The organism is Pontibacter ummariensis (assembly GCF_900188175.1).
GTDB classification, from domain to species: Bacteria; Bacteroidota; Bacteroidia; order Cytophagales; family Hymenobacteraceae; genus Pontibacter; species Pontibacter ummariensis.
Window position 1 is genome coordinate 1 of the sequence record NZ_FZOQ01000024.1, and the last position, 57,671, is coordinate 57,671.

Annotated in this window: 46 protein-coding genes (1 of these 46 running past the window's edge); 27 read left to right on the plus strand and 19 right to left on the minus strand. The window is 49.9% G+C overall.

Features of this window, described 5'->3' with window-relative positions; translation table 11 throughout:
- On the plus strand, positions 1-300 hold a 300-nt coding region (locus CHB92_RS20260), incomplete at its 5' end, for a transposase (RefSeq protein ID WP_144266354.1).
- A 255-nt stretch (positions 301-555) separates the two neighbouring features.
- Here CHB92_RS20260 and CHB92_RS20265 read toward each other — a convergent pair.
- Together CHB92_RS20265 and CHB92_RS20270 are read right to left on the minus strand one after the other, a co-directional pair.
- Positions 556-1,473: a zinc-dependent peptidase gene (locus tag CHB92_RS20265; RefSeq protein WP_089321067.1), complete on the minus strand. Its 918-nt coding sequence runs from the start codon at positions 1,471-1,473 to the stop codon at positions 556-558.
- 35 nt (positions 1,474-1,508) lie between these two features.
- Positions 1,509-2,504: an acyl-CoA synthetase family protein gene (locus CHB92_RS20270; protein WP_089321068.1), complete on the minus strand. Its 996-nt coding sequence runs from the start codon at positions 2,502-2,504 to the stop codon at positions 1,509-1,511.
- Positions 2,505-2,573: 69 nt separating this feature from the next.
- On the opposite strand from CHB92_RS20270, the gene CHB92_RS20275 reads away from it, so the two are divergent.
- Positions 2,574-3,125 carry a hypothetical protein gene (locus CHB92_RS20275; protein ID WP_144266355.1) on the plus strand — a complete coding sequence of 184 codons (552 nt, stop codon included), beginning with the start codon at positions 2,574-2,576 and terminating at the stop codon, positions 3,123-3,125.
- A gap of 96 nt (positions 3,126-3,221) precedes the next feature.
- Here the strand turns inward: CHB92_RS20275 and CHB92_RS20280 are convergent, their stop codons facing one another.
- Complete coding sequence (locus tag CHB92_RS20280; protein ID WP_089321070.1) at positions 3,222-5,636, minus strand: alpha-ketoacid dehydrogenase subunit alpha/beta; 2,415 nt, start codon at positions 5,634-5,636, stop codon at positions 3,222-3,224.
- 192 nt (positions 5,637-5,828) lie between these two features.
- On the opposite strand from CHB92_RS20280, the gene CHB92_RS20285 reads away from it, so the two are divergent.
- From CHB92_RS20285 to CHB92_RS20295, 3 genes are all read left to right on the plus strand, one after another.
- The gene (locus CHB92_RS20285; protein WP_089321071.1) at positions 5,829-6,611 is read left to right on the plus strand and encodes a DUF1573 domain-containing protein; all 783 of its coding nucleotides are present in this window, start codon (positions 5,829-5,831) and stop codon (positions 6,609-6,611) included.
- 237 nt (positions 6,612-6,848) lie between these two features.
- Positions 6,849-7,961 (plus strand): alanine dehydrogenase, encoded by a 1,113-nt coding sequence (gene ald, locus CHB92_RS20290; RefSeq protein WP_089321072.1) that lies wholly within the window; start codon positions 6,849-6,851, stop codon positions 7,959-7,961.
- A gap of 154 nt (positions 7,962-8,115) precedes the next feature.
- Positions 8,116-9,990, plus strand: a complete 1,875-nt coding sequence (locus CHB92_RS20295; RefSeq protein ID WP_089321073.1) for an LTA synthase family protein — start codon at positions 8,116-8,118, stop codon at positions 9,988-9,990.
- Here CHB92_RS20295 and CHB92_RS20300 read toward each other — a convergent pair.
- A complete protein-coding gene (locus tag CHB92_RS20300; protein ID WP_089321074.1) occupies positions 9,979-10,431 on the minus strand; it encodes a type I restriction enzyme HsdR N-terminal domain-containing protein in 453 nt (150 codons plus the stop codon). The two genes, CHB92_RS20295 and CHB92_RS20300, sit on opposite strands and share 12 nt — an antisense overlap.
- A 167-nt stretch (positions 10,432-10,598) precedes the next feature.
- On the opposite strand from CHB92_RS20300, the gene CHB92_RS20305 reads away from it, so the two are divergent.
- Together CHB92_RS20305 and CHB92_RS20310 are read left to right on the plus strand one after the other, a co-directional pair.
- Positions 10,599-11,372 carry an AMP nucleosidase gene (locus tag CHB92_RS20305; RefSeq protein WP_089321075.1) on the plus strand — a complete coding sequence of 258 codons (774 nt, stop codon included), beginning with the start codon at positions 10,599-10,601 and terminating at the stop codon, positions 11,370-11,372.
- A gap of 9 nt (positions 11,373-11,381) precedes the next feature.
- Positions 11,382-13,031: an amidohydrolase gene (locus CHB92_RS20310; protein ID WP_089321076.1), complete on the plus strand. Its 1,650-nt coding sequence runs from the start codon at positions 11,382-11,384 to the stop codon at positions 13,029-13,031.
- 71 nt (positions 13,032-13,102) lie between these two features.
- On the opposite strand, the gene CHB92_RS20315 is transcribed toward CHB92_RS20310, so the two are convergent.
- Genes CHB92_RS20315 through CHB92_RS20330 form a run of 4 tightly spaced genes read right to left on the minus strand, consistent with a single transcriptional unit; the run spans position 13,103 to position 18,972 of the window.
- Complete coding sequence (locus CHB92_RS20315) at positions 13,103-14,431, minus strand: MFS transporter (RefSeq protein WP_089321124.1); 1,329 nt, start codon at positions 14,429-14,431, stop codon at positions 13,103-13,105.
- Positions 14,432-14,480: 49 nt separating this feature from the next.
- Entirely contained in the window at positions 14,481-16,028 is a 1,548-nt protein-coding gene (locus CHB92_RS20320) for a hypothetical protein (RefSeq protein ID WP_106219195.1), read from the minus strand.
- A complete protein-coding gene (locus CHB92_RS20325) occupies positions 15,989-17,476 on the minus strand; it encodes a hypothetical protein (RefSeq protein ID WP_089321078.1) in 1,488 nt (495 codons plus the stop codon). The genes CHB92_RS20320 and CHB92_RS20325 overlap by 40 nt, the downstream gene beginning before the upstream one ends.
- Positions 17,476-18,972 carry a hypothetical protein gene (locus CHB92_RS20330; RefSeq protein ID WP_089321079.1) on the minus strand — a complete coding sequence of 499 codons (1,497 nt, stop codon included), beginning with the start codon at positions 18,970-18,972 and terminating at the stop codon, positions 17,476-17,478. The genes CHB92_RS20325 and CHB92_RS20330 overlap by 1 nt, the downstream gene beginning before the upstream one ends.
- A gap of 582 nt (positions 18,973-19,554) precedes the next feature.
- Between CHB92_RS20330 and CHB92_RS20335 the strand changes: the two genes are divergently transcribed.
- From CHB92_RS20335 to CHB92_RS20350, 4 genes are all read left to right on the plus strand, one after another.
- Positions 19,555-21,273: an ABC transporter substrate-binding protein gene (locus CHB92_RS20335; protein WP_089321080.1), complete on the plus strand. Its 1,719-nt coding sequence runs from the start codon at positions 19,555-19,557 to the stop codon at positions 21,271-21,273.
- 10 nt (positions 21,274-21,283) lie between these two features.
- Positions 21,284-22,657 carry an ABC transporter permease gene (locus CHB92_RS20340; RefSeq protein WP_089321081.1) on the plus strand — a complete coding sequence of 458 codons (1,374 nt, stop codon included), beginning with the start codon at positions 21,284-21,286 and terminating at the stop codon, positions 22,655-22,657.
- On the plus strand, positions 22,654-23,745 hold the full coding sequence (locus CHB92_RS20345; protein ID WP_089321082.1) for an ABC transporter permease: 1,092 nt from the start codon (positions 22,654-22,656) through the stop codon (positions 23,743-23,745). The genes CHB92_RS20340 and CHB92_RS20345 overlap by 4 nt, the downstream gene beginning before the upstream one ends.
- A 221-nt stretch (positions 23,746-23,966) precedes the next feature.
- Positions 23,967-24,221, plus strand: a complete 255-nt coding sequence (locus CHB92_RS20350; RefSeq protein ID WP_089321083.1) for a hypothetical protein — start codon at positions 23,967-23,969, stop codon at positions 24,219-24,221.
- A gap of 347 nt (positions 24,222-24,568) precedes the next feature.
- Here CHB92_RS20350 and CHB92_RS20355 read toward each other — a convergent pair whose 3' ends face one another.
- Both CHB92_RS20355 and CHB92_RS20360 read right to left on the minus strand, forming a co-directional pair.
- Positions 24,569-25,084 carry a peroxiredoxin family protein gene (locus tag CHB92_RS20355; RefSeq protein ID WP_089321084.1) on the minus strand — a complete coding sequence of 172 codons (516 nt, stop codon included), beginning with the start codon at positions 25,082-25,084 and terminating at the stop codon, positions 24,569-24,571.
- A 253-nt stretch (positions 25,085-25,337) separates the two neighbouring features.
- Positions 25,338-26,297 (minus strand): universal stress protein, encoded by a 960-nt coding sequence (locus tag CHB92_RS20360; protein WP_179223117.1) that lies wholly within the window; start codon positions 26,295-26,297, stop codon positions 25,338-25,340.
- A gap of 406 nt (positions 26,298-26,703) precedes the next feature.
- On the opposite strand from CHB92_RS20360, the gene CHB92_RS20365 reads away from it, so the two are divergent.
- Complete coding sequence (locus CHB92_RS20365; RefSeq protein WP_089321086.1) at positions 26,704-28,341, plus strand: hypothetical protein; 1,638 nt, start codon at positions 26,704-26,706, stop codon at positions 28,339-28,341.
- A gap of 130 nt (positions 28,342-28,471) precedes the next feature.
- On the opposite strand, the gene CHB92_RS20370 is transcribed toward CHB92_RS20365, so the two are convergent.
- The 7 genes from CHB92_RS20370 to CHB92_RS20400 form a co-directional block, all read right to left on the minus strand.
- Positions 28,472-29,137 carry a porin family protein gene (locus CHB92_RS20370; RefSeq protein ID WP_089321087.1) on the minus strand — a complete coding sequence of 222 codons (666 nt, stop codon included), beginning with the start codon at positions 29,135-29,137 and terminating at the stop codon, positions 28,472-28,474.
- Between the two features lie 306 nt (positions 29,138-29,443).
- Complete coding sequence (locus CHB92_RS20375; protein WP_089321088.1) at positions 29,444-30,367, minus strand: hypothetical protein; 924 nt, start codon at positions 30,365-30,367, stop codon at positions 29,444-29,446.
- Between the two features lie 147 nt (positions 30,368-30,514).
- Positions 30,515-31,747 (minus strand): sodium/glutamate symporter, encoded by a 1,233-nt coding sequence (locus CHB92_RS20380; protein WP_089321089.1) that lies wholly within the window; start codon positions 31,745-31,747, stop codon positions 30,515-30,517.
- Between the two features lie 363 nt (positions 31,748-32,110).
- Positions 32,111-34,600, minus strand: a complete 2,490-nt coding sequence (locus CHB92_RS20385; RefSeq protein ID WP_089321090.1) for a TonB-dependent receptor — start codon at positions 34,598-34,600, stop codon at positions 32,111-32,113.
- A 261-nt stretch (positions 34,601-34,861) separates the two neighbouring features.
- Positions 34,862-37,207, minus strand: a complete 2,346-nt coding sequence (locus tag CHB92_RS20390; protein ID WP_089321091.1) for a M56 family metallopeptidase — start codon at positions 37,205-37,207, stop codon at positions 34,862-34,864.
- 12 nt (positions 37,208-37,219) lie between these two features.
- Complete coding sequence (locus CHB92_RS20395) at positions 37,220-37,585, minus strand: BlaI/MecI/CopY family transcriptional regulator (RefSeq protein ID WP_089321092.1); 366 nt, start codon at positions 37,583-37,585, stop codon at positions 37,220-37,222.
- Positions 37,586-37,848: 263 nt separating this feature from the next.
- Positions 37,849-40,275 (minus strand): ABC transporter permease, encoded by a 2,427-nt coding sequence (locus CHB92_RS20400; protein WP_089321093.1) that lies wholly within the window; start codon positions 40,273-40,275, stop codon positions 37,849-37,851.
- 538 nt (positions 40,276-40,813) lie between these two features.
- Here CHB92_RS20400 and CHB92_RS20405 point away from each other — a divergent pair.
- The 14 genes from CHB92_RS20405 (at position 40,814) to CHB92_RS20470 (ending at position 55,677) form a co-directional block, all read left to right on the plus strand.
- Positions 40,814-42,172, plus strand: a complete 1,359-nt coding sequence (locus tag CHB92_RS20405) for a sigma-54-dependent transcriptional regulator (protein ID WP_089321094.1) — start codon at positions 40,814-40,816, stop codon at positions 42,170-42,172.
- On the plus strand, positions 42,162-43,514 hold the full coding sequence (locus tag CHB92_RS20410; protein ID WP_089321095.1) for a sensor histidine kinase: 1,353 nt from the start codon (positions 42,162-42,164) through the stop codon (positions 43,512-43,514). The genes CHB92_RS20405 and CHB92_RS20410 overlap by 11 nt, the downstream gene beginning before the upstream one ends.
- A gap of 233 nt (positions 43,515-43,747) precedes the next feature.
- On the plus strand, positions 43,748-44,314 hold the full coding sequence (locus CHB92_RS20415) for an RNA polymerase sigma factor (protein WP_089321125.1): 567 nt from the start codon (positions 43,748-43,750) through the stop codon (positions 44,312-44,314).
- Positions 44,292-45,584 (plus strand): hypothetical protein, encoded by a 1,293-nt coding sequence (locus CHB92_RS20420; protein ID WP_089321096.1) that lies wholly within the window; start codon positions 44,292-44,294, stop codon positions 45,582-45,584. The genes CHB92_RS20415 and CHB92_RS20420 overlap by 23 nt, the downstream gene beginning before the upstream one ends.
- 90 nt (positions 45,585-45,674) lie before the next feature.
- Positions 45,675-46,139, plus strand: coding sequence for a CHRD domain-containing protein (locus tag CHB92_RS20425; protein ID WP_089321097.1), 465 nt, complete (start codon positions 45,675-45,677; stop codon positions 46,137-46,139).
- Positions 46,140-46,216: 77 nt separating this feature from the next.
- Positions 46,217-46,606 (plus strand): c-type cytochrome domain-containing protein, encoded by a 390-nt coding sequence (locus tag CHB92_RS20430; protein WP_179223118.1) that lies wholly within the window; start codon positions 46,217-46,219, stop codon positions 46,604-46,606.
- Positions 46,607-46,613: 7 nt separating this feature from the next.
- Positions 46,614-47,183, plus strand: a complete 570-nt coding sequence (locus tag CHB92_RS20435) for a YceI family protein (RefSeq protein WP_089321099.1) — start codon at positions 46,614-46,616, stop codon at positions 47,181-47,183.
- A gap of 5 nt (positions 47,184-47,188) precedes the next feature.
- Positions 47,189-48,073, plus strand: a complete 885-nt coding sequence (locus CHB92_RS20440; protein WP_089321100.1) for a DUF5777 family beta-barrel protein — start codon at positions 47,189-47,191, stop codon at positions 48,071-48,073.
- A gap of 369 nt (positions 48,074-48,442) precedes the next feature.
- Complete coding sequence (locus CHB92_RS20445; RefSeq protein ID WP_179223119.1) at positions 48,443-49,303, plus strand: universal stress protein; 861 nt, start codon at positions 48,443-48,445, stop codon at positions 49,301-49,303.
- 41 nt (positions 49,304-49,344) lie between these two features.
- Positions 49,345-49,788, plus strand: a complete 444-nt coding sequence (locus CHB92_RS20450) for an Hsp20/alpha crystallin family protein (protein ID WP_089321102.1) — start codon at positions 49,345-49,347, stop codon at positions 49,786-49,788.
- Positions 49,789-49,897: 109 nt separating this feature from the next.
- A complete protein-coding gene (ppsA, locus tag CHB92_RS20455) occupies positions 49,898-52,345 on the plus strand; it encodes a phosphoenolpyruvate synthase (RefSeq protein WP_089321103.1) in 2,448 nt (815 codons plus the stop codon).
- A gap of 141 nt (positions 52,346-52,486) precedes the next feature.
- Complete coding sequence (locus CHB92_RS20460) at positions 52,487-53,257, plus strand: VIT1/CCC1 transporter family protein (protein WP_218824285.1); 771 nt, start codon at positions 52,487-52,489, stop codon at positions 53,255-53,257.
- Positions 53,258-53,417: 160 nt separating this feature from the next.
- Positions 53,418-54,296, plus strand: a complete 879-nt coding sequence (locus tag CHB92_RS20465; RefSeq protein WP_089321104.1) for a universal stress protein — start codon at positions 53,418-53,420, stop codon at positions 54,294-54,296.
- Between the two features lie 187 nt (positions 54,297-54,483).
- Positions 54,484-55,677: a L,D-transpeptidase family protein gene (locus CHB92_RS20470; RefSeq protein ID WP_089321105.1), complete on the plus strand. Its 1,194-nt coding sequence runs from the start codon at positions 54,484-54,486 to the stop codon at positions 55,675-55,677.
- A 231-nt stretch (positions 55,678-55,908) separates the two neighbouring features.
- On the opposite strand, the gene CHB92_RS20475 is transcribed toward CHB92_RS20470, so the two are convergent.
- The gene (locus tag CHB92_RS20475) at positions 55,909-56,793 is read right to left on the minus strand and encodes a universal stress protein (protein ID WP_089321106.1); all 885 of its coding nucleotides are present in this window, start codon (positions 56,791-56,793) and stop codon (positions 55,909-55,911) included.
- A 140-nt stretch (positions 56,794-56,933) separates the two neighbouring features.
- Here CHB92_RS20475 and CHB92_RS20480 point away from each other — a divergent pair, with 140 nt between their 5' ends.
- Positions 56,934-57,368, plus strand: coding sequence for a hypothetical protein (locus CHB92_RS20480; RefSeq protein WP_089321107.1), 435 nt, complete (start codon positions 56,934-56,936; stop codon positions 57,366-57,368).
- A 59-nt stretch (positions 57,369-57,427) separates the two neighbouring features.
- Here CHB92_RS20480 and CHB92_RS20485 read toward each other — a convergent pair whose 3' ends face one another.
- Positions 57,428-57,671: the final stretch of a BamA/TamA family outer membrane protein gene (locus CHB92_RS20485; RefSeq protein WP_218824286.1), read on the minus strand. It continues 2,336 nt past the right edge of the window; only the last 244 of its 2,580 coding nucleotides appear in the window; its start codon lies beyond the right edge, outside the window; its stop codon occupies positions 57,428-57,430.

Below are 57,671 nucleotides of genomic sequence, written 5' to 3' on the forward strand. Positions count from 1 at the left end.
TTTTTTCACCCAGTGTTGAAACAGGTAAAGATTCCTCTGAAAAGGGGCCGTAAAAGAACCAGGCCAGAGGAAGTAGTTGCAGATAAGGCATACGATGCAGGCTACTTAAGAAAGGAGCTGGCCCGCAGAGGCATCAAGGGAATGATTCCTGAAAGGCAGTTGCGGGCTGGAACCAAAAGAAGAAGAAGGGGGCCTCATCATCGCTTCGATAGAGAGACCCATAAGAAAAGAGCAGGCGTTGAGCAGGCTATCGGCTGGCTAAAGAGAATCGCAGAATTGCTACTCGATATGAAAAGCTAGCTGTCAGCTTCATGGCTATGGTGAAGCTGGCTTTCATTAGATTTTACCTGAAAAAGTATTCATCAGACAAAGCCTAGTTAATCTTCTAAGCTGTCTTAGCTACTGCTCTTATAAGGACTTTTATGGGTTGCACTCCACCTCTAGAAGATAGTCCCTTTGCTTATCCTGGCTTATGGGAAAAATGTCCCACAAGGAGGAGACTGCTGCATGTAGCCCGGCACTGGAAAATGTAGTCAGCCTTCTTATAACACCTGCCTATTGGGTTTTCTTCAGCCTGCAACATTTCTTATACTTCTTGCCACTACCACAAGGGCAGGGCTCATTGCGGCCAACGCGTTTGCCAAAGGGGTTTAATAGTTCCCGAAAGTTAAGGCGAAAGCGGCGCTTGGGGTTTTGGGAAAACACCTCTGTCAGCAACTCATACAACTTCGGGTGCTTCTCAGCCAACTGCCCGGGTCTTTCAAAGAAGTACTCCGTCACTACAGCAAAGAACTCCGCCTCGCTGGTGGCTCCATAATTGTCTATGTCGGAGTTCCCCTTGTTAATCTTCCGGATCTCACGGTACATGAGCTCCTGCCAGGGTTGCACCAGTTCCTCCGGCAGATAAGTGGCAGGCGTACCATCTATCTCGCCATCTGCTTGGTCCAGCATATGGGCAAATTCATGAATGCCTACGTTCTTGCGGTCCTGCATGTCGTTGAAACCGCGCTCCAGGGCTGGTTTGGAGAGCGTTACGTAGTGGTCGTTCTGGAAAGGGTTTACCCGCCCGAGCACGTCCGACACTGCCCCGTTCTTATCATTCTTGTAGCGCTTGATGCTGCCGGGGAACACCAACACCTCTCCCAGGTTGCGGTACTCCCAGTCCCGAAAACCGAAGATGGGGATAATGGCACTGGAAGCCACCAGCACCTTGGTCAGATCGTCTATCGTTACATCGATGCCTGTGATGCGTTTTTCTGACAGGAACAGCTGCAGCATCTTTTCGAAGCGATGCTTGTCCTCATCTGTTTTTAAGGTATGATAGAAGCCCACCCTATCCCGGAGGATTTTGCGCCATTCAGCAGGAAACTCCTGCGCGAACACTTTCTTGCGCCGGCGCTTCTTGCGGGTAGCCCAGCGGTAGAACAGCAGGCAGACAGCCGCTACAACAATAAAGAATACGAGATAGCCCATGGAGCCTTTAAACGCACGCCAAGTATGAAAGATGCTTAGGCAATAAGTAAATTACAGCCTCTGATATCAGAATTGTCGAAGCGGCCTAAGACTTCAAAGCTGCCATCCGAATGCAAGCGGCCAATGTCTTTGGTTTCGATAAAGGCACACGAATCCACATTGGCCAGGTCAATCACGTTGATCCCGCCGGACCGACGCCGCAGGCCCATGTCGAAGGGATCGTTGAGGTCACGAAGCAGAACGCGCATGGTATAGCCCGGCCAAAAGATCCCCTCTCCCTTGGAGTAACCCTGGGAGAGCAACTCGGTCATGCCATACTCGGAATGTATTGCCTCTACCCCAAGTCCCTTCTTAAGCAAGGCATGCAGTTCCTCTCGTATCATCTCGCGCCGGCGCCCTTTCATGCCCCCCGTTTCCATTACTGTGACTCCCGTTAGATCCTCCTGCCCCTGCAGTTCTTCAGCCAGGTCCAGCAAGGCATAGGATACCCCTATCAGCAATACTTTTTTCCCGCGCCCTTTTGCCTGTCGTAGCGTTGCGATCAATTTCGCATGGTCCCGCAGGTAGAAGCCTTCCTCCCGCTGCCCTGTCTGCTGTATAAAATGCTCCACCATGGCTACCAGCGAGGACCCTCCCTGTTCTAAGTAGGAGGGCAGCAGGGCCACTACGACGAACTCCTGCAAAGGGCCGTAGAACTCTTCGAAGATGCGCGTAGTTACCTGATGGTAGAAAGAAAGGCTGTTTACAAGGTGCCTGCTGCGGGTTTGCATCGTAGTGCCACTGCTGTAAAAGACAACCTCTGGTTCGAACTCCCCTGTCTTTACCTCCTGCTCTTTAAAGAACTCGATCGGGAGAAAAGGAATTTGCTCAAGTGCCTGCACCTGCTGGGGGGCCTTGCCCAAACGCGCCAGGTATTCCCGGTAAACGGGGTTGTGCTGTGCCTGGTACTGAAACAGGGCTAATGCAACCGAATCAAAGTCAAAAGGGTCTTTTTGGTGCAGTTGGTTAATATGAAAGGCTTTAAAGCTCATGGCGTACAACAAATCCTATTTTTTCTGCGTTTGTTTAGTAAATTTAGCTTCAATTTCCTGATATCCCATATGAACTACTTGTTTAAGTACGGCAGCGTACTGCTGCTCTTAGCCCTTACCATCGTTGCCTGCCGCAAGGAACCCAGTTATAGCGACGTACCACACATAGAGTTTGACAGGGTAGAGCAGTACACATATACCAAGAACAGAATCACCTTCGACTCGCTCGTTCTGGTGGTGGATTTTCAGGATGGCGACGGGAACCTGGGCCTAGCCAGAGTGGCTAGCGGAGAATCAGACCCTGACTTTCTGCCGCCCTTCGACCAGAGCTCACCGTATTTCAATAACTTTTTCGTGAACCTACAGGTGAAGCGCGACGGGCAGTATGTTCCCTATCCTTTAGGACAATACCTTAACCTGAACGGCCGCTTTCCGAGGTTGTCTTCTGACGAAAAGAACGAGGCGCTGGAAGGCGAGATAAAGTATACGTTAACCAATTTCTCAGACGACATCTTCGACAGTAACGATACCGTCCGCTTTGAAATTTTTATCTATGACCGGGCACAGAACAAAAGTAACGTGGTGTACACGGATGATGTGGTCTTGTTTCAGGGCCAATAAACTCATGCAAGTACAGTGTAAGAGAATACACTCATCATAAAAAAAACCGGTTGTCCTAAAGCAGCCGGTTTTTTTGAAATCAATCTTTGCTTTCTCTTAGTAGATCTCCGGGTAAGCCTGCGGATCCGCCTCATGCATGATCTCATAAGCTGCCTCGAACACATCCTCTACATTTGGCTTGGAGAAGTAGTCCCCATCAGAAGAGTATGGCGGACGGTGTGCATGGGCAGAAAGGCACTGTGGCTTGGAATCCAGGTAGCGCCATGCGCCCTGCTCGTCTACTACTTGTTGTAGCATGAAGCCCGTTGCACCACCCGGTACGTCTTCATCTGTAAAGAGCACACGGTTTGTTTTACGGATAGAGTCGGTTATTACATGGTCGATGTCGAACGGTAACAGGGTTTGCACGTCTATCACCTCGGCTGAAACTCCGAACTCCTCCAACTGCTTGGCTGCTTCCATGACCACACGGCACATAGAGCCGTAAGTTACGATCGTGATGTCCGTTCCTTCTTTCAGTACCTCTGGCTTGCCAAGTGGCACCGTAAATTCGGCAATGTTAGATGGTATCCGCTCCTTCAGACGGTATCCGTTCAGGCACTCGATAATCAGGGCAGGATCATCCGACTTCAACAAGGTATTGTAAAAACCGGCTGCCTGCGTCATGTTGCGCGGTACGAGTAGATGCATTCCGCGAATGCTGTGCAGCACCATGCCGATAGGAGACCCAGAGTGCCAGATCCCTTCCAGGCGATGGCCACGGGTACGCACGATCAGCGGTGCTTTTTGTCCTCCTTTCGTCCGGTACTGTAAGCTCGCCAGGTCATCGGACAATATTTGGATCGCATACAGCAGGTAGTCCAGGTACTGCACTTCGGCAATAGGGCGAAGGCCTCGAAGAGCAGCGCCTATTCCCTGCCCCACGATGGTTGCTTCCCGGATACCGGTGTCTGTTACGCGCAAGTCCCCGTACTTTTGCTGTAAACCGGCAAATGCCTGGTTCACGTCTCCTATATAGCCCACGTCCTCGCCTATGGCAAACACACGAGGGTCACGGGCAAGCATTGCATCAAAACAGGCTTGCAGCACCTCACGCCCATCTACCATAACAGGACTTGCCTCATCATATTCTGCCTTAACTTCCTCTACCAGCAAGGCCGACTCATCGGATTGGCTGTACAGGTAAGAGTTGTAGCGCTCGGCGTTCTCGCCCATCTCCTGCTCCAGCCACCCGATTAGCTCCCGCTTGGCCTGGCTCCGTTCATTGCGCACGTAGCGCAGCGCCTTTCTTACAGCCTTCACCGCATCGCTCCGGATCGGATTCACTGTTTTGCGCAACTCGTCGGCAATGGAAGCCAGTTCAGTGGCACGCTCCCCGCTGGCAGCGGCTAGTGCATCCAGCAAACGAAGTGCTTCGTCCTGATCGGCCTTGATAGAAGCGGTGAAATCGCCCCAGGCACTTCCACGCGCCAGTCTTACTGTTTCCTTGGCTTCTGCCTCTATAGCATCGAGCTCTTCCGCAGTTGCCAGTTCGCTGTCCAGTATCCACTCGCGCATTTTCTTCAGGCAGTCGTGTTCAGCCTCCCACTCCAGGCGCTCTTTCGATTTATAGCGTTCATGTGAGCCTGAGGTTGAGTGCCCCTGCGGCTGTGTTAATTCCTCTACATGCACCAGCACAGGCACATGCTGCTCACGGCACACACGGGTAGCAGCCTCATATACTTCACAAAGCGCAGCATAGTCCCATCCTTTCACCCGGAATATCTCATAGCCCTGCTCTCCTTCGCTGTTGCGTTGGAAGCCGGCCAGTATCTCCGAAATACTGCCTTTCGTTGTCTGGTACTCGGCCGGAACCGAGATGCCGTAGCCATCGTCCCAAACAGAGACCAGCATCGGGATCTGGAGAACACCACCGGCATTGATCGCTTCAAAGAAAATCCCCTCGGATGTAGAGGCGTTGCCAATGGTACCAAAGGCCACTTCGTTGCCATTTACCGAAAACTGTTTCAGATGCTGTAAGCCCGGGTTCTCGCGGTATAGTTTGGAGGCATAGGCCAAACCTACCAGGCGCGGCATCTGCGCTGCAGTAGGAGAAATATCAGCACTGGAGTTTTTTGAACTGGCAAGGTCTTTCCACTTGCCCTCCTCATCCAGCAAACGGGTGCCGAAGTGCCCGTTCATAGAACGGCCCGCCGTGGAGGGTTCCACTTCCACATCCGGGTGGGCGTATAATTGCGCGAAGTACTGCTGCAGGGTTAGCTCGCCGATGGCAAACATAAAGGTCTGGTCGCGGTAATAGCCGGACCGGAAATCACCGGGCATAAAAAACTTCGCCATCGCCAGCTGCGCCACCTCCTTGCCGTCCCCGAAGATGCCGAACTTGGCCTTCCCCATAAACACTTCTTTACGCCCGGTAAGGCTTGCCTGGCGGCTTTCCCAACCGAGGCGGTAGTCGTTCAGGATCTCTTCAGTTGTCAGCTTATGAGTAATAGTTGCTTCAGCAGTTTGCATGTTATATCTCCTATACTACTTTTTTATGGGTCAAAAGTACATATAAATGCCCTAATTTCAAATTAGAGCACTTTTTACCCTAGCTTGGCACAATATTGGGTCCTTATCTTTGAAAAGTGAATTTTGTATATTTGTTTTGCTTTCAGTGTAGCAGTACATATTTCCTAATAAATTTTCGCTTCCTTTAAGCTTATGATAAGAAAGCAATACGTCTTAACACTGCTGTGCCTTATATTTGCTGTATGTACAGTGAAGGCACAGGGGGAACTTTCGTTTGAGAAAGAAACCCATGATTTTGGTACTATTGCTGAGGGTACATTAGCTACTTACGAGTTTAGAGTAAAAAATGTAGGCGACCAACCTATAATTATTGCCTCAGTACAACCCTCGTGTGGATGCACCACGCCTAGCTGGACGAAAGAGCCGATCTTGCCGGGTAAGATCGGGGTGATCAAGGCGGTTTATAACAGCACAGGCCGGCCGGGCCCGTTTCATAAGGCCATAACGGTAAGCTCCAATGCAACAGCTCCTACGCAGGTTTTGTACATAAAAGGCGAGGTTGGGCCAAAAGATTTAAAAACTAGTTACACTCCGGAACAAAAGGCAAAGTCACCGCGTTTGGCTTTCGGTAGTACGAACTACAACTTCGGAAAACTTGAAAAAGGGCAAAAAGCCATTGCCAGGTTTACCATTAAAAACACAGGCTTACAGCCCCTGATGATACAAGGCGTGAAGTCTGCCTGCAACTGCGTAAATTACCGGGTTTCGGTACCAGAAATAAAAGCAGGGCAAACAGCAGTTTTGGAACTAAGCTACATGCCAATGCTGTTGAATGAGCAAAACGAGGTAGTAACGATACTTTCAAACGATATTGTCATGCCAAACCTCCGGCTAACGCTGAAGGCAAATGTAGTCGAGAGCCTGGCATCTAAAAATATGTTAAGGGAGGGCAAAGAGCCGGTACCTTTCAGATAGTTTTTTTCATAGTTTTATTTTGTACTAATGGCAGTGGTCTTATCACTGCCTTTTTTCATTTCAGGCCTTTCGGGTTCCCAGAACTCCAGCTCGAAAATAGTACTCCTTTTCGCCTTTTGCAGGCACCTGATCATGCTGTTCAGAAGCTTCCTGCTCACCCCCTTTTATTTCAGTATTGTTATAGTATCTTTGCGCAGCTTTTCCAAACTACATAATACTACATAACATAAGAACGACATGATTATTGGTGTTCCAAAGGAAATCAAGAATAACGAAAACCGTGTAGGTGTAACTCCAGCCGGGGTTATTGAACTGGTGCGCCATGGCCACACAGTGTATGTGCAGTCTACTGCCGGCGAAGGCAGCGGCTTTTTAGACGAAGACTATATCAAAGCGGGTGCTAGCGTACTTCCGAGCATCGAGGACGTGTACGGCATTGCGGAGATGATCATTAAAGTAAAAGAGCCGATCGAATCGGAATACAGCCTGATCAAAGAGGACCAGCTGCTGTTTACGTACTTCCACTTTGCTTCTTACGAGCCGCTTACACATGCCATGATCAAGCAGAAGGCCGTGTGTCTGGCTTATGAAACAGTGGAGAAAGCCGACAGAACGCTTCCTTTGCTTGTACCAATGTCAGAAGTGGCTGGCCGCATGTCGATACAGGAAGGTGCCAAGTATCTGGAGAAGCCAATGCAGGGTCGTGGTATTCTGCTGGGCGGTGTACCGGGTGTGCGTCCTGCGAAAGTATTGATCATCGGGGGCGGTGTAGTTGGAACAAACGCAGCAAAAATGGCTGCCGGTATGGGTGCTGATGTGACCATCATGGACAATAACCTGCAGCGCCTGCGCTACCTGGATGATATCATGCCGGCTAACGTGAATACCTTTATGTCGAACGAGTACAACATCCGCGAACTTCTTCCTACGCACGACCTGATCATCGGTGCCGTGTTGATCCCGGGTGCAAAGGCGCCTCACCTGATCACGCGCGACATGCTGAAGGAGATGCGCCCAGGCACTGTAGTAGTGGACGTGGCAGTAGACCAGGGAGGTTGCATTGAGACCTGCACGCCTACGACCCACGAGAACCCTACCTATATCATTGACAACGTGGTACACTACTGCGTGGCCAACATGCCAGGCGCCGTGCCTTATACGTCTACGCTTGCCCTTACCAACGCTACCCTGCCGTATGCCATTCAATTGGCTAACAAGGGCTGGAAGAAAGCCTGTGCCGATAGCGAGGAACTGAAAAAAGGCCTAAACATCGTAAACGGCAAAGTAGTTTACCAGGGTGTGGCGGAAGCTTTCGGCCTGGAGTTCGTTCCGGCTGAGAACGTGCTGTAAGCACACTGTTAGTAGATAAATAAGGGCGCCTCTTTGATAAGCTTCGGAGAGGCGCCCTTATTTTTGTGTTGTTCTCAGCCACACCTGCTACGGCAGGCAAAGCGATTTAGGCACTTTAAAGCAGAGCGGTGCCGTCCTCCTAGACTTCTGTTTAATGTTCGACCAGTCTTTTACTTTACTGCTACGCCGCCTGGGCCTGCTATTGGCCCTGTACATGCTGCTGCGTATAGTGTTTTACCTCTTTAACCTAAGCACTTTTGCAGAGGCTAGCCCTACCACTACCCTGTTGGCGTTCGTACACGGCCTTCGGTTTGATATAGCAGCTGTCCTGATCATCAATGGGCTTTTTATTTTACTGTCGCTCCTGCCTATAGGCAACACGCTGGCCCCTACTTACCAGCGTATACTGAAGTGGGTGTTTGTGCTCTTTAATGCCCCGTTCCTGGCTCTGGCCCTGGTGGACCTCGAGTTCTTTAAGTTTATTGGCAGGCGCTCCAGTAACGAGCTTTTTACCATTACCGATGACATTGCAGATCAGGTCGGGCAGCTGGCGAGTTATTACTGGTACCTGGGGCTTGGTTTTATACTGCTGCTGCTGATACTGGTCAAATTTTACCCGGATGTTTCCCCTAAAAAGTCGACTCTCCCCCCAGTGTGGCTGCGTTGTCTCCGGCTTTTACTGGTAGCTGGCTTTGTAGTGCTCGGCATCCGGGGAGGACTGCAGTTGAAGCCGCTTCGCCCTAACCATGCCTTTGTCTTGCAGCCCTCCACCCTGGGACACCTCACCCTGAATACCCCTTTTACTTTTATTAAAGGCATTGGTCAGACGCAACTCGAAGAAAAGCATTATTTCGGAACAGACGAAGCCCTTTTAGCCGCGCTTCCCTTCGACCCAAACAGGTTTGTGCAGCCGGAGAATCCGATCCAGAAAGAAAATGTCGTCATCATCATCCTGGAAAGCTTTTCTGCTGAGTACGTAGGTGCCCTGAACGAAGGTAAAGGCTACACCCCCTTCCTGGATTCGCTGGCAAGCGAAGGGGTGCTGTTCCGGAATGCCTTTGCTAACGGGCGTAAATCTATCGAGGCCCTTCCTTCTATTCTGGCAAGTGTTCCCTCCCTGATGCAGGATCCCTTTATCACCTCCCCTTTTCAGGCAAACGAGCTGTATGGGCTGGGGACCATTTTAGAAAAGGCAGGCTACCATACAGCGATGTTTCATGGGGCCGCCAATGGCTCGATGGGCTTTAACAATTTTGCCTCGAGGGCAGGAATTGAGGAGTACTACGGGCTGGATGAGTATCCTGCTGCGCTAAAAAGCAAAGACTTTGATGGCCAGTGGGGTATTTTTGATGAGCCCTACTTACAGTACGTGGCGCACCAGCTTTCAGAGTTGGAGCAGCCATTTATGGCCACTGTCTTCACGCTAAGCTCCCATCAGCCGTACACTGTTCCAGCGCAGTACAAGGGCTTTTTCCCAAAAGGAGACCTGGAGATTCATGAATCTATCGGCTACGCCGACTATGCCCTAAAAGAGTTTTTCAAGACAGCCTCCAAACAGCCCTGGTACGACAGCACGCTGTTCATCCTGACAGCGGACCACACGCAGATGAGCAATGTTCCGGCGTACCAGAATGAGTTGGGGCACTACCGCGTTCCGCTGCTCCTTTTTCATCCGGCTAAAGACATATCAGAGATAGACCCAGAGCAGATCGCACAGCACACGGATGTACTACCCACTGTCGTAGATTACCTAAATATACCGACAGATAAAGTGCTCCCTTTCGGGCACTCCCTTCTGGACAGTACAGACGCCGCTCATGCGCTGCTCTACAATGGCAGTTCTTACTTTTTGGTACAGCAGGGAAAAGTGGCAGAACTTACACCGGATGAGCAGGTACGATTCTATTCGTTTGCTGACATGGCTCCTGCCTCTCCTGCCCCAACAGCAGAGCAACAGCTAAAGGCTTACGTGCAGTACTTCCGGAACGGTATGAGCGGAAACAAGCTATATTTCTGGCTAAAGCGGTGAGGCAAAAACCGGTATCTCCTGCAAGGGCTGAAACTGCCTGGTCTCGAAATTTACCTGCCAGCAGTAATGCTGTAAGCCATTCGTGATGACAAGGTATGGCGCCCGCAGCGTCTGATTGTAAGTAGATACCTGCCGGACCACCTCCTGGGTAATGGGCACATAAGAGGCCTTGCATTCCACTAATAAGTGCGGCTTTCCCTCCGCGTTATACACGCATAAATCTGTGCGCTTCTGCAACTTGTTGTAATTGGTACCACGCTCAATACTGATCAGACTCTTAGGGTAGGCCAGTGTGTTGATAAGGTAATGGACGAAGTGCTGCCGTACCCACTCCTCTGGCGTCAGGACCACCTGTTTCCGGCGTAGGATATCAAAAATCAGATAATTAGCGCCAGATTTCGTAACTTTGTATTCAAATGGTGGCAAATTGAGGGCTTCCATACCGCAATTTAACCAATTTTCCGGTGCTCCGCCCGGGTAGCAAGAGCTGCCAAGGCGGATTTTTTGTATCTGCCGGGTACACAATGCAACACCTGCTAATACCTGATGCAGCTAAAATTGCGTAAGCAAACCCATTAGGAGTCGCTCAAAAACAAATTTTATTTCGTATGAAGACCAAAGAAGAAATTGTAAATGATTGGCTTCCCCGTTACACAGGGGTGCCATTAAATGAGTTTGGAGAGTACATCCTGCTCACCAACTTTATCAACTACGTAAAAATGTTTGCAGACCGCTTTGAAACCGAGGTAGTAGGTTTCGACAAGCCCATGCAAACAGCTACAGCCAATAACATTACCATCATTAACTTCGGAATGGGTAGCGCCATGGCGGCCACCGTGATGGACCTCCTCTCTGCCATCAAGCCAAAAGCTGCCTTGTTCCTGGGCAAATGCGGCGGTCTGAAGAAAAAGACGCAGATTGGCGACCTGATCCTACCCATAGCCGCCATTCGTGGCGAGGGTACTTCAGACGACTACCTTCCACCTGAAATTCCAGCCCTGCCTTCCTTCCGCCTGCAGCGCGCGGTGTCTTCTATGATCAAAAAACATGAGATGGACTACTGGACGGGGACGGTGTACACCACCAACCGCCGCGTGTGGGAGCACGACGAAGACTTTAAAGAGTACCTCCGCCAGATACGGGCCATGGGGGTAGATATGGAAACAGCGACTATCTTTACCGTTGGATTCATCAATGAGATTCCGCACGGTGCGCTGTTGCTCGTGTCTGACAACCCAATGGTACCGGAAGGCGTGAAGACCTCTGAGAGTGATAAGAACGTGACCGCGAACTTTGCAGAAAAGCATTTGAGCATTGGCATTGACTCGCTACAGGAGCTAATCAACTCCGGTGAGTCCGTTAAACACATGCGCTTCGAATAAATAACACCCATGACCAAAACATTTCGCACCCTTACCGCCGCCCTGCTATTGGGTGGCACTCTTCTTAGTGGCTGTACCAGCACCCAGACAGCTGACCTGATCGTTTACAACGGCACGGTGTATACCGTTAACGACAACTTTGATACAGCCGAGGCTTTTGCCGTAAAGGACGGGAAGATAGTTGCCGTTGGCACATCAGAGGAAATTCGTAGCCAGTTTAAGGCGACAGAAGAACTGGATGCCGAGGGCAAAGCCATCTACCCTGGGCTGATTGATGCCCACTCCCACTTCTATCGCTATGGTTTAGGGTTGCAGTCTGCCGACCTGGTCGGCACTGAATCCTTTAAGGAGGTTGTGCAGAAAGTAACAGAGCAGCGTGCGCAATACCCTAACACTGCCTGGCTTACAGGACGCGGTTGGGACCAGAACGACTGGGCCGTAAAGGAGTTCCCGAGTAAAGACACGCTGGACCTGCTTTTCCCGGACACGCCCATCATCCTGACGCGTGTGGACGGCCACGCGGCTCTTGCCAACCAAAAAGCACTTGACTTGGCAGGGGTTACGGCAGACACGAAAATGGTGGGAGGCCTGGTAGAGGTAAAAGACGGCAAGATGACCGGCATCCTAATCGATAACGCCGTGGACAGGGTAACGGCCAAGATACCCGAGGCAACAGAAGCGGAAAAACGGCAGGCACTTAAAAATGCAGAAGCCAATGTTTTTGCCGTTGGCCTTACCTCCGTTGACGATGCTGGTCTGGACAAGGCGACAGTCGATCTGATCGATGACATGCAACAAAAGGGGGAGCTACAAATCCGGGTATATGCCATGCTTAACCCTACCCAGGAGAACCAGGACTACTACTTTAAGAACGGTCCCTATAAAACAGACCGCCTGAATGTACGGTCCTTTAAAGTATACGCTGACGGGGCGCTGGGCTCCAGAGGAGCAAACCTGTTAGAGCCCTATCACGACAAAGCGGGGCACTACGGATTCTTACTCGCCTCAGAGCAGGAGTTCCGGGACATTGCCAAGCTAATGAACGAGCATGGTTTCCAAATGAACACCCACGCTATTGGCGACTCTGCTAACCGACTATTGCTGGATATTTATGGAAACGTGCTGGGAGGCAAGAACGACAAGCGCTGGCGCATCGAGCACTCTCAGATCGTGAACCCAGCCGATATGGCTAAGTTTGGGCAGTACAGCATCATCCCTTCCGTACAGCCTACCCACGCTACCTCTGACATGTACTGGGCCGGTGACCGCTTAGGAGGAGAGCGTCTAAAGCATGCCTATCCGTTCAAAGAGTTAATGGAGCAGAACGGCTATATCCCGCTGGGCAGCGACTTTCCGGTAGAAGACATCAACCCCTTCTATACTTTCCATGCCGCCGTAGCACGCCAGGACGCTAAGAACTGGCCGGCAGGCGGCTTCCAGATGGAGAACGCGCTGAAGCGTGAGGATGCCCTGCGTGGGATGACCATTTGGGCTGCAAAATCAAACTTTGAGGAAAGCGAAAAAGGCAGCCTAGAGCCAGGCAAATTTGCCGACTTTATTTTAGTAGATAAAGACCTGATGTCGATTGCACCTGAAGAGATGCGAGGCGTACAAGTACTGCGCACGTATGTAAACGGGAAGCAGGTATACAAGAAATAAACCGGCACTACCAAAAGGAAGGGGCGCTGCATTTAAATGCAGCGCCCCTTCCTTTTGATAGCCTCCGTAATTTATCGCACAGCCCGCTCCGCCACCTTCTGCTTTGACTCCTCAGTGTTCTTACCTTTCACCAGGAAAAGAAACACTAAGCCCAGCCCAAAGAAGATAATCAAAGCCAAAATGCTGTTTCGCATAGAGCCCGTGTACTGTGCAATAGCGCCATAGGCCAGCGTGCCCAGTACGATTGACACTTTTTCCGTTACATCATAAAAACTAAAGAAGGAGGCATGATCCTGGGTAGTAGCCGGGATCAGCTTGGAATACGTAGAACGTGACAGGGACTGTATCCCTCCCATCACAGAACCAACGATGGCAGCCAATACATAAAAGTCAAATTCACCTCTTATAAAATAAGCGCCCACACAAATTCCTATCCAGATGACTACCGCAAGCATCAACGCTCTGATGTTACCAAACTTACCCGATAAAAACGCAAAAGCATAAGCACCCGCCACAGCCACTAACTGTATAATGAGGATAGTCACGATCAACGCTTCATCCGGCAGATGTAGTTCTTCAATCCCAAAGATGGTAGCCACATACATGACCGTCTGCACACCCATGTTATAGAAAAAGTAGGCTAACAGAAAACGCTTTAAAAGAGGCAAGTCCTTTACCTGCTGCACTACGCCTTGCAGTTCTTTAAAGCCATTCAGAATCCAGCTGCCCTTTGGCTTACGGTGATAAACATTTGCGGGCAAGTGGTAAAAGGTATACTGGGCAAAACCGAACCACCAGATACCAGTGGAGAGAAAGGTAATGCGGGGTGGCAGTGAGGTATTATCAGCGGCAATGCCAAACCACTCTGGCTTCATGATCATGGCCAAATTAAAGACAAGCAGCAACACGCTTCCCACATACCCCATGGAAAAGCCTCTGGCGCTTAATCTGTCGTACTCGTCTTCTGTGGCGATTTCTGGCAGATAAGAATTATAGAAAACAATACTTCCGCTAAACCCGATGGAGGCCAGTACAAAAAGCAAGACGGACAGAGTGAAGGTCTCGCGGGTAAAGAAGTAGAGACCGGCACAGGAGAAAGCGCCCAGGTAGCAAAAGAGCTGCATGAACATTTTCTTTCGGCCACTATAGTCGGCAATCGCTGTCAGAAAAGGGCTTAACGCCGCTATGATTAAAAAAGCGCCGGAGATCGCATACGAGAACAACACAGCGCTTTCCAGGTGAAAACCCAGGAAGTCCACCCTGGTGCTTCCGTCCGCATTCTTCGCAACAGCGCTGAAGTAAATCGGGAAGATGGTAGACGTAATGACTAAGGAATAAACCGAATTAGCCCAATCGTAAAAACACCAGGCATTGGTTACGGTAGCGTTGTTCTTTTGCATGCTGAAAAATAGCAAAATTTATAATGCCAGCAGATGTGTTACCTGTAGCTTATTTCCTTCCTTTCCGCTGGCATAACACCCATAAGACGAGTTCCCACAGTTGCTCGTAGGGCACGATCTCCACCTCGGCAAAGGCATCGCCGGGGGGCAGGGCGACAGAGAGCTTCTCCAACAGGCGCTCTCCCTTCTCCCTGCTCTGCGCCGGGTCCAGGCCTTCCTTAATAACTAACAAAAGCATTCGCAGGAAAAGCCTCCCCCGCTCGGCCTTCTCCCCCCGCAGGTACTTGCTGATGTACTTGCGAATCCGCTCGGCCAGGGGCTCGTAGTCGTCTAAATTGGGATTAGACAGCAGTTCTATGGCATCTAACACCAGCAGCGAGAGGTTAAAGCCCTCTTTGTCCTTGGGGAGCAGTACTAACTCACTAACTACCGTTTCAGTATACTTAAAGTCGTTGCCTAATCTCTCTCTCTTTTGTAATAAGAGCAAATACCTTCTGTATAATTCCCAGCGTTCCTTATCTCCATTAGCTATTTTCAGTATATGCTTATCCTGTAAGCTTTTTTCAATTATGTTCAGTGCTAATTGGTACGACTTGGCATGTACTGCTAAAAGGAAATAGTTTTCCATAAAAGGAAACCAACTCATAGAATAGGGCTCAAAATGTTTTAGACGCTGTTCTACAAAATTCAAGCCTTGCTCATATTGTTTCGTCTGTAGTAATGCATAAGCCTTAATAAAACTATTGAAAGCATGATTAAACCAAGAAGTATGAACTTTGCCTTCGGTTAATAAAGATTCTGCGGCAGTTACACTCCCTATTACTGCATTATAATCACCTGTAAACTCATGGTATTGAATAAGAAGAATATGATAGTAGTTAAAAACAAGCGAAGAGTTTGAAATTTCCCAAAGCTCCTTCATCCGTGCAAGTATAGCAGGGTATTTCTGTAAAGAGGTGCTACGTGCTGTAAACTTATCTTTTAAGACAACCGAAACAGACTGGAAGATATGGATTGCCTCTCTTTCTGCCTTCTCGATTTTGTAAAACTTTTCTAACTCCAGCCTGGTCTCTTCATGCTTTTTCTTATTCCCTAATATGAGGTTTACCCATTGCTTTTGTTCCAGTATCTTCACTACCTGATCATTAAGTTCATTCTGCTTTGCTAGTGCCAAGGCTTGATCAAGTACTTTATTAGCCATTCTTATTTCATTTAACACTATAAGACTCTGTGCCTCGAGCAGCAAGGAAGAACACTGGTACTTGTTAATGCTAGTAGCCCTAAATTTGCCTTCAGGAAGCTTCAGGAAATGTAAATGACTAAGAAGCTTTTTCCTTAACCTGGACTTAAGCATCCTGTAGTTTGCAGCACGATCTCTCTGCCCATAAAGTTCTAAAGCAGCATCCTCATCTGACTTGACCGCACCAGACTTTATCAAATTAAAAAACTTCGTATCCAAGTTGCTTTCATCCTGCAGGTTCAATAGTGGCTGACTCTTGCTACTATAGTGCGTGACTAATCTTACAAGTCTATGCAGATCCTCCATCTTATTTAACGCTATCTTCTCCTTTCTAATAAATTTAAGACGAGTTCCCACAGGTGCTCGTAAGGCACGATCTCCACCTCGGCAAAGGCATCGCCGGGGGGCAGGGCGACAGAGAGCTTCTCCAACAGGCGCTCTCCCTTCTCTCTGCTCTGCGCCGGGTCCAGGCCTTCCTTAATAACTAACAAAAGCATTCGCAGGAAAAGCCTCCCCCGCTCGGCCTTCTCCCCCCGCAGGTACTTGCTGATGTACTTGCGAATCCGCTCGGCCAGGGGCTCGTAGTCGTCTAAATTGGGATTAGACAGCAGTTCTATGGCATCTAACACCAGCAACGAGAGGTTAAAGCCTTCTTTGTCCTTAGGAAGAGCAGTAAGCTCCGTTAGAAATATATTTGAAATTTGGTCTGTTGACTTTAACCGTTGATGCTTTACAGATAAAAGAAGGTACCGTCTATAAAGCTCCCATCTTTCTTTGGCTGAGCTTTGAAGTTTGTTCACTCCTAGATTACTTAAACAACTCCCTATTAGCTCTGTTGCTAATTCCAGCTTTTGGCTATGAAGAGCCAACAAAAGATAATTTTCCTGGAAAGCATACCAATTGAGGGAGTATGCTGTAAAATGTTTTATGTATTGCTCAGCTTGCTCTATCCCTTGTTCAAACTGCCTTGTTTGAAGCAGGGCATACACCTTAATAAAACTATTGTACCGATGGTTAAACCAGGCAGGACTTACTTTTCCTTCGTTTAAAAGTAACTCAGCTCTCTCAATTGTTTGGTGTATGGCTTCATAGTCCCCTGTGAGCTCTAAAAAGTGAATGCTTAATATATGGTAAGCTTCGAAAATAAGGGACGAATTTGTCTCCTGCCACAGAGCGTAAAGTTCTTTCAGCACCATTGGTACTTTAGATAAAAACTGACTACGTACAAGGACTCCCTGATTTAACTCCATGGACGCCCGTCCAAAAAGCTTAGTAGCCTTTCGCTCCCTACTTTCAATCTCATAATATTTCTGTAGTTCTACGTCGGCCGTCCCATATGCTTTCTGATCAGCTGCCATTAAGCTTACAGATTGCTTTAATTCTAAAGCCCTTACAATAATACTGTTAAGCTCACTTGACTTGGCAATGTTCAAAGCTTGGTCAATTACTTTACCAGCCATTTTTAATTCCCCGCCTAACATTAGGCTTTGTGCCTCCAGCAGTAGGCCATCACATTCGTACCGGTGAATAACACTTCCCCTATATTTACCTGTAGGAAACTTTAAAAAGTGTAGTTGATTAAAGAGTTTCTTGCGCAGTCTTGACTTTAACATTCTATAACTAGCAGGCAGCGTATTCTTCCCGTATAGCAAACTTGCTGCGTCTTGATCCGTCGTGACCTGATTTTGTTTTACAAGATTAAACAGCTTCGTTTCTAAACTCTCTTCGTCTTGTTGGTTAACAAACATCGATGATTTACTACCCCGCTCAACAACTAAATGGATCAGCCTGCTTAACTCTTCCATTATGCTTTACTAAGCACTTTTTGGCCGACTAATACCTTCATGATAAAATCCCACAAATGCTCATAAGGAACAATCTCTATTTCGGCATAAGCATCACCAGGAGTTGGCTCTTGTATTAGCCTGTTATATAGCTTTTCTCCTTTTTTCTGACATGCATTTGGGTCAAAATCTTCCGTAACTACTAAGATCAAGAGTTTAAGAAAGAGTTTACTCCTCGAACTAAAGGAGTCTTTCAGATGCGTATGTATGTACTTCTTTAAGCTCTCAATTCTAAACAATAAGGATTCTGTATCATCCTTCTGTAGAAAGTATATGAACTGTAAAATAAGGATGGCGACATTATAGCCTTGCTTATCCTTACTGTATTCAGGAAGTGAAAGAACAAAAGGGTTCGAAGCTTTAAAATGCTGATAATTTTTTCCTAAAAACAAAGAGAGATAGGTTTCATATAACAACCATCTTTCTTTTGCGGCATTTGAAATTTTTTTTAAAACAGGATTTTGATTGACTTTAAAAAGCAAGTTACCTGCAAGTTCATAGTTCTTCAGATATACGCTTAACAAATAGTAGTTCTCCATAAAAGCGAACCAATTCAGGGAATCTTCGCTAAAATGAATAATAAACTTTTGAGCATAGTCTAATCCCTCCTGTAGCTTTTTAGCCCGAAGATGTGCATAGACGAGAATGTACCTGTTAAAATTTGCATCGAACCTACGACTATTTACCTTTTTTTCTTTGACCCATCTTTCTGATAAAAGTGTAAGCTCAGTTATCTTGGGAAAGTCTCCACTCATCTCATATAACAGCATCGAAGCTTTATAGTATGCATTAAAAGCTTCAAATGTTTTGGACAACTGCCATAGCTTAAACAATCTTTTAATTACGTCCTGTAACGTTGGTAAAACCTCGCTTCTAACTTTAATTGATTTGCTTAGTGTAACCTTGAGCTTCTGAAGAATTGAAACTGCTTCTCTCTCGAAGGCTTTTTGTCTTAATACAAGACGTAACTCTTTCTCTGTTTTTAAGTACTTTTTATGTAATCCAGCCTCAGAATAATAAAAAGCTTCGAATTCCAACGCAGCAATAGCTAGGTTCGTTAGCTCATATTCTCTAGCTATATTTAGTGCCTTGGAGGAGACTGGCAAGACTAAATTTAGCTCCTTGTTTCGCAAAAGAACGTTCGCTTTATAAATAAGCCCAAAACACTCATGCTCCTTCTGATAAAAGTCACTAGTACTGAATCTTGAATAATTAGCAAACAACAGCTGATTAAAAAGCTTTTTCCTTAATCTATGCTTAAGCATTTTGTACCTAACATCTCCCGAATCTGATCCATAAAGATCTTGAGCGGCATCATTATCATTGCTATATTTCCCGCAGAGTAAATTAGAATAAAAAAGTTCTTCCTTACCCTTGCCCATTCTTGGCAAGGGAAGCATAGTTCTAATGTTGTTTGTATAGGTAACTAATTTAGCTAAGGTCTTAAGCTCATCCATGTCAGCTTCTTTAGATTACTTGATGTTCTTTCTTATTATACTCAGATCAATAGCACTATTTACTAAAATATTCAATGTTACTTTAAATCAAGTTATTTCATCTTAACTAACAAAAGAACCTTCATATCTTTGAAGCAAAGGACTTTCTCTCTTGTTACTTTAAATGTCATTTAAATCTTTCCTCAAAAACAATTTACTGACTTATTACTGACTTAAAAATACTTTTATCACAAGTATACTTAAAAAAAATCATTCAAAAGTAGGCAAATAAAAAGTTACTTTAGAATCCAATTATTCCTTTAATTTTGTTTGTAGGCAATCCACATTTGCATAATTATTCATTCTAACTCTTACAAATTATGATTTCAATTATCATCGCTGTCTTAATTAGCTTAGCTACTGGCACAACACCAACTGAAACACAGAAAGACAAGAACACTTCTTCTGGAACAACAAATGATCAAACTGTCAACTCTCTAGGAGGAACCCTTGGCTGGAGCGAGACAGGCAGCTAATATTCTCTAAAACTTTCCGCTCTTTTCCCTAACTTGCCTATAGAATTCTATAGCCAGAGGGAATTAAATGCGGAAGATTAGCTTAGTATTAGTTGCGCTATTACTTTTTTTCACTTGTTGTAATCAGCCAGAGCGATCACCGGACGAGGTGCGCATACGGCTTGCCACCGAACCGGAAACCCTTAGCCCAGTAAGCTACAGCGATGCCGGAGGGTTACAAGTGATTAACCTGCTGTTTCAAAGTTTGCTCAGTGCTGATCTTGCTACAGATCAGATGAAGCCCTTTTTGGCTAACCGCATGCCCATAGTGGAGCGGCAGGACTCAGTCACGCTCTTTACCTATGAGTTGCGGGAAGAAGCAAGTTGGGCAGACGGTTCACCTGTTACGGCAGCAGATGTAGCTTTTACGTTAAAGGTACTGAAGGCGCCCTTGCTGAACAATGAGCAACTGAGACCCCAGGTAGCCTTTATTCAGGACATTAGCGTTAGCCCTGAAAACCCAAAGCGATTTACGCTGGTGGCTAAGGGGTATACGCCCGAGATGGAGTTGCTGACAGGTGACTTTTTCATTCTGCCAGCCTATCTGTTCGATCCCGACGGACTCATGAAGTCTGTTGCGGTAAAAGATTTGAACGGCGATCTTTCCGAGCTGGAAAACAACGACAACCTTAAAAGATACGCGGCTAAGTTTAATACACCCGACTTCGGGCGTAATCCGGCTTTACTGCAGGGCAGTGGTGGCTACGTGCTGGAAAAATGGGCCAATGGGCAGTATCTGACATTGAAGCGCAAAGACGATTGGTGGGGGAACACAACGGCCAACACAGGGCACCTTACTGCCAACCCGGAGCGAATCACGTTCCAGATCATCCCAGAAAACACGACCGCTTTACTGGCCTTAAAAAACAGACAACTGGATGTGCTTGACAATATCTCCGCTGACGAGTTTGAGGACCTCCGGAAAGACAAAAGCTTTCTGCAGGAGTACGCTCTGTACACCCCGGATGCATATGAGTTTGTGTACGCCGGCATCAACACGCGCCTGCCTAAGTTTTCAGACAAACGCACACGCCAGGCCATTGCGCACTTGCTTGATGTCAACAGCGTTATAAAAGTATCCCAACAAAACTATGCCACTCCGACGGTTGGCCCAGTTCCCCCTTCTGTCAAGGCGTATTACAACAATAACCTCCAGCCTTACCCTTTGAACACGGCCAAAGCAACAGAGCTGCTTAAAGCTGCCGGTTGGGAGCGTGAGCCGCAGGGTTGGTTTAAGAATATAAACGGCAAGCGTGTGCAGCTGACGCTAACAGTCAACTACCGAGCGGGGAACACGACTTACGAAAATGCCGCTATCATCCTGCAACAGCATGCGGCAGAATTAGGGATTCCTGTGCAAGTTCAGGGCTTGGAGAACAGCCTGCTCAGCGACAAGTTAAAGTCCCATGATTTCGATCTGTTCTTCCGTTCTCTGTCAGGAAACCCCTTTGTCTTTAACTTCCAGCCTTTGTTTCATACATCCTTTGCAGGCATAGGAGGACCTAACTATACAGGCGTTGGAACCCCTGAAAGTGATCGCCTTCTTCTTGCCATCAATGAAACGGCCGACCCGGCAGAAAAAGCAAAACTGTTAAAGCGGCTGCAGGAGGTGCTTTATGAAGAGGCGGCATTCATCTCGATGTACTATCAAAAAGAGCGTCTTGCTGCCCATCGCCGGTTCGAGAACCTGCACATCTCAGGCTTAAAACCGAATTATGATGTGAGTGCCTTCAGGCTAAAAGAGTAAGAACTTGTTGATGCCTCCCTACCTGCTCAAACGTATTCTGTATGCAATACCCTTTCTGTGGCTCGTCGCCTCCGTGATCTTTTTGCTCAGCAGGTTATTACCCGGCTCCTTTGCGGAGGCCCGCATTTTAGAGGAAAAGCAGGGCTACTACAGCAAAGGGTCTCAAAGTACCAGACAGGCCGTTTATCAGGATTACCTGCACAAAACCAGGCAGGACCTCCCCTTATTCTACTTCTCCCTCTCCCCGGCCTTGCCCCAAGGCGTGCTCTTGGAAGCAGACAAGTTACAGGCTGAGAGGCTATTGTGGAAATACGGGGACAAGGAGGCAGTACACCCCTACCTGGAAAGCTTGCCTCACCTGGAGCAAGAACTGCGACTATCCCCCCAAGACGATGCTGCGGAACACCTGGAAACGCTGCACAAGAGCCTTGATAAGGAGAAAATGCTTTTGGCTGCCACAGCTATTTACAGGGAGGCTACGACAAAGGAAGCTCAAAAGGCAGCGGAGCAGGTAGTGCTGGGGCTCCAGGCAATGCAACCACAACCTGCGTATTCCTTTTTGCTTCCCACTTTTACCTGGCACGGGGCACAGAATCAGTACCACCAGTGGTTGTTTCAAACACTTAAAGGAGACCTTGGAGTCTCTTATCGCAGCAGCAGACCTGTAGGTGAGCTTCTCTGGGAGGCTATCAGTAACACTTTCTGGCTCCTGCTCAGTAGCATGCTTATCGTTTTTTTTCTGGCGCTGGAGTTAAGCATGTGCCTGGTGCAAGGCAAGGGAAAATACTTGCGGCGGTTCCTCTTCCCCTCTTTCTTTGTTCTCGATAGCATCCCGGCTTTTGTGCTGGCTCTCCTGTTACTTGTTCTTTTTGCCAACCCAAGCTTCCTACAGCTTTTCCCGGTATTTGGCATGGGGTACTACGCCGCTGAAAATTTACCTCCCTTCGCACGCGCAGGACAGTGGCTGCAGTACATGGCCCTGCCGCTCCTGTGCCTCGTCCTAGCCAACCTTCCTTACATCACCAACCAAGTGTACACGGCCGTGCAAAGTGCCAGGCAGGCTGACTATGCCCGCACAGCCAGGGCCAAGGGCTTATCAGAGCGCGCCGTCATACGAACACATGTCTTACGAAATGCCCTGTTACCCGTTATCACCCTCGTTTCGGATGTATTGCCTGCCCTGGTGGCCGGCTCTGTCATTATCGAGACGATCTTTGCCATCCCAGGGGTTGGCCGGCTACTGGTAGAATCTGTTCTGGCCCGCGACTATCCAGTCCTGTTAGCCATTGTCCTGCTTACGGTACTGGTTCGTTTGGTGGCCTACTTCATGGCGGATGTTACTTATAGGTGGGCTGACCCACGCCTTAAACACAGAACGGCATGAGGCAGATCTGGCAGAAGCTAAAGGTACTAGGGCGCGGTAAGCTTGCCTTTTCGGCAGCAATGGCATATTTACTTTGTTTGCTCGTGCTTATTTCCATCTTGCCCTGGCTACCACTTCCGTACGCCCCAAACTACCTGGATCTAAGCCACACCCTCCAGCCGCCTTTTTCAGCCAATGCAGCTGGTGCAGAGGAAGGCTTTCATTTACTAGGTACTGATGCTTTGGGTCGTGACGTGTTATCCAACATGCTTTATGGCGCGCGCACCGCTTTCTTTGTTAGCCTGCCGGTCATGCTTTTGTCTACCTTGCTTGGCTTGCTCGTGGGTATGAGTGCCGGCTACTTCGCTGGAAAAGGAGTTAGCCTGAACCGGGGGAAGTTCCTTGTCCTGTGCCTGAGCTTTCTTTTGTTTGCGTTCTATGCCGTTTACCTTCCCGCTAAAGCCTGGCGCTTAGGGTTAGGTGACGACGTTATCTTTTATAGCCTGGGCACGTTTCTCCTGTTCACTGTGTTACTTTACACTCTTTTCTTCAGCTTGTTTAGGAGGATCAGAACCTTGAAGAAAAAAGTCGTGTTTCCGGTAGATGAACTTGTCTTGAAAGTCATAGAGGTGCTGTCCAGCATTCCCAGGTTCGTTTTGATCCTACTCTTGGCTGCCCTCTTCCCTCCTTCCGTTGTGTTACTTTCTGCCATTTTGGTGTTTACCTTATGGACAGAAACGGCACGGCTTGCCCGTGCCGAGATGTTACGCACCAGGCAGCTTAGCTACTTTGAAGCCGCCCATAGCCTTGGTTTAACTAACTGGCAACTTCTGTACCGACAGGCCTTGCCTAACATAGTTGGCCCCATCCTGGTCTCTTTCACCTTCGGCTTAGGAAGCCTGCTAACGTTGGAGTCTACCCTTTCTTTTCTAAACATTGGCGTTCCGACCACCTTTGTAAGCTGGGGCCGCCTGATAGCAGGCATCAAAACAAACACGAGTGCCTGGTGGCTTGTCCTGTTTCCGGGTGCTATGCTTACCGCTACAGTTCTGGCCCTGTACACCACCAGTTATTACCTCACTTCTGCTTTTACTCAGCACAAAGACTAAAATGTTACTTTTAACCTCTTTTCAACGCTATTCTTAAAACCAACTGAGCTGTTTTAGCACCATTTACAGCACTATATACAGTACATAATATATTAATTATATACTACATGTCTAACAAGGGCAGCAATAAGAATGTTACTAACGCACCTTAATATTCCTGTTATTAAATATAGTATATCTGTATTCTTGTTATGTATTAGAACCTAAAACCCTATTGTCACATGAGAATCACTGCAAAACATTCGCCCCAGGCAGTAGCTAGCAGCTATAACAGTGCAATTGTGTCCGCTCTACTTCCCCACTTACTACAGGAAGAGGAGCCAGTCGGGTACGCTACTATTGACGGTCACGTAGTTACTCACCTGGATGGTGCCAGTGCCGTAAGCAACGGAGCCGGCATCTTCATCGGTGACTATTTTGTTGGTATTGCTGATAGCTACCAGTCCATTAGCAACTCCTCTTTTGTGCGTTACTAAGGTGCCAAATACATGTAAACCGTATTTTCTTTTAGTTAATTGGTTAGTTATAATTTGTTGGTTGTTTGTGTTTAGAGTAGGCAAAGAGCTCTGTAGTCCCCCCTACAGGGCTTTTGCTTCCTTCTAGCAGCTTCCACTTATTCCCTTACCTTAACAGATGGCAGCACAGCTGGTCCACCTCGCAAAGAAAGCTTGCTGCCTAAAAATAGGCTTGCTGCTTGCCTAAGCCCAAACCGGCGGCTGCTTAATCAGAATAGTTTCTACATAATCTAAGTTTACGGTGCACGTATTATGAGCACGGCAGTAACTCGGAGTATTCCTCTGAAGCGATTAGTGTAATGAAATGCTTACAGGTGTTGCACAACTTCCTCAATCGGGGCTTCTCCTATAAAAGACTTAACCAAATTCCCTTCCTCAGAAAAGATGAAGACGGAAGGAGTCTTCACCGAGCCTACGGTATTTGTAATATCTTCTAAAGAGGCCTGCGCAAAAAAGACATTTTGCTGCTTTGCCAAGTTTGACTCCAGGGCAAACCGCTTTAGTTCGGGCAGCGGGGCATCCGACACAAAATAAAGGGTATATCCATCAAAAGCGTGGAGACGCGCCCGTATCTGTTCAGCTTCTCTTTTACAAGGGTCACAATCAGGCTGAAAGAACACGAGCACGACCTTCCCCTCCAGGTCACTGGCAATTATCCTGGTACTGTCCAGGCGCGTCAGTGGAAGCAAAGGGAGTTCCCCCTGTACGTTTTCTGTGCCTGCTGGTGCCACTAATTTTTCGTCTGAACTGTTACGAGAGTCAATATAGAAGACAACCGCCAGTACCACCACAGCGGCCACAAAAATGAAAATACCCTTCTTCATTGCATCAAATGTTTCATACCAGCACCCTGCCAATTTACTACTATTGCTATGGTGCTTCTTATGGTATACTTTTTATCTGATGCAATGGTCTAAACTCTGTTGCAGAAAAACTATTTGTATAAATCTGTCTGGTGTCCTTTTCCTTTCAACTCAGCTTCTAAAGAGGTAGCAAGAGGCTTTGCAAAGCCTCTTGCTACCTCTTTAGAAGCTGAGTTATCTGTTCTCCTCCAGCTAAGGCCACACCACGATGCCGTTATCTTGGCAGAGGGGGCAAGGCCAGCAGCGGGATAAACGTCTTGGCCATCATGCGCTGCGTAACGCTTTTATTTAGAAGGTCTTCGAGAAAACCTCGCTTTTGAGGAGCCAGCACTAATAAATCGGCTTGCTGCTCCTGTATAAACTGCTTGATAGCCTCCGCTGTATCCTCTCTCTGCTGAAAGGTTACGCGGTAGTCCAGGTCTGAGAAGGCTTTTCCCATGTCCTCTAACGCAGCAAGCGACTTTTCCTGCTCTGCCTGCTGCTGGTCTTTTGAATAAAGATACAGCACCTGCAGCGTACTTCGGAAAGCCTTCAGGTAGTCCCGTAAAGAATCAAGCACAGCAACCGCTGGAGACTTTGCGAGGTCTGCAGCAAAGACAACTGATTTCAAGCCTTTATAACGCGCTGCTTTTGGAATGGCGAACACAGGAACCTGCACGTCCCGTATCACACTTAAGGCAGTACGACCAAGTAAGGCTAAATGAATCCCCCCTATGCCTCTCATGCCCATCACAACCATGTCTGCCTGTTGAACATCCACCGCCTTCACAATTTCATCTGCCGCAAAACCGTACTTGGCAATGCAGCGGACCTCTACTTCCGCTCTTGCTGCCGGAGCCCTCTCAATCTCAACCGTATGAAACCCCTCTTTTGTAACAGGCAGCCCGCTTACCACTTCTTTCTCAGCGCCCACTGTGCTGTGGAATTGCAGCGAGAAGTCTTCAAGCAAGGCACCTTTTACCTTAGCTGCATAAGCCTCTAGTTCGGCGGCTTTCTCTTTCTCCAGCGCATTCACTACGCTGGTAAAGTCCTGAGAGTATGGGAAGGAGAGCGGCTGGTAAAAAGCATGCACCAGCACAATATTCGCCTTTAGTACATGGGCCAGGTCCAGTGCGTACAACAGTGCATTCTGCGAGTCGCTGGAATAATCGATTGGTACTAAAATCTTTTTCATGTTCTTAAGATAAAGGTTACACAGTTGGAAAATACCGCTTAGAAACTCCCTGAACTGCCATATAAAAATACACTGCTCCTGCCCTGTAGCAGATGACATACGTCAACAGGAAAAATGATTTGTATCACCCTCATTGCCAGAAAGTAACCACCAAATCCAAAGGCAGTAGCTGTTACCTTTTCCCCAGAACATTTAGCAAACCAAGAGAAGGCTTTACCTTTTATACCGGGCACCGCGGATCTGCAGGAGCTCATTCCCCCCTCTCCGTACATGCCCTTGCAAGGTGAATTAGTACACTTTATTAGCTCTAAACAAATTATTCCTCCCCTTAGCACTTTCGCAGTCCATTCCCCTTTATTACCTTTAAGGTCTTCTTAAAGCCTAGATTTTTCGCCAAACTCCTTATATGAAAAAGTCCGTTTTACTTTTTTCAGCAATCTCCCTTTTACTAACCAAAGCTTACGCACAAGATGCCCCGACAGAAGCTATCAAAGAGGCTCCTTCTGTTCGGGAGGTTCCATCTCCAGACAAGTCGGGAACCGGCGAGCAAAAGCCTGCCCTCCCCCTTATGCTTTCCTTCCCCAGCGAGCCAGGTTGGAACGTGTTAAAGGAAGGACAAAAACTAGCGTTCAAAGTGAATGCCTCCGGAGGCACCGATAGCACCTTTTCTTATGCCATCACGCAGGGAAAAATAGACGGGGTAGCGTTTGACTCCCTTGGCAATTTCGCATGGGCCCCTAGTTATGACTTTGTGGACCGCCTGAGTGGCAGCCGGTTTGTGCAGTTGCTTTTCGAGGCAAAAAACAAAAAAGGGGAAAGCGTAAGCCACGTAGCTGAGTTCAAGGTTGAGCACGTAAACCGCCCACCGGTTATCGGGGAGCTCAAGCCCTTTTATGTTCGCCCTAACACAACTAATACCTATACCATTGAGTCTTCTGCCATCATGGACGAAGACAATGACCCGATCGTTATTATACCGATTGCAGACAGCATGCCGCAGGGGGCAAAACTAACGGCACAGGGTGAGTTCACTTGGCACCCGTCCCTGACGCAGTTTAACCGCCTGCGCAACAACCCGGTCTTACTGGAGTTTTATGTAGAGGATCAGCCCACAAAAGCCCGTACAAAAGGAAGCTTTACGCTGAAAGCCACCCAGCAGGACTTGCCACCCAGCATCCAGATGGTTCCCTCCCAAAAGCGATTCTCTTATGACGAGGATGCAACCGTAAACCTGAAGTTTCAGTTGTATGACCCCAATGGGGAAAGCGACATTGCCTCCTTCAACTTTATCTCGGATAACAAGAACGTTCCTGCCGGCGCATTGGTGAAAAATGCCCCTTCGCAGTATGAGTTTATCTGGACACCGGGCTATGATTTTGTGAAAGACCCGCAAGACTCCCTGTCCTTTAACATCACCTTCTTTGTAATAGACAAGTCGAACCTGAAGGAAGAGCGTACGTTGAGTTTCTCCGTGCTGAACGCCGTAAACGAGATCGAGAAAGACAAGAGGCTGTATGGTGAGTACCGGGCTTCGCTCGTCAGGGCATGGGATCTGATGGAGCAGCTGAAAGAGGCTGAAAAAGACTTGAAGAAAAAGTATAAGCGCGCCAAGAAAGGCAAGAAAGCCAGGTCCCTCACCAATGCCTCCCTCGGTGCAGCCACAGGAGTAGCCCCGGTAGTGGTAGATGTTCCGGAAACCTCCAAAAAGATCACGACGATTGGGGGTACAGCCGTGATGACAATTGGCACGTTGGAAGCGACTGAGGTGATCGGCCGCTCTACGAAAGACCTGGTGGAACGCCTGAACTATATTATGGAGAAGCGGAACGAACTGCAAACCAAGGGAGACATATTCGCCCGTAAATACGCGCTGAAATCATCCAGGAGAAAGCCGGACTTCATGAAAGACGTAGATGAGTTTGTGGCCGTAATGAACCTGAAGGGACTGGTTGCATTGGAGTTAGACGCCGGCTGGCAAAACAAACGCAAGGCAACGGATGATAACATCTCTAAAACGTACAAAGACTTTACGCCGGATAATTAAAGCATAAAGGCTGTGAAACAAGGCGCTTCCTTAACCGGAGCGCCTTGTTTTTTTAACCCTGTGCTGCTACTGTAAAGCAAAAAAGGCAGCCCCAGAAGCCGCCTTTTTAATTAATGCAAAGCAACAGGTATTATTCTGTAGCTGAAAACTTAATGCCCAGGGTCAGCATGAACACAGAGTGCCGGGCATTGGCGAGGTCCCCCTCAAAGTAATCCGCATCCTTCACAAAATCAGAGAAGGCACCATTATAGCGGAGGCCCAGGCTGATGCCGTTACGGGAAGTAACGCCTAAACCGGCCGCGTAGCCTATCTCAAACTCAGATAAGCCATCCTTGCTCTTTTCATCTCTGCTGCTGGCGATGCGGTTACCGCTACCATCGTAAATCTCCGTTTCGTTGTTCACGCTCAGCAGGTAGCTTAATTGTGGCCCTAACTCAAAGTACAGCGGGCCCGCCTTGATGTTGGCTAATACCGGCAGGTCGAGGTAGGCATAGTTCACGCTACCCTCTCTCCTTCTGGTTTGCAGGAGCAAATTCGTATACTCCTCCCCGCTGCTCTTAAAGCCTCTCCTGGAGTACAGTAGCTCTGGCTGAATAGAGAAGAAGTCTTCTACCACGGGAAAGTTCAGCAGCACGCCGGCATGGAAGGACAGCTTGTTTTCAAACATTTCCTCGTCACGCAGGTCGCCCGACAGATTCGACAGGTTGGCACCTCCCCGAACCCCGAAAGTCGCCTGCGCCTGAGCTGCAGAGATGGTGCCTAACAGCAGGGCACAGGCAATAAATAGTTTCTTCATAAGAATGAGTAATTAGTACGTGTATTCAAACGACCAATATACGCCGATCCTTATATTTCAGTTCAACACCACTATTCATGCATATCGTCCTATTCGACAGAAACGGGCTTTTATTCCTTTGTAAGCCAGGCAAGTAAAAAAGGGCACCTTAACTGCATCCAACTTTATTAAGGCAAAACTTCTTCATAATACAACACATTTACCTTGAAAAATATTGACCGTTTACAGGCAGAAAGGGCTTGTGTTTCCTAGGCTTACGGATGAGACGCATGGCAGAATCAGTATGATAAGGCTGTGCTATCGTTCTTACTTCTCCCCTGTCTTTGCTTTCAGGAATCGCCGGATGCCCTCACCCCGCATGCCCATGATGGCGAAGGTAATGCCAGCCACTACTGTTAACGTAGTAACGTTAATACCGAAGGCAAGTAAATGGTCCTGCCATTTAGCGTGCTCATCAAAGCCAAACACAAGCTTAAGCCCAAACCAAGCCGGGTAAACGGAAATATGTGCGGTAGCGGCAAGTCCTACCAATTCCCGACGCCCGGCATCGTCCACAGCTCCCAAGCCGGCAGCAGCCCCTATCACACATGATATAATAAATCCGGATAGAGGCGAACCCAGATCGTGCCACCCAATGGGTGGCTTTGTAAAATAAGCCACGCAAACCCCAGCCAACACAATCAGGGCCGTAGACACAAAAAGGGCCAGAAGCCCCTGCCCCAGAAAACGCCACTCCCGGATCACAGCGCCCAGGCCTACGCCCAGCATGTGGTGGTGATAGGGTAGAAACAGCAGCCCGGCAATGATCAGGGGGATCATGTCCTCCACCATGCCGTAAGCAAGTAAAACGGAGGACAAAAACACTCTGCTAACCAGGCTCCCCGTTACTTTGGTGTACTGCCACAGCTCCTCATAAACATCCGTTGTTGGTCTCACTGTCGGATCTGTTTCTTCAATAGGGGCCGCCGCGGCAAACAGCGACTCGGGGTGCTGGGTAGTGAAGGCAAACAAATCAGGATCATAAAAAGGAGCGGTCATCAAGCGTTCGACAAGGGTTTTAACCTTCGGGGTAGCCGTCTCCACCTGCACTACATCCAGTTTTTTTTCCTGGTGATCAGTGGTATAGCGTATCTCCTGCCGCACAGACACTTGTGAGGCCCCGGCAGCAAAGGCCAGGTTCGCCACGTTTTTCCCCTGTCCTTCCGGAGCTTTTACTGTAATTATTCGCATAGAGTCCTTTTTTTTAATTCTGATTCTCTTACGGGATGGGTGAATTACTTATACCAGCACAAAGCAAAAAGGGTTAATCAGCTGTACCTTGCTTGTTATGCCTGTTGTTTGGTTCAGCGTGCAAAACTGGCCCGACCTCCTCTACCTTTACCCGAACAGCTTCAGAATTACGGTTGTCAGCAGGACAACCATCCACGGAAACAGGTAGAAGGCATTCAGCGGCATGATAACCGGCATGGGCTCCACTGGTCCCTCTTCGTCAATAAAGCGACGCAAAAAGCCCATGCCCATAGGCCCCCAACCGGTAGTGATCGCCAGGAAAGCAGTTGCAATGACAGCTGCATAGTACTTGTTCGTATACTTGGCAAAGAGGCGAAAAGCAAACCAGCTAAAGCCCACGCTACAGGAAACAGCTATAATGGCTCCTATTAGTAGGCGTGGGGTAAGCAGGGCGAGCAAGTGGAGGGGAATGCTCATCACTGCATAGGCTAACACCAGGTTCATCGTAGGGCCCAGCAACAGTACAGTAATTGCCTTCTCCGGAAACTTATCTTTCCCTTTCACAAAGGAAAAGCTCAGGCGGATAAGTGATCCCAGCAGAAAAGCCACGACAATTACTGGCAAGTAGTCATCCCGCAACCAGGATAACTGCGCTAGCAGGATGTGTTGTATGGCAAAAGCCAGGGAGATAACCACCAGGATCAGAATAACAAGGTGACTAATCTCAATAGAGAACCGCCCAAGGGGCTCACGGGGGTGATTGTCAACAGGTGAAGGAGCTGGCGGCTGTCGCTCTGCAATTTTAAAAAGATTACGACTAATAAAGTTTGCCCCTATCACACTACTTACCACGCCTACCATCATTATTCCCTGTGCCAGTTGTTTTAAATTAGGGTAAGCTTCGCGAAAAAGCTCCGCAACCGGTGCTGTTTGTGAAGGAGGATTCAGGTTATAGGGAGCCCCCACAAAACTAAGCGGGCCGGTTAAAACAGCTGTGTGTATGGGATAGCTCCCCGTAAAAGCAAGGGGTAAAACCAACAAGAACTGCAGGATAGCCAGTACACAACCTGCGCCGATAAACAACAGGAACAGTTTAGCCCCATGCTTAAGAATACTGGGTGTGATGTGCATTCCCATGTTAGCGGTTAGCAGCGCCACCAGAAAGTCAACAGCGGGCCCTTGCGTAGGTATTGTGATGGTTAAGGTGTTGGAAATCCGCAGCAGAAAAATAACAAAGGCAAACAACAGCCCTCCTAAAAGTGGTTCTGGTATAAAGTTCCGCTTCAGAAAACCAATGCTCTGCACCAGTCTTTGTCCTATCATAGAGGCAACGCCTGCCAATGCGACGGCAAACAGAAACGGTAAATGCACAGTAATCATACTTCTTCCCGGCTAAGTAAATGGTGCTGTAAAGTCTAACCTGAAACAGGTTGGGACATGTAGGTGCTGATTGTCGCGTATGACGCAATAATTTACTAAACCATTACGCCAGAATGTTACCGGGCGTTCGTCTACAGGGCTAGCAGGAAGCTTTCCGGATGATAATAGATATCTTCTTTGGAGCTTTTCTTCCTTCATCCGGGGCTACAAACCAAAGCTTCGCCTTTCTTTAGGAACAGATTTATGAAATCAAAAGAACTCCTCTTGCACTCTATGCATAGTTCTGCTTTTCAGGAGATTACTAAATAAAAAGCCCGCCTCATCTTAGGCGGGCTTTTCTGATCTGCAGCAGCAACACGCTACTCAATTTCCTGTACGGTTCAGCTCCTCCAGGGTATTACGGCGGCGTTCTTCAACTTTCTGCCCTTTGCTAAAGTTATAGCGCAAAGACAGACCAACATGCCGGGCGCGGAAGTACTGGTCGAAGTCGCTGATGTTGCCCTCTCCTACATCGGCAGCTATTAAGAGGCGCTGGCTCTTAAACACATCATTCACGTTCAGGCTCAGGTCCAGCTTCTTATCCCAAAAGCTTTTCTTAAGCCCCAGGTGTACCCACCAGCGCGGCTCTACACGGTAAAGGGCATACGCGACGGGGCCGTTGTATACGGCGTTCACCTCCAGGCGCAGGTCCAGTGGCAGCAGAATATTGTGGTTCGACTGTAGCATGTAGTATACCTGGTCATTGATCACCTGCTCCTGATTGACGATAGTGCTGTACTCTTGATAAGACACCACCAGGGTATTGTTTGTGTCCCAGTTCTTCATGATCTTGAGGGGCACCACAGCCGTTAATCCGAAGCTCTGCGACGCATCCACGTTCCCGATATAGTAAATGGTGGTAGCCGTCTCGGTATCAATCGCCGGTAACTCCGCAATAACGTCCTGGTTTCGCTGGTAATTCAGGATCAGGCTGTAGTTCTTCTGGTAAACCTGCGTGACGCTAAAAGCATGGGTATACTGCGAACGCAGGTAGGGATTGCCTTGCCAGTAGGTGTAGGGATCGCGGTAAGCGAAAAAAGGGTTCAACTGCCCGTAGTTGGGCCGCTGTAAACGGCGGCTGTAGCTGTAACTGATCTCGTAGCTATCGTTTACCTTTTGCTGTAGGAACACACTGGGGAACAGATTCAGATAATCGCGCTCCGTTACCTGCCCTGTTGTTTTAGACTCTCCTTCCGATACGGTCTGTTCTGCCCGCAAACCCGCCTGCAGGCTAAACCGCTCACTCAGTTTACTGCTCCAGTTAACATAGGCAGCGAAGATGTTTTCGTTATATATAAAGTGGTTCGTCCGCTTGATGTCCAGTATCGGCACCTCGCTATTATTGAAGTAAAAGCGGGAATCACTGTCTGATATCACCCGGCTGGCTTTTGCTCCCAACTCCAGTTTATGCCCCTCAGCAAAAGGTTTGGTGAAGTCTAGTTTGGCTGAATAAATGTCAAAGCCGTTTGGCGTGTCGGTATACAGGAAGTCCTGCAGCACCGGCTTGTCACTTGCCAGGGAGTCATAGTAGTTGTAAAAATTGGCGAACCCGTCGTTAGTAATGCGCACGTAATCCAGGTCTGCGGATAAAGTGGTGCCCAGGGTGTCGAACTTGCCCAGGTAGTGCAGGTTTGAGTTGAAGTTCGCGAAACGGTTTTCATTGTAGTTATTGGCCTCTATGTACAGGGCAGGCTGGTTCCGGTTGTTCCCGAGGTAAGTGTCCGTCAGGAAATCTGCCCACAGATAGTTGGTGCCGTAGTTTGCCACAAAACCAACGCTATGGCGGTCGTTCAGGCTGTAATCGGTGCCGAAGCGCACGATCGGAGGTCCCTTCACTTTGTAATTACCGGTAGCTACCTGATCAAAATAGATGGCGCTGTTTTCTCCCTGGAACACCCGCGTAAAAGTGGCCTCGCGCCCTCCTACCCGTTGAGCCATGTCCAGGCTCAGAAAGGAGTTCCACTTGCCTGTTTTATAGTTGATGTTGCCTCCTGTAGAGTATCCAAACTGCTTCCCGTTATAGGTAGCGCCAGCGTACACACTCCCGTTCATACCCCGCAGGTCGTTCTTTTTTAGGTTGATGTTCAGGATACCGGAAGAACCTTCGGCATCATACTTGGCAGAGGGATTGGTTATGATCTCGATGCTCCTGATGTTTTCGGCTGACATGCCCTCCAGCATGTTGCGCAGGTCCCGGGCGGAGAGATAGGTGAGCTTGCCGTCGAGCATTACGGTTACCCCTGCCCTACCGTTGAGCTGTATATTCCCTTCCTGGTCTATGTATACCCCCGGCGACTTGGCTAACACTTCATAAGCTGTACTGGCTGCTGCCAACGCAGTTCCTGCTATATTCACCACCATGCGGTCCGCCTCCTGTGTAATGGTAGGGCGCAAGGCTTCCACACTTACTTCTTTCAGCTGCGTGGCAACCGGACTCAGTTCTACAGGGGGTACCGATACCGTCAGGGCACCTTCCCTGAGAGTTACCTGCTGCACTGTCTTCGTCTTATACCCGATAAAGCTGAAGGTAAGGGAATAGGTACCTTGCGGGACGTTCGGAAAAGAGAAGTGGCCGCTTTCATCGGTCAGGGTACCGTCCTGGGCCTGCGTGCCCCCCTGTGGCAGCAGAGCAACTGTCGCGAAGGCAATGGGCGAACCGCTTAGCGAATCAGTCAGCACCCCGGAAATAGCTCCCTGGCTAACCGGGGCGGCCGTCGCTGCTGGGGCTTGGGGCTTATTCTGCCCACTGGTGGTAACAGAAAAGCTCAGGCAAAGGCATAGCTGCCCCATCAAAAAGAGGAGTCCTTTTTTCATAGTATAAAGATTAGAAGATGATGAATAAAATCGGGTGAGAGTAGCTGGCGCAAAAGAAAGACAAAGTACCTGTGCAGAGGTTGCACCCGCTAGTATATTTTTCTTTTCAGGTCTGCTCTTTACAGAAAGGCGTAGCTCTCCTGGCTCTGCTTTGAGGAGAGTTAAGGTCCTTTAACGCCGTGGTATTTGTAGAGGAGGGCTCGCCCAACAGTAGGCTTAAGTACCGTTGGTGTTTAGCTTATGTTCGGGCGGGCCTTTTACTTACTCATCGTCCTTTAAAGACTCGATGGCCATGCCATGAATCTTTAAAGTGATGTACTTATCGATGCTGTTAAAATTATAGCCTTCTTCTCTGGCCTTCTTAATAAAGTCACTGTCTATGCCATGGATGCTGGCCGACACTGTTTTTTCCATGCTCAGGTTCTGGAAGCCGGCCTTTCGCAGGTCCTCCACGTAAGCTGCGTCCACCCCGTGGATCTGGGCAGACATAATATCCTCAAAGCTGAGGCCTTCGTAGCCCAGTGCTTTGATCCTTTTGATGGATGCTGGGTTCAACCCATGAATTTTAGCCTCAATATACTGATCCAGGCTCAGGTCATTTAGTCCCACCGACTGCAGGCTTTTGATGTAGGCCTCGTTTACGCCGTGTATCTTCAGCTCCATCATCTTTTCGAGGCTCAGTTCGCCAAAGCCCAGCGACTGCATTTCTTTTATGTTCACCGGAGTGATGCCGTGAATTTTTGCTTCGATGATCTTGTCCATGGAGAGATTGGCGTAACCGGCTTTTCGCAAGTCTTCTATAAAAGCTTTACTCACGCCATGAATCCTGGCTTCCATCATTTTATCCAGGCTTAGGTCCTTAAAGCCCAAAGCCTGCAGCTCCTGCACATACTCCTGGTCGATACCGTGAATGCTGGCCGACACAACCTCTTCTATGGTAGGTTTCCTGTTACTGTGCTGCCGGAACAAGGCCAGGTAATTTTGAAAGTCGGCCATACCGATCCCATGGATAGCCAGTTCCTGCAGCCGTTCTCCCTCTATATGCTTGTAGTTCTTTTTCAGAAAGTCAACGTACTTCCGGTTTACGTCCCCAAAAAATAGGTGAAACATCAGGTTCTGTTCGTTGCTGTTGATGTCATTGTCCGCCAGGTATTTTCGAAAGGAGGCATCTTCTGTAAACGTGTACTTCCCCTGCCCCACTTCGGCGTCCAGGTTGCCCGTCAGTTGTAGTGTCCCGGTTTCTTTCGTCAGCACAAAGGTGTCGTTCCCCTGCTTCTGGAACAGGCCTTTGTCGAAGCACTGGGACATGTTCCAGCTCGAAGCTAGCTTGCTTCCTTTAAACTGGAGACAGTATTCCCCGTTTTCCTGACTGCTGTACCAGTAGCCCTTCGACATGTCTACCTGTTTCCCTTGCATGTTAAGCGAAAAGCCTTTCTTCGGCCCTGCCAGTTCTGGCGAAGGTGGCAATGGCGCACCTGGTAAGGCTGAAGGCGCCCCAGGTTGTGCAGGTACACCAGCGGTGGGCGGCTCTGCACTGCTGTTCTCTGCATTGAGGTTCATGTACTTGCCCACTGACACTTCCCCAGTTGCCGTAGAAAGGGCTGTGAAAAGACTGTGCTGGCTGGCAGCCGGCTCATTGATCAGCAGCAGCGTCCCGAAAAACAGGGGCGCCATAAAAGCATATTTCCAATAGGCATGTGGCGTCGATCTTTTGGCGTTCATCATCATGATCCTTTGTTTTAAAAGCGATTGGTTATAGTTGGTGGTAATGGAGAGCGGCTTGTTCGGCACGGCTATCTGCAGAAGGCTCAGCTGGTACTGGTCTTTTTTAACCTGCTCTTTCTCCAGCAGCTGCGCATCGGTCTGGTACTCGTTGTTTTTCTCTATCTCCCTTTTCAGTAGCCAGACAAGCGGGTTAAACCACAGGATGATCACAGCCAGTTCTGCCAGCAGCAGGTCGAAGCTATGCCCCAGCCGGATGTGTATCTTCTCATGGGCAATGATCTGCTCGTAGGTCTCGAAATCGTAGTCGTCGGGGTAGATAAAGATATAGTGGAAAAACGAGCAGGGGGCTTGCCTGCTGGCCGTGTTCACGATCACGCACTCACCGTCCTCGACCTTGTCTGTCGCCGTGGTCGCCTTTAACAGGATACACCCTACCTGAAAGAGCAGGCTCAGGGAGAAGACTGCTACCCCAAACAGGTATAGCAGCAACACCCAAAAGCCTAAGCTAAACCCGGTACTGGTATCGCTGCTCTGCTCTTGGGCAACCTGCTGCTGTACCACCTCTTCATAGGGCTGGCGCGGCAGGACAAGCTCATCTCCCTCGGGCATTGGGAGTGAAGGCGGCACAGCCCTTGTTTTCGCTACATCTTCTGTTACCTGAACCTTCTCCCTAGCGGCATGCTCCTGAAACAGGGTTTGCAGGTAGCCTTGCTGGTCTACGAGTTTGGGCAAGCTCACAAAAGGCAGTACAAAGGCCAGGGCGATACAGCCAATCAGGTAGATACGGTTTGCCGTGAAGAAGCTCTCCTGCTGGAGCAGCAACTTATAGAACAGAAAGGCAATGCCAATGGCGAAGGAGGCTTTTAGCAGTATCTCGATCATAGCGGTATAGGTTTAACTGTTTCGTTGGGACTTGATAATGCGCACAAGCTCGTCGATCTCTTCGTCTGAGAGTTTCTCTTCCCGGGCAAAATGTGAGATCATACGGGTGAAGGAATTGCCAAAGTACTTGCTTTTGATGGTGGCTACATCCTGCTTCCTGTACTCGGCCAGTGGAACCAAGGGGGTGTACTGGTACGTGTTCCCAATTTTCTCAGCGCTCAGGAAGCCCTTTTCGGTGAGGATCTTCACCATGGTGGCCACGGTGTTGTAATGCGGCTTGGGCTCCGGCAACTCATCGATGATGTCTTTGATAAAAGCCTTTTCGAGGTGCCAGACAGCCTGCATGATCTGCTCTTCTCTTTTTCCTAGTTTCTGCATTGTGGTAAGGTTTGTTCAATACTACTAATTAATTAGTAATTATACTAATACATTAGTACGATTCCTAATTAATTAGGATTTACAGAGCAGAACATTTTTTACAGGAAAAGGAAAAGTCATAGCGACCCCGTCTCACATCCACCTTAATATACTTACTTATAACTACTTAAGCATACACACGGTGTTTAACGGGAGGCGGGAGCTGGTCTTGCCAGAATGACAGCGTCACCTTTCGGCATCACCAGCTCCCGCGTCAGTTGTCCTTACTCAAACCTCAGGTTAGTGACCGGGTTAGCAGTGGCTGCTTTCAGGGCCTGGTAGCTCACCGTTAAGAAGGCCACCAGGGCCGCAACCAGGCTCGCCACTAAAAACACCCACACAGGTATATCAATGCGATAGGCAAAGTCCTGCAGCCAGGTGTGCATGGCGTACCAGGCCAGCGGAAAGGCAATCAGGGCCGATACCAGGATCAGTAAGAGAAACTCCTTCGACAGCAGTGCCACGATCATCGAGTTTTCAGCACCCAGCACCTTCCGGATACCGATCTCTTTTTTACGGCGCTCGGCGGCGTAAGCGGCAAGGCCAAAGAGCCCCAGACAGGCCACAAAAATGGCAATGCCGGTAAAGATCCAGAGCAGGGTTTTCAGCTTGTCCTCTGCCTTGTACATCTTCTGGAAGTTGTCATCCATAAAAATGTACTCGATGGGGTAATCCGGAGAAAAGGTGCTCCACACGTCCTTCACGTGGTCGATGGCCCCGGCAACGTTCTGGGCGTCGATCTTTACCGCCACCTTATGATAGGCCTCAGGAAAGATCTGTAGCACCGTTGGCTCCACTTTGTCATACAGGCTCTTAAAATGGAAATCTTTCACTACCCCGATGATCTTCCCTTCTTTCAGTGAGTCCGGGTTCTCGTCGCTCCATACCTGCCACTGTAAAGGCTGTCCCAGTGCTTTCTCGGGCGTCCTATAGCCCAGTTCCCTCACAGCCGTCTCATTGATCATGAAGGCATGGTCCGTATCGGTCTTAAACTCTTTGGAGAACGGCCGCCCTGCAACCACTTTTACATCTAGGGTATTGAGATAATTATAGTCTATCATCAGCTGGGTAACCCCGTGGTGCACTTGCTCGCCGTTTCGGGGCACGATGATCCTATCTCCTGCCGTCGCATCGCCCGGAAAGCCATAGCCGATGGACACGTTCTTAATTTTGGGCGACTTTAACAGCTCCTGCTTAAAGGTCTCGTAGTTTTCGAACATCTGGTCCCCCCGCATCTGGAAAAACATGATCTGCTCTTTGTTAAAGCCCAGGTCTTTGTTGTGCAGGTAAGACACCTGCTGGTATACGATTCCGGCGCATATGATCAGAAAAATGGACAGGGCAAACTGCAGGACAATCAGGCCGTGCCGCAGCCACTGTATCTTCCCTACCCTGCTATCGACCACCACCGCACTCTTCAGCACTTTTACAGGTTTAAAACCTGAGAGGACCATAGCAGGGTAAAAACCGGCCAACACGCCCACGACCACTGCCAGGACAAGCAACAGCAACAGAATAGCAGGATTCCCGAACACGTTGAACTCCATTTGCTTGCCTGCGAAGGCATTCAGGGTAGGCAAGAGCAGCGAGGCCAGGGCCGCCGAAAAGATGACGCTGATCAGGGTAAGCAGCAGGGTTTCGCTCAAAAACTGCGCGACCAACTGCCCTTTACTGGCCCCTACCGCTTTTCTCACCCCCACTTCTTTGGCCCGCTGGCTAGACTTGGCCGTGGACAGGTTCACGAAATTGAAGCAGGCAATGAGTAGGATGAAAACAGCGATGATGCTTAGGGCCTTTACATAGGTAATGTTTCCTCTGATAGCCTGGTCAAAACTAAAGCTGGCAGAATAGAGGTACACCTCCTCCAGCGGCTGGAAGACGGGCAGGTAATCGTAAGGCTGGTTTTTGTCGGGGTCTATCTGCTGCGCCACGATCTTTCGGAACTTTTCCTGCACAAATCCGGGGTCGGCCCCCTCTTTCAACTTAACATAAGTATAAAACTGCTGCCAACTCCACTTCTTCATTCGTTCGGCCGGGAGTTGCGCAGCCTCCATCGGAAGCACAAAGTTTACCGGCAGGTGAAATTTATCATTGCGCTCAAACACGCCCCGTACAATAAAAGGCTCTTTATTTACAGTCACCTTTCTGCCCACAGGATCCACCTCGCCGAACACACGCTCCGCAAACCTGTCCGAGATCACGATAGAAGAGGGATCGGCCAGGGCTTTTTGGTGAGACCCGTATTTGAACGGAAGCTGAAACATCTCGAAAAAGCCCGGATCGGCATAGGTGCGTCCGTTTTCATAAATGCTCTTCTCCCCTACCTCTACCAGGTTATTTGCCTCAAACTGCAGCATCAGGATGCGTACGACTTTCTCCACCTCGGGGAAATTCTGCTCCAGGGTAGTGCCAAACATGGGCGGAACAGGGGCAATGACCTTCCCCGATTCTCTCGCCGACATGTCGTTATACAGGCGGTACACCCTGTCTCCCTCAGGCAGGAACTTATCATACTGCAGCTCGTCGTATACGAACAGGCCGATGAGCAAGCAGGCCGTCAGGCCCAGGGTAAGGCCAGACAGGTTGATAAAGGTAAAGGCCTTATGCCGGAACAGGTTGCGATAGGCGGTTTTAAAATAGTTTCTGAACATAGTTTTGTGCTGTAGAAGTAATTAAGAAAATCTCTTTGTCAATGTAGCAGAAAGGAAAGCTAGTACAGGTACCTATTCTGCCTTTCTGATTTGCTTGTCGGTGGCCCTGTCCAGGCCCGGCACTCGCGTCCTGTCATCCGTGCTGGTACTACCGGGGCACTGTAGCACTGCCCACTAATGGTCATCCTTCGTGCTGATTCACAGGCTTCGGCGCAGCCCTTCTGGATGTTCCTTCGTCTTCCTCCGACACAGCGGGGCATTGCTATAAAAAGCAGCTTTTTCATCGCCTTGTTATTAGTTGTTCCGGTCAGCTCTCTGAACGTGAAGCACTTTACCCAAGACCCGTACCACTTTATATAACTTATTGATAAACAGATACTAGTGCTTATGAAACTGATGCAATGGCGTGCATTTCCGCTCGCCAGGTGTGCGAATTCGCACGCTCTTTTTCCTGAGCAGGAAGCCCTAGCTTCTCGTAATCAAGGTGTTGTAGGTATGGCATAATTATAGTTTCTTGCCCCACTATTATGATAGTCCTATGCAACTAAAGAACGCCTCCATCCTGGTAGTTGATGACGATACCGACGTGCTGACGGCTGTACGCCTGCTACTGCGGCCACAGGTAAGGGAGATCATTACGGAAAAGAACCCTGAAAACCTGCCCGCTTTGCTCCGGCAGCAGGCCTTCGATGTGATCCTGCTGGACATGAATTTCAAAAGCGCCCTCAATACCGGCAATGAGGGCTTCTATTGGCTGCAAAAGATAAAAGAGTTGAAATCGGAGGCTACAGTGGTTATGATCACCGCCTATGGCGACATTGACCTGGCAATCCGCTCGCTAAAGGAAGGTGCCTTTGACTTTGTGGTAAAGCCCTGGCATAACGAAAAGCTACTGGTCACCCTGACCGATGCCTTGCGTAATAAGAGCAAAGCCAGCAGTCCAAGTCCTGCTCCAAAGCCCGCCGGGGCATTCGGTCCTGAGTTGCTGGGCGAGTCAGAGGCCATGCGGGATATCTTCCTAAAGGTTAAAAAAGTGGCCCCCACCGATGCCAATATCCTGATCCTGGGCGAGAACGGCACCGGAAAAGAATTAGTGGCCAAAGCCATACACGAGCATTCTTTGCGCGCTCAAAAGCCCTTTGTAAAAGTGGATGTTGGCGCCCTGACCGAATCGTTGTTTGAGAGTGAGCTGTTTGGGCATAAGAAAGGGGCCTTCACTGATGCCCGGGAAGACCGGGCCGGCCGGTTCGAGGCAGCCAACGGAGGCACTATTTTTCTGGATGAGATCGGTAATATTTCGCTGCACCAGCAATCTAAACTGCTTAGCGTGCTGCAAAACCGCCAAGTAATACGCTTGGGCACAAATGAACCGGTGGGCATTAATGTGCGCCTGCTGTGCGCCACCAACGTGCCGCTGGCCGAGTTGGCCAATGAGTCCCACTTCCGAAAAGACCTGATCTACCGCATCAACACAGTCGAGCTCGTGCTACCGCCCCTGCGCAAGAGGGGCAATGATATTTTGCTGCTTGCCCGGCATTTTGCAGGGGTATATGCCGATAAGTATATGAAGCCCATACCGGAGCTGAGTAAGCCGGCCCAGGAAAAGCTCCTGCAGTACTCCTACCCTGGCAATGTGCGTGAGTTACAGTATGCCATTGAGCGGGCTGTGATTATGGCAGATGGGGAAGTGCTGGATGCAAGCGACATCCTCTTCTCCCCACTAGAGGCTACACCGGCCGTTAGTGCCACGAGCGAAGAAAGTAACTTGGAGGAGCTTGAGAAAATCACCATCAACCGCGTACTTCAGAAGCACGACGGCAACTTAACCCGTACCGCCAAAGAACTGGGCATTACCCGCACTGCCTTATACCGTCGCATTGGCAAATATGGCCTTTAAGAGCTTTGACCGAAACCTGGTGCTGCGGGTAGCCCTGCTGCTGCTTACCCTGAGCCTGCCCGCTGTCCTCATCCTTCATGGCTGGTCGGAGGCCCTTGTGTTTCTGTTGCCCATCATCTTGTACCAGGTCGTAGACCTCACGCGCTTTTTACGAAAGGCGCAGGAAGAGTTGAACCAGTTTATTGAATCAGTGCACTACCGTGATTTTTCGCGGTACTATAACGAGCAGTACCCCAGTGCACAGCTCCAGTTACTCCGGAAAGGCTTTAACGAGATCAACACCACCTTTAAAAGCATTAACCGGGAAAAGGAAAGCCAGCACCTACACCTGCAAAAGATCATGGAGTTGGTGGATACCGGGATTTTGTCTTACGAGGTCGACAGCGGGGAAGTGGTGTTAATGAATGAGTCGCTGAAAAAGCTCCTGCACATCCCCTTCATGAAAACGATTCACTTCCTGGAGAAAAGGGATTATGAGCTGTATCAGGCTGTGCAGGAACTCGCAGCGGGCCGCTCCCGAATTGCAATGGCCAACACTGCGCATTTTGAGAAAAGCGCCTTTAAAGTATTGCTGTCGGCCACGGCCTTCCGCAGCGAAGGACACACCTATAAGCTGGTAGCTTTCCAGAACGTGAACGAAGCATTAGACGAAACAGAGTCCCAGGCCTGGCAAAAGCTTTTGAACGTGATGACCCACGAGATCATGAACTCCGTGGCACCAATTGCCTCCCTGGCCGACACCCTTAAAAACCGCCTCCAGGAAACAGCTCCTGCCGGTCCTTCCGCCCACGACCTGGAAGACTTTAAGCTAGGTGTTAGCACCATCAAAAACAGAAGCCTAGGCTTGCTGCGCTTTGCTGAAACATACCGTAACCTGAACCGGATAACAAAGCTCAGCCTGACAGAGGTATCGGTTAAAGAAGTGTTCCTTAACCTAAAGCACCTCATGGCACCCACCCTGGCACAGAAGCACATTAAGTTAGAGATCAGCCTCTCCTCACCTGACCTGCGCTTGCAGGCCGACAAAAACCTGCTCGACCAGGTCCTGATCAACCTGATGGTGAATGCGATGGAGGCGGTGAAGGACCGGCCAGAACCGCAGATCAGCTTATCGGCCTATGCCTCCCCCCAGGGTAAGACCCTTCTTAAAGTGGCAGACAACGGCATTGGCATGTCCCGGGAGGTGCAGGAAAAAATCTTTATCCCCTTTTTCAGCACCAGAAAGAACGGCAACGGCATTGGCCTTAGCCTGTGCAAGCAGATCGTACTCCTCCACAAAGGCACGATACAGGTACAGTCAGCTGAAGGCGAGGGCACCGCTTTTATCCTCCGGTTTAATTAAGCTATGTTTAGTTAAACCCTCTTACACGGCTTTAAACAAAATCTTACCCTGGTAAAGCAGCCCGGCAGCAGCCCCCTTCTGCCACCCCGTCCTTTTACTGCGCCTGGCTCATATGCGTATACCCCTGTACGCTTGTGTAGCACCCTACCACCCTCCCACCCTCAGAAAATATTTTTAGACGGAGGCAACCGTTGCTGCCTTTTAACCGTGATGGGGACGCAAAACCCGGAAAAGTGAGCGAAACAGAGAGCAAACAAGTGGTGTCCTTGCTGAGTGGTTGCCTCAAAGAAGACCGCAACGCACAAAGAAAGCTGTACAAGCTCTTCTATGGCTACGCTATGAGCATCTGTGTACGCTACTCAAAAGACGCGGAGGAGGCACGGGAGGTGCTGAACGACGGCTTTCTGAAGGTGTTTACCCGATTGGACCAGTACGACAACCGGAAGCCCTTTAAAGGCTGGCTTCGGCGCATCATGATCAACACGGCGCTGGATAACTACCGGCACAACCTGAAGCACTACTACCTGTCGGATGTGGAAGACAACTCACCGGCGGCAGAAGACTTTGGGGCAGAGCAACAACTGGGCTACGATGACCTGATCCTACTGATCCGGAAGCTTTCGCCGGCCTACCGTGCTGTCTTTAACCTGTACGCCATCGACGGGTACACGCACGAGGAAATCGCCGCTATGCTGCACATTTCGGTGGGTACCTCCAAGTCGAACCTGGCAAAGGCACGGGCAAATTTAAGAGAGGCTTTAAAAAAAAGCAGGATAGATGAACACAAACAATATGTCTGACGAAGAACTCGACCGGCTGTTCCGGAAGGCTGCCCAAGACCAGGACCCTCCTTTTGAGGAGGAAGCCTGGTTGGCCCTGGAGCAGAAACTGGATGAAGTGCAGGTGCCCAGGCCCTGGTTCAGACGGCTGTTGCCTTTCCTGCTGCTGGTGGCGGTCTCTCTGTTAGTGGTGCTTAAGCAGTCTTCCGACCAAATCGATGTCATAGCAAATAAGGAAGACGCGGCAGCTGTGGAAAGAGCCCCGGCTCCGACCACGGTTGCTTCCACCCTCACCGGGGCTTCCCCGAGAGACTCCAGAGCCAAAGGATTAGCCAAGGCGACTAACTCTACCGGAACGGCTGACACAGCACCTACTACTGTAGCACCAGTAACGGTGGCAACTAAAAGAGAGGCGGCTCCTGGGGGCGTAGTGACTGCCCGGGAAAAGGCAACAGCACCTCCCTTTGCACAGGCGCTGCCTGCGAGAGCCGGGCAAGAGCAGGTTTTGGCGCAGGCACCCCCTGCAACCCAAAGCCTGTTAGAAACCAAAGTCGCCGCCATGCCCACCACAGAAGGTGTGATAACAAGAGGTACAGTTTTATCAGTGCCTCTGTTGCAGGCAACCGCTCCCCCACAACAGGAAGATATGGGGACGGCAGAGGACAGCAGCCTACAAAAGAAACAGGCCTTCGCCCAAAATGTGCGGTTGGCCGTAGCGGTAGCCCCGGACATAACAGCAGTTAAGTTTAAATCTGCTGATGCTGTAAGTGCCAATGTGGGGTTATTGGTTGGGCTACCGCTTGCCAACCGGCTTAGCCTGGTAACAGGGGTGGTATGGGCAGACAAAGTGTACGGGGCAGCTCCCGAAGACTATGCCCCAACACCCGATTACTGGGTTGGGAAAACACTCCCCAACAGCATTGAGGCACGATGTGAGGTTTTAGACATCCCGCTTAACCTGGAGTACAACCTTTGGCAGCGCGACCGCAACAGCTTGGCGGTGCAGGCAGGCTTGTCCAGCTATATCATGCTGAACGAGGAGTACACTTACACCTATGGCAGGGGCTATGCTACCTACGAGAAAACCTGGGCGGTGAAAAACCAGAACAGGCATTGGTTTAAAGTTCAGAACATCAGCGTTAGTTACTACCGGCAACTGACCCCGGCACTGCAGGTCGGCGTGGAGCCCTTTGTTAAAATCCCCTTGGGTGATATCGGTGCGGGACATGTACGGCTTACGAGTGCAGGGCTGTTCTTTAAGGCCGCCTGCACCCTCCCCTTCCTGAAATAGTCACCCGATTCCACCTCATGTGCTAACACCGCCTGGACTGTGTTAGAGGGACTTTGTTTGCCTGATTTTTTAAAAATAAAACCTACGACTATGAAAAGCTTATTTCACACCAACATCCTGTTGCTCTTACTCCTGAGCCCCCTCTGTGTATTTAGCAGCTGCGACGACGACGATGAGGACGATGGTAACATCAACCCGGACATCGTGCAGTTCGAGAACATTACCCTTTCCGGGGACAATGAAGTGCCGGCTAACAGTTCTGCCGCTACGGGTACTTTTAACGGCACCTTTAACCGTGATACCAAGATCATGACTTACTCCATCGACTTTGCCGGCCTTACCCCTACGATGATGCACTTTCATAAAGCAGCAGTGGGGCAAAACGGGGACGTAGAGATCGGGATAGGCGCAGCGCCTTTCACTTCGCCTGTTCAGGGGCAAACACCCGCCCTGACAGAGGCCCAGGAAGCTGACCTGATGGCGGGCCTGTGGTACGTGAATGTACACAGCAACCAGTTTCCGGGGGGTGAGATAAGGGGGCAGCTCGTGCCCTAACCGCTTTCACGATGCTCACTGGGCAGCATCAGGATAAGCCAACCGTAAACCATGCCTGGCCTATTAAACTGAAAACAATGGCACGACCTCTTTTTACGCTAGTTACAGCGGCTGCTCTGGCCCTCCTTGTTGTTACGGCTTGCACCAGCGACAACGAGGAGGACAGCCTGCCGCAACCAACCCCGCAACCGCAGCAGTGCGATGTTTCCAACGTGACTTTCTCTAAAACCATTACCCCTATTCTGTCTGCTAACTGCTACACGTGCCACAGCTCATCCTTTTCAGAAGGAGGCGTAGTACTGGACACGCACGCCGGCGTGAAAAAACAGGCTGACAATGGCACCCTGTTAGGGGTTATCACCCATGCAAGCGGTTTTCCGGCAATGCCCCAGGGAGCAGCCAAGCTTTCTGACTGCAACATTGCCCGCATCAAAAAGTGGATAGAGGCCGGGGCGCCTGACAATTAACGATAGCATGAAATTATCCTTTGTCCTACTCTTTTGCTTTGCCTGTTTGCTCTCTGTTGAGGTGGCGGCTCAAAGCCGCTACTTCACAAAGACAGGGCATATCTGGTTTTTCTCGGAAGCCCCGCTGGAGGACATTATGGCCCGCAATAGGCAGGTAGTGTCGTTTATTGATTTCAAGACAGGAGAACTGGCTTTTTCAGTGCCCATGACAGCTTTCCAATTTAAGAAGTCACTGATGCAAACCCACTTCAACGAAAACTTTGTAGAGTCAGGCAAATACCCCAAGTCCACATTCAGCGGCACGTTTAGCAAACCAGGCGCTATCGACCCCACGAAAGAGGGTACCTACAAGGTACAGGTAGAAGGGCAACTGACGATACACGGCGTGGAGAAGGCCCTCAGCACAGACGGCATACTGGAAGTAAGAAACGGCAAGGTGCGCGGTAAAGCGACGTTTATCGTAGCGCCACACGACTACGACATCACCATTCCGTTGCTGGTACGGGAGCACATTGCCAAAGAGGTTGCCGTGCATGTGGATATGCTGTATGAACCTTTTACGGGTAATACCCCCTGAAAACGATGGCAAAGCATCTGCTACTGTCCCTCCTGCTGCTGCTAGCGCCCTATCTTATGCAGGCGCAGGATGATTTGCTGGACCTTGCCGAGGCACTGGATAGCACAGAAGCCGGCTATGTGTCCGGCACCTTTAAAGCCACCCGCCTGGTGAACGGCCACTCTGTGGAAACAAACGGAGACCAGGAGCTTCTCTTTCTCATCTCCCACCGCTTTGGCACCCTGAACAGTGGCGCCTATAACTTATTTGGGCTGGACCAGGCCACCATCCGGCTGGCGCTGGAGTATGGCCTTACAGACAGGCTTACCCTCGGCCTGGGGCGTAGCTCGCTCGAGAAAACCTACGATGGCTTTGCTAAATACCGAATATTGCGCCAGTTACAGGGCGCGATGCCTGTTACGGTTACTGGTTTTTCAAGCCTCGCGATCAAGACACTGGAGCAGCAGCTCCCGGAAAGGCCTACTGCTTTTTCCTCCAGGTTGACCTACACCCATCAGTTACTCATCGCGCGTAAATTTACCGAAAGGCTATCGCTACAGTTGAGCCCCACGTGGGTGCACCGCAACATGGTGGCTACCCGGCAGGATGAAAACGAGGTATATGCCCTGGGCCTGGGAGGCCGGTACAAACTTACCAAACGCACCTCCTTTAACGCTGAGTACTACTACCTGCTTCCCGGTGAAACAGCAGACCAATACCGCAATGCCCTGGCCATGGGCTTCGACATTGAAACGGGAGGGCATGTATTCCAACTAATTTTCACGAATGCACAGGGCATGGTGGAGAAGCTCTTTATTCCCCAAACCCAAGGCGCTTGGGAGGAGGGCGATGTTTACTTCGGGTTTAACATCTCCCGCGTGTTTAGCCTGAAAAAAGAAGGCGACTGGTAAGCTTGTCTCTTCCCCTCATAAGCATTGCCCTGCCATTGTAAGCTTACCCTACCCCTGCAGCAGGCATTCCGTTGCCCTTTCGGCCCTACTTACCACTGCAAAAGCACTTATCCCTAAGCTGTTGCCCTTGTTTGAGCAGCTACTACCCAAGGTTTGTCATGCTGCATTATCTGCCATCAGGTGCCCCTCTTCTTCAGGGCACACAGCACCTATCCTTTCTGCTATTACGGCGGTTAAACATCTCTACTTGCGCTGCCTGTGTACCTGTGCTGCCTGATGATAACGATCATCCCTGCCGGTGACTTACGTCATGAGGAGTTCAGGATTTTTACCGGACTTTTATATCAACAAATCAGCCCCCTAATTATCATGAAAACGATACTCTGTATATCTGACTTTTCGCAAACCTCTGAGAATGCAGTCCACTATGCCTATGAACTAGCATCGCTTCTGAAGGCACGCCTCCTGCTTTTCCATAACGTTCCGGAGCATGCCGCCGCCATGGCAGCCCCTTACGAAGCCGGTAGCCATGCCGCTCTGATAGAACAACTGGATGAACGGAATGAGTACGTGCACAAGCTGGAAGAAACCAGGCAGCGGCTTGCCTATAACAACCCCTCTAGCCAAGCGCGTTGCGAGTTTCTGATCCGACACGGGCTCGCCAAAGATATGCTCCCGGCCCTTATAGAGGAGGAGCAGGTTGACCTGGTGGTGATCGGGAACGATGAAGCTGACGCACTACCCGAAATCTTTACTGGCACCGTGGCGGCTGGCCTTATTGAGAATGCCTCCTGCCCAGTGCTCGTGATTCCGGAGCAGGCTGCCTTTAAACCGCTGCAAAAGATGGTGGTTGCTGTAGGCCAATTAGGGGAGCCCTACCAGGACCTGGATGCCGTGCTGGCCCTGGCTCTCCTGTTTCGATCCGAGGTACATCTGCTCCACGTACTCCCGAAAGAAAATGCCCAGGCTAACGCGACGGCACAAGAAGAAAGCTATCCTTTGGCATCCTGGAACGCCTACAAGAATGTTACTTACCACGTGCTGATTCATGACAGCATAGAAGAAGGCATTAGCCAGTTCACCCGCGACAACAGAGCGGACATGCTCGTGCTAGGTTACCATGCAGAAAACCCCTGGCAGCATTTGAGCCAACGGAATCTGGCACAGGATAAAGCATACCACACCTATCTGCCGGTGCTGTTTGCTCACTTCGAAAGGCAGGAGCCCTGATCGCAAAGCTTACACTTAACCCACTATAAACAATAAAGACTATGTCACTGGTAAAATCAAAAAAGAATGGTTTGATTCCTGCATCCTCCTTCCTGACAGATGTACTGGACCTGGATCGCTTTTTCGACAACGACTCCTTTTTCAAAGGATTTAAGAAGGTGCCCTTCACAAACATACGGGAGAAGGACGACCGCTTTGAAGTAGAGCTGGCCGCCCCCGGCATGGACAAGCAGGACTTTAAGGTGGAGATCGATAACGACATCCTCACTGTTTCGGCAGAACGCAAGGAAGAGAAGAGCGAAGAAAAAGAGCAGTATACCCGCCAGGAGTTCAGCTACAGCTCATTTACCCGTTCCTTTGAACTGCCTGCCACAGTAAATGCCGAGGCAATTCAGGCAGCATACAAAGACGGCATTCTAAAACTAACGCTGCCGAAGAAAGAAGAAGCTAGTGTTAGCAACAAGAAGGCAATAGAGATCGCCTAAGCCTTAGCTCATCAACGGGAAGGCGGGTATGTGTGCCCGTCTTTTCCTTCCTCCCCCTCACAGGCGATACTAACAATGCTTTACCAAACAACCAGAAACCTTTCCTGCTATGGCAACTTACATCATTCCACTTAAAGAACTAACCCTACAACATGTCTCCGAGGTAGGAGGTAAAAACGCCTCACTCGGCGAAATGCTGCGCAGCCTGGCTGCCGACCAAATTCGTGTACCCGATGGCTTTGCCACGACCGCCCGGGCCTACCAGGATTTTCTGGAAAGCAACAACCTGACTGCGAAAATCGAGCAGCAGCTCGCAAAGCTAGACACGCAGCAGTTCAGCAACCTGCAGGAGACAGGGGCTCAGATACGAAAACTTATCCTGGCTGCCCACCTGCCCGACAGCCTGGCCGGGGCGATTCGGGAAGCTTACCAACAGATGTGCCGGCCATACAAGGCCCCAGTGCAGGTGGCGGTCAGAAGCAGCGCTACGGCCGAGGACCTGCCGGACGCCAGCTTTGCGGGGCAGCACGAGTCTTACCTGAACATTTCGGGGGAAGAGCAGGTGCTGAAAGCCTGCCTGCGCTGCTACGCCTCTTTGTTTACCGACCGCGCCATCAAGTACCGACACGACCACGGCTTCGATCATATGAAGGTGTACCTATCGGCGGGTGTACAGAAAATGGTCCGCTCCGACCTGGCCAGCGCGGGCGTGTGCTTTACCCTTGATCCGCAGTCGGGCTTTGACCAGGTCGTCTTTCTGACAGGCAGCTGGGGGCTTGGCGAGAACGTAGTACAAGGCACGGTAAACCCGGATGAGTTTTACGTCTTCAAACCCACCCTGAAGCAGGGTAAAAAGGCAATCATCAGTAAGAAGGTGGGCTCAAAGGCCATCACCATGGTGTATGCAGACGGAAACTCCGATCAACCCACTGTAAACATAGCGACCCCTGCCGCCAAACAGGAGGCCTACGTCCTGTCGGACGACGAAATACGGCAGGTGGCCGAATGGGCCGTGCGGATTGAAGAGCACTATGGGCGCCCGATGGACATAGAGTGGGCTAAAGACGGGGAGACGGGGGAACTGTTTATTGTGCAGGCCCGGCCCGAAACCATCCACAGCCGTAAAAACAGGCAGCTTACCCACACCACCTTTACCCTGCAGGAGGCGGCCAAGCCCCTGGCCAGTGGCAAAGCGATTGGGCAGCGGATTATCAGCGGCACTGCCCGACTCCTGAACTCGCCCCAGGAGTCGCACCTCCTGCAAGCAGGGGAAATCCTCGTGACCGATATCACCAACCCGGACTGGGACCCCATCCTGAAAAAGGTGTCGGCGGTGATCACCAACAAGGGAGGCCGCACCAGCCATGCAGCGATCGTAGCCCGAGAACTGGGTGCCCTGGCCGTGGTGGGAACCGGTAACGCCACAGAGCTGATACGGAACGGGCAGGAGATCACCGTGTCATGTGCCGACGGGCAGAACGGGATGGTGTATGACGGCAAACTCAACTGGAGGGAGGAAGTGCTTGACTTCGGGCACCTGACAAAGCCGAACACCCGCGCTATGCTCATCGTGGGCGATCCGGACCAGGCTTTCGACCTCTCCTACTACCCCAACGACGGGGTAGGGCTGATGCGCCTGGAGTTCATTATCAACAACAGCATTCAGATTCACCCAATGGCCCTGGTGAAGTACCATGAACTGCAGGAGGAGGCTGTAAAAGCGCAGATTGATGCCCTGACCCACCACCACGAGAACAAGGAGGACTATTTTGTAGAGAAACTGGCCCAGTCCGTCGCCACGATCGCAGCGGCTTTCTACCCTAAAGACGTGGTCGTGCGCATGAGCGACTTCAAAACCAACGAGTACGCCAACCTGATCGGGGGCCGGCAGTTTGAGCCGAAAGAGGAAAACCCGATGCTTGGCTTCCGGGGCGCCTCCCGCTACTATAACCCCCGCTACCGCGAAGGCTTCGGGCTGGAGTGCAAGGCGATGAAAGTAGTGCGCGACGAGATGGGGCTAACCAACGTGAAGCTGATGATCCCATTCTGCCGGACGATAGCAGAAGGTCAGCAAGTGCTAAAGCAAATGGCAAAGTATGGCTTGGTGAGAGGCGAGAACGGACTCGAGGTGTATGTGATGGCAGAGATCCCAAGCAATGTACTTCTGGCAAAAGAGTTCGCCAGGATATTTGACGGCTTCTCCATCGGCTCTAACGACCTGACCCAGCTAACCCTTGGCATCGACCGGGACTCCTCTACGGTGAGTGAGTTGTTTGATGAACAAAACGAAGCCGTGCAGAAAATGATTAGCGAGGTCATTCGTGCAGCTCACGAAACCGGCGTAAAAGTAGGCCTGTGCGGCCAGGCACCCAGCGACTTTCCCGCCTTTGCGCAGTTCCTGGTTGAGCAGGGGATTGACAGCATCTCCTTTAATCCGGATGCCTTGCTAAAGGGTGTAGAGAACATACTGGCAGCCGAAAAAGAGCAGGGTAAAGCCGGCAGGGAGGCTGTTGGACCAACTAAAGAGAGTGTCTTTCCTTGGGAAGTGCATTCCTAAAGGTGAACTTCTTTACCTTCAGGGGCGGGGGCCGGTTCATAGACCGGCCCCCGCCCCTGAAACTTCCTATCCCCCTTCTTAAGAACTGGGCAGAACTCCTGTGCCTTCGTTTTCACTTTCCACATACTTAGCATATCGCACATGATGACCGGTAGCAGCGATGCAGACACTTTACGGCAGCAACTCAAGGCCTCACACAGCCCGGAGCAAATACGCAAACGCTTAGCGCAAAGGAAACCGCACAGCTACCTGAAAGACTTTGTGTATGGTGCAGTAGACGGAACGGTAACCACTTTTGCCGTTGTGTCGGGCGTCGCAGGGGCTGGCTTAGCTCCTAAAGTAATTCTCGTCATGGGCCTGGCCAACCTGCTAGCCGATGGCTTTAGCATGGCTGTCAGCAATTTCTTAGGCGTTCGGGCCGAGAAACAACAGGTAGAGAAAGCCAGGGCCGAGGAGCTTTTACATATAGCAGTATATCCGGAGGGAGAAGCAGAGGAAGTCAGGCAGATTTTTGCCAACAAGGGCTTTACGGGTGAGGTGCTGGAGCAGATTGTCCGGATCATCACATCCAGCAAAAAGCAGTGGGCCGATACCATGCTGCAGGAAGAGTACGCTTATCCGCTCGAACGGGCTAATCCCTGGAAAGCTGCACTGTCTACCTTCACCTCATTTATTACGATGGGCCTGGTGCCGGTTTTCCCGTTTGTTTGGAACTTCCTGGTATCAAACCAATTCCGGGATCCTTTTCTTTGGAGCTGCCTCTGCACCCTTGTCGCTTTCTTTTTCATTGGTGCCATCAAGAGCCGCTTCATAAGCAAGAGTTGGTACCTGTCGGGCCTGGAAACCCTCGTATTGGGCGGTGCTGCTGCCACCCTTGCGTTTTTTGCTGGCAATCTGCTCAAGGGGCTTTAGCTGTAGCCCTGCTGCCTCTCCCGAGTGTGCCCTCCTCCACTGCACAAAGGATGACATTCATCAGCGCCAAAAGCGACGGCGGTCATTTCGATAGGCCACCCCACTTTGTAAATTTACTTACTAAGGTTTCCCTAAAATCAACCTTCACACCATAAAACTTATGAAAACAATTCTGGTGCCCACCGACTTTTCTGATAGCGCGACCAACGCCTTACGAGCTGCCACTTCTTTAGCCGAGCAAACAAGAGGTAAGCTATTGCTCGTGCACGTACTGCCCCTGCAGGTGCTAACCGCTGCTGATGGGGCCATATACGAGTCTTTTGATCCTGCCCTGCGGGACTTCTATAAAGACAAACTAAATGACCTGGCCAGGCTGATAGCCCAGGAAAACAACTTCCGCTTTGAGGTAGAGGTGTGTTGCGGGCAAGGGGCCTTCCATGACCTGGTAGGTGAGCTGATCCAAAGCAGGCAGGTTAGTCTCGTGGTCATGGGTACGAGAGGGGGCGGTAACTTTTTGGACAGGCTGATTGGCAGTACCACAACTTCCTTTATGAAAGTAGCCAAATGTCCTGTGTTGGCTGTACCGGCCAAGGCGCATCGGATTAGCTTAAAGAAAATTGCCTACGCCTCTGATTTTACAGGCGATGACCAGGTATTCCTGCAGCAGCTCTTTGCGCTCACAGATCCCTTTAATTCGGAGATCAACATTATTAACATCAAAACTGACGGACAAGCCCACACAGGGGCAGAACAGCCCATGCTACAGAACTTAAGCCACAGGTTTCCGGAAAGGAAGTTCTGTATTGCCCAGGTGAAAGCTGACACTGTAACAGCAGGTATCAAGGCCTTTGTGAGTGAGAACCAGGTAAATGTACTGGCAGTTTCCATTCATGAAAGAGGTCTGTTGCAGGATCTGTTCCACAAAAGCATCTCGAAAGAACTTGTGTTTGAAACAACAGTGCCCTTACTAAGCATACCCCAGGCACCTTATGTAAAGTCAGCTCCAGAGACAGCCGAAACAGCTACCCTGGCCACTTAAAAGAACACGGAAACTACAGGAAGCGAAACTGGGAAACTCTTCTTATGCCAGCCAACCCAGGAGAAGTATGGTGTTTTTGTAGTGAGAGCAGGCGCACCATTTGTACCGGGCCTCTCTTCACCCACTTGCCCTTTTCTTTCTGAACACCTCACTCCGGAAACGGAAACAAAGCCCTGCCGGGATATACATGACCGAACCCCTCGTGCAAATGAAACTTCTTTACTGGTGTAGTATATGGATGCTGTTTTTAACAAACAGCGACAGAACATTTAAGAGCGCGCAAAAACAAGCAAGGGTACAGCCGCAGCACGAACGGCTCCAGCAGGCTTTACAGCAGTACCAGCAATTAGCGGAACAGGAAAACTGGGCGTACTTTCCGGACAACCTCTGCCTGCAGGCGCGGGATAGCAATGCCTATGTCCTGGACCTGCGTAAAAACCTGCGCCTAACAGGCGATCTGCCTTTGCCAGAGGCACCCCTTAGCGCCGTGTTTGACAACACCCTAACCTCTGCGGTCAAGAAGTTTCAACAACGCCACGGCTTGCGAGCTGATGGCATTGTGGGCTACGAAACAGTACAGGAGCTGAACGTACCCCTCTCCTTGCGTGTGCGGCAGATAGAGCTTAACTTAAAAAGGTGGCAAGACTTCGCTGCTAATCCCGTACAGCCAAAGGTGTTTGTAAACATTCCGGATTACACCTTGCACCTGTTAGACAACAGTCAGAAAACCGTTTGGACCACCCGGGTGGTGGTCGGCCATGTAGGCAAAGCCTACCAAACCGTGTCCCTGGAGGGGTTGCTGTCTTACCTGGTTCTTAACCCGAGCTGGAACGTCCCCGCTAGCATCGTCCGAAGAGAGATCATCCCCATCCTGAAAGAGGACATAGGCTACCTCGAACGGAACCATATGTCCCTTTACCAGCTGCAGGGCAATCAGAAGATAAAGATACCTGCTCATGCAGTGGATTGGCAGACGGCAGACCCGACCCGCGACAACTTGTTTGTGGTGCAGGAGCCGGGCTCCTGGAATGCGTTGGGTAGAGTCAAGTTTATCTTCCCGAACCCTTATGCCATTTACCTGCACGACACTCCTGCCAAAGCCCTGTTCTCGCAAGGCAAAAGAGCCTACAGCCATGGCTGCATACGGGTGCAATACCCTGACTCGCTCGCAGCTTACCTGTTGAGTGACCTATGGGGAAAGCCAACAGACATACAGGCACTATGGCGTAATACGGCACCAGACAAAATTGTGCGCTTGCCCGAGCCTACTCCGGTAAAGTTGGGATATTACACCTGTTGGGTGGACGACAAAGGCATCCTGCAGTTTAGAAGAGACATCTACCAGCTAGACAATGTAGTAGCCAGCGAACCTCACCTATAGCCTAAGAGCTGCGATCTTTACCAATTTGTGAAAGCTGTACTTTCAGGCTGGAGGGGCGAAAGTCAGGCTCTTCAGGGCATGAACGCATCACACACAGCAGCCAACACCTGTTGATAAATCTTTTGAACGCGTAGCCCCCTTTTCCCTGCAACCCGGGAGCCGGCCTTTGCCAAACACCAAGGCAGGTACAACACTGTTGCACCTGCCTTGGTGTTTTTGACCGTTACCGCCCTAGTTTGCCGGCTTAAGTCTTTCCTCTGTTTTTATCAGGTCAACTGCTTTTCCGTATTTCGGTAGTGCTAACATAGGCACGCTTAGCCGCTGCACCATTTTGCTGGCTACGCTACTATGCAACAGGTCTCCCCATATGCCATGATCGGCCACTGTAAAAGCGACTAAGTCAGCATCATGGTCTTTAGAGTACTGCTCTATCCCCTCCGCTACGCTGGCACTGCTTATTTGGGCGAAGGCTACCTCCTCCTCTGCAAAAGCCTGTAGCAGGTAATTCTTTTCAATCGCTACGTTTACCTGCCCCAACTCTCCTGCTACATCTACATAAAGCAAGGTAAGCTTAGCAGCAAAAAGGCGTTGCACCTGGTGTATTACCTGTAAGGCATCGCTTTCGGCAGGCTCCAGTGCCGTCGCAAAAACTATTTCTCGCACCTGTCCCAGCACTGCGTCCTTCGGAACTGCCAGTACCGGACAAGGCGCATGCTGTACAAGCGTTTCTGCTATGGTCCCGAGAATTTTATCCAGGTAAGAGGTGTACCCTCCCCTGGTGCCTATAATAACCATGCTCACATCTCTCACGCTAACCAGTTCTAACAGCTCCTGAACCACGTTTCCGGCTTTCACCGTAAAGCGGATAGGCACCGCATAAGGGGTGTTCTTCTTGGCCAGTGTGGTAAATTTTCTAAGCTTACCCAGGGCTTCCTTTTTGGTTGCGTATGCTGGCAGCGCATACACCGGCTCATCTACCCCAGCTACTAGCACAGAAGATTCGAATACATGGCACAACAAAAGCTGGGCGTCGGTATGCGAGGCCAGCTGTAAGGCGAGTTCCAGCGCTTTGATGGACTCTTCGGAATAATCGATTGCAACAAGAAAAGTTTTCATGGTTCTAAGGCTACAGGATTGTTTTGTTCAAGGGCAGTGACCAGCCTTAAGAGTATTTGCTGGCTTACAACTGCCTGAACTTTAAACCAAAGGTAACGGAAGAAGCCGGGCAGAAACACTGATGCGTATCAGCAGGAAACATGATCTTCATCAGCCGGATACAGAAAGGCTCATCCTCAAAGTTTCAGGATAACCCACGTGCAGGCTCCCTGAACCAGGACATTTTTGCCTACATCAATGCGGCCGACTTTAACGAGTTCCTGGAGGTACAGGAGGACTTATACCTGCGCATGATGGACGTGATAGAGGCCAGCGGCACGGGCTTCGCCTTTCCATCGCAGACGCTCTACATGACCCGGAACCAGGGCCTGTCAAAAGAGAAAACGGCAGAGGCAGAAGCGCAAGTACACCAATGGCGGGATAACAAGGAGATGCAAATCCCAAACTTTAGTCCAGATCGCATCAGCAGCAACGCAACACTATTCCCTATCCTTCCGATGGTTCGCCGGGCAAAGGCAGTTAAAGGGAGAAAAACATCCGACCGGTCCCTGCTTAAAGTATCCTTAACTTACTGACACCCAGCCCAACCGCAGATTCGCTTAGTATCAAAACTCACTATTTAAATGGCCGATGCTTAGAACCTAAAGCCTATGGCAACATAGGGGAGCGTGTCTTCCTCGGAAAAGCCCAGCAGCGCCTGTACCAGGACCAGCTTAGCAGGCACCAGATAAAAGCCTCCGCCATAGCCGTTGTGCCATACATCCGATGACGCACGGTCAGCCCATACCCTGCCAACATCATGGAAGCCAATCAAACCGAGTGTGCCAGGGAAAAGGTAGGAGGTGAAGTCAAAAAGCTTCAGGCGCAGTTCCAGGTTA

What these genes read in the sequence shown, in the direction of transcription:
- CHB92_RS20265 (WP_089321067.1), bottom strand. Translation starts at nt 1,473, where the DNA reads ATGGGCTATCTCGTATTCTTTATTGTTGTAGCGGCTGTCTGCCTGCTG.
- CHB92_RS20270 (WP_089321068.1), bottom strand. Translation starts at nt 2,504, where the DNA reads ATGAGCTTTAAAGCCTTTCATATTAACCAACTGCACCAAAAAGACCCT.
- CHB92_RS20275 (WP_144266355.1), top strand. Translation starts at nt 2,574, where the DNA reads ATGAACTACTTGTTTAAGTACGGCAGCGTACTGCTGCTCTTAGCCCTT.
- CHB92_RS20280 (WP_089321070.1), bottom strand. Translation starts at nt 5,636, where the DNA reads ATGCAAACTGCTGAAGCAACTATTACTCATAAGCTGACAACTGAAGAG.
- CHB92_RS20285 (WP_089321071.1), top strand. Translation starts at nt 5,829, where the DNA reads ATGATAAGAAAGCAATACGTCTTAACACTGCTGTGCCTTATATTTGCT.
- ald (WP_089321072.1), top strand. Translation starts at nt 6,849, where the DNA reads ATGATTATTGGTGTTCCAAAGGAAATCAAGAATAACGAAAACCGTGTA.
- CHB92_RS20295 (WP_089321073.1), top strand. Translation starts at nt 8,116, where the DNA reads ATGTTCGACCAGTCTTTTACTTTACTGCTACGCCGCCTGGGCCTGCTA.
- CHB92_RS20300 (WP_089321074.1), bottom strand. Translation starts at nt 10,431, where the DNA reads ATGGAAGCCCTCAATTTGCCACCATTTGAATACAAAGTTACGAAATCT.
- CHB92_RS20305 (WP_089321075.1), top strand. Translation starts at nt 10,599, where the DNA reads ATGAAGACCAAAGAAGAAATTGTAAATGATTGGCTTCCCCGTTACACA.
- CHB92_RS20310 (WP_089321076.1), top strand. Translation starts at nt 11,382, where the DNA reads ATGACCAAAACATTTCGCACCCTTACCGCCGCCCTGCTATTGGGTGGC.
- CHB92_RS20315 (WP_089321124.1), bottom strand. Translation starts at nt 14,431, where the DNA reads ATGCAAAAGAACAACGCTACCGTAACCAATGCCTGGTGTTTTTACGAT.
- CHB92_RS20325 (WP_089321078.1), bottom strand. Translation starts at nt 17,476, where the DNA reads ATGGAAGAGTTAAGCAGGCTGATCCATTTAGTTGTTGAGCGGGGTAGT.
- CHB92_RS20330 (WP_089321079.1), bottom strand. Translation starts at nt 18,972, where the DNA reads ATGGATGAGCTTAAGACCTTAGCTAAATTAGTTACCTATACAAACAAC.
- CHB92_RS20335 (WP_089321080.1), top strand. Translation starts at nt 19,555, where the DNA reads ATGCGGAAGATTAGCTTAGTATTAGTTGCGCTATTACTTTTTTTCACT.
- CHB92_RS20340 (WP_089321081.1), top strand. Translation starts at nt 21,284, where the DNA reads ATGCCTCCCTACCTGCTCAAACGTATTCTGTATGCAATACCCTTTCTG.
- CHB92_RS20345 (WP_089321082.1), top strand. Translation starts at nt 22,654, where the DNA reads ATGAGGCAGATCTGGCAGAAGCTAAAGGTACTAGGGCGCGGTAAGCTT.
- CHB92_RS20350 (WP_089321083.1), top strand. Translation starts at nt 23,967, where the DNA reads ATGAGAATCACTGCAAAACATTCGCCCCAGGCAGTAGCTAGCAGCTAT.
- CHB92_RS20355 (WP_089321084.1), bottom strand. Translation starts at nt 25,084, where the DNA reads ATGAAGAAGGGTATTTTCATTTTTGTGGCCGCTGTGGTGGTACTGGCG.
- CHB92_RS20360 (WP_179223117.1), bottom strand. Translation starts at nt 26,297, where the DNA reads ATGAAAAAGATTTTAGTACCAATCGATTATTCCAGCGACTCGCAGAAT.
- CHB92_RS20365 (WP_089321086.1), top strand. Translation starts at nt 26,704, where the DNA reads ATGAAAAAGTCCGTTTTACTTTTTTCAGCAATCTCCCTTTTACTAACC.
- CHB92_RS20370 (WP_089321087.1), bottom strand. Translation starts at nt 29,137, where the DNA reads ATGAAGAAACTATTTATTGCCTGTGCCCTGCTGTTAGGCACCATCTCT.
- CHB92_RS20375 (WP_089321088.1), bottom strand. Translation starts at nt 30,367, where the DNA reads ATGCGAATAATTACAGTAAAAGCTCCGGAAGGACAGGGGAAAAACGTG.
- CHB92_RS20380 (WP_089321089.1), bottom strand. Translation starts at nt 31,747, where the DNA reads ATGATTACTGTGCATTTACCGTTTCTGTTTGCCGTCGCATTGGCAGGC.
- CHB92_RS20385 (WP_089321090.1), bottom strand. Translation starts at nt 34,600, where the DNA reads ATGAAAAAAGGACTCCTCTTTTTGATGGGGCAGCTATGCCTTTGCCTG.
- CHB92_RS20390 (WP_089321091.1), bottom strand. Translation starts at nt 37,207, where the DNA reads ATGATCGAGATACTGCTAAAAGCCTCCTTCGCCATTGGCATTGCCTTT.
- CHB92_RS20395 (WP_089321092.1), bottom strand. Translation starts at nt 37,585, where the DNA reads ATGCAGAAACTAGGAAAAAGAGAAGAGCAGATCATGCAGGCTGTCTGG.
- CHB92_RS20400 (WP_089321093.1), bottom strand. Translation starts at nt 40,275, where the DNA reads ATGTTCAGAAACTATTTTAAAACCGCCTATCGCAACCTGTTCCGGCAT.
- CHB92_RS20405 (WP_089321094.1), top strand. Translation starts at nt 40,814, where the DNA reads ATGCAACTAAAGAACGCCTCCATCCTGGTAGTTGATGACGATACCGAC.
- CHB92_RS20410 (WP_089321095.1), top strand. Translation starts at nt 42,162, where the DNA reads ATGGCCTTTAAGAGCTTTGACCGAAACCTGGTGCTGCGGGTAGCCCTG.
- CHB92_RS20420 (WP_089321096.1), top strand. Translation starts at nt 44,292, where the DNA reads ATGAACACAAACAATATGTCTGACGAAGAACTCGACCGGCTGTTCCGG.
- CHB92_RS20425 (WP_089321097.1), top strand. Translation starts at nt 45,675, where the DNA reads ATGAAAAGCTTATTTCACACCAACATCCTGTTGCTCTTACTCCTGAGC.
- CHB92_RS20430 (WP_179223118.1), top strand. Translation starts at nt 46,217, where the DNA reads ATGGCACGACCTCTTTTTACGCTAGTTACAGCGGCTGCTCTGGCCCTC.
- CHB92_RS20435 (WP_089321099.1), top strand. Translation starts at nt 46,614, where the DNA reads ATGAAATTATCCTTTGTCCTACTCTTTTGCTTTGCCTGTTTGCTCTCT.
- CHB92_RS20440 (WP_089321100.1), top strand. Translation starts at nt 47,189, where the DNA reads ATGGCAAAGCATCTGCTACTGTCCCTCCTGCTGCTGCTAGCGCCCTAT.
- CHB92_RS20445 (WP_179223119.1), top strand. Translation starts at nt 48,443, where the DNA reads ATGAAAACGATACTCTGTATATCTGACTTTTCGCAAACCTCTGAGAAT.
- CHB92_RS20450 (WP_089321102.1), top strand. Translation starts at nt 49,345, where the DNA reads ATGTCACTGGTAAAATCAAAAAAGAATGGTTTGATTCCTGCATCCTCC.
- ppsA (WP_089321103.1), top strand. Translation starts at nt 49,898, where the DNA reads ATGGCAACTTACATCATTCCACTTAAAGAACTAACCCTACAACATGTC.
- CHB92_RS20460 (WP_218824285.1), top strand. Translation starts at nt 52,487, where the DNA reads ATGATGACCGGTAGCAGCGATGCAGACACTTTACGGCAGCAACTCAAG.
- CHB92_RS20465 (WP_089321104.1), top strand. Translation starts at nt 53,418, where the DNA reads ATGAAAACAATTCTGGTGCCCACCGACTTTTCTGATAGCGCGACCAAC.
- CHB92_RS20470 (WP_089321105.1), top strand. Translation starts at nt 54,484, where the DNA reads ATGACCGAACCCCTCGTGCAAATGAAACTTCTTTACTGGTGTAGTATA.
- CHB92_RS20475 (WP_089321106.1), bottom strand. Translation starts at nt 56,793, where the DNA reads ATGAAAACTTTTCTTGTTGCAATCGATTATTCCGAAGAGTCCATCAAA.
- CHB92_RS20480 (WP_089321107.1), top strand. Translation starts at nt 56,934, where the DNA reads ATGATCTTCATCAGCCGGATACAGAAAGGCTCATCCTCAAAGTTTCAG.